This window comes from Pseudoalteromonas sp. SWXJZ10B (assembly GCF_015864475.1).
In the GTDB taxonomy this organism is placed as follows: domain Bacteria; phylum Pseudomonadota; class Gammaproteobacteria; order Enterobacterales; family Alteromonadaceae; genus Pseudoalteromonas; species Pseudoalteromonas arctica.
On record NZ_JADYXD010000007.1, the window covers coordinates 115,344 to 173,014 of the forward strand.

At 39.0% G+C, this 57,671-nt stretch carries 50 protein-coding genes and 1 tRNA gene (1 of these 51 only partly in view); 20 read left to right on the top strand and 31 right to left on the bottom strand.

Going from position 1 to position 57,671, the window contains the following annotated elements:
* From I6F54_RS08890 to queA, 6 genes are all read right to left on the bottom strand, one after another.
* Positions 1 to 254, bottom strand: the 5' portion of a protein-coding gene (locus tag I6F54_RS08890) for a substrate-binding periplasmic protein (RefSeq protein ID WP_166376400.1). 556 nt of this gene lie to the left of the window's left edge; the window shows 254 of its 810 coding nt (coding positions 1–254); the start codon lies at positions 252 to 254; its stop codon lies beyond the left edge, outside the window.
* A 322-nt stretch (positions 255 to 576) separates the two neighbouring features.
* A complete protein-coding gene (gene secF, locus I6F54_RS08895; RefSeq protein ID WP_007586474.1) occupies positions 577 to 1,524 on the bottom strand; it encodes a protein translocase subunit SecF in 948 nt (315 codons plus the stop codon).
* A 9-nt stretch (positions 1,525 to 1,533) separates the two neighbouring features.
* Positions 1,534 to 3,393 carry a protein translocase subunit SecD gene (gene secD / locus I6F54_RS08900; protein ID WP_165739576.1) on the bottom strand — a complete coding sequence of 620 codons (1,860 nt, stop codon included), beginning with the start codon at positions 3,391 to 3,393 and terminating at the stop codon, positions 1,534 to 1,536.
* Between the two features lie 19 nt (positions 3,394 to 3,412).
* On the bottom strand, positions 3,413 to 3,748 hold the full coding sequence (gene yajC, locus I6F54_RS08905; protein ID WP_007586472.1) for a preprotein translocase subunit YajC: 336 nt from the start codon (positions 3,746 to 3,748) through the stop codon (positions 3,413 to 3,415).
* A gap of 25 nt (positions 3,749 to 3,773) precedes the next feature.
* On the bottom strand, positions 3,774 to 4,901 hold the full coding sequence (gene tgt / locus I6F54_RS08910; RefSeq protein ID WP_007586471.1) for a tRNA guanosine(34) transglycosylase Tgt: 1,128 nt from the start codon (positions 4,899 to 4,901) through the stop codon (positions 3,774 to 3,776).
* 183 nt (positions 4,902 to 5,084) lie between these two features.
* On the bottom strand, positions 5,085 to 6,116 hold the full coding sequence (gene queA / locus I6F54_RS08915; protein WP_197119703.1) for a tRNA preQ1(34) S-adenosylmethionine ribosyltransferase-isomerase QueA: 1,032 nt from the start codon (positions 6,114 to 6,116) through the stop codon (positions 5,085 to 5,087).
* A 187-nt stretch (positions 6,117 to 6,303) separates the two neighbouring features.
* Between queA and I6F54_RS08920 the strand changes: the two genes are divergently transcribed.
* A complete protein-coding gene (locus I6F54_RS08920; RefSeq protein WP_197140928.1) occupies positions 6,304 to 8,835 on the top strand; it encodes a two-component system response regulator in 2,532 nt (843 codons plus the stop codon).
* A 181-nt stretch (positions 8,836 to 9,016) separates the two neighbouring features.
* A complete protein-coding gene (locus tag I6F54_RS08925) occupies positions 9,017 to 9,229 on the top strand; it encodes a hypothetical protein (RefSeq protein ID WP_024592496.1) in 213 nt (70 codons plus the stop codon).
* 24 nt (positions 9,230 to 9,253) lie between these two features.
* On the opposite strand, the gene I6F54_RS08930 is transcribed toward I6F54_RS08925, so the two are convergent.
* The 7 genes from I6F54_RS08930 to I6F54_RS08960 all read right to left on the bottom strand — a co-directional run bounded on the left by I6F54_RS08930 (position 9,254) and on the right by I6F54_RS08960 (position 17,895).
* Positions 9,254 to 10,174, bottom strand: coding sequence for a hydrogen peroxide-inducible genes activator (locus I6F54_RS08930; protein WP_165727119.1), 921 nt, complete (start codon positions 10,172 to 10,174; stop codon positions 9,254 to 9,256).
* Between the two features lie 82 nt (positions 10,175 to 10,256).
* Positions 10,257 to 11,525 carry an inorganic phosphate transporter gene (locus I6F54_RS08935; RefSeq protein ID WP_007586466.1) on the bottom strand — a complete coding sequence of 423 codons (1,269 nt, stop codon included), beginning with the start codon at positions 11,523 to 11,525 and terminating at the stop codon, positions 10,257 to 10,259.
* 39 nt (positions 11,526 to 11,564) lie between these two features.
* Positions 11,565 to 12,242 (bottom strand): TIGR00153 family protein, encoded by a 678-nt coding sequence (locus tag I6F54_RS08940; RefSeq protein ID WP_002957838.1) that lies wholly within the window; start codon positions 12,240 to 12,242, stop codon positions 11,565 to 11,567.
* A 150-nt stretch (positions 12,243 to 12,392) separates the two neighbouring features.
* Entirely contained in the window at positions 12,393 to 13,094 is a 702-nt protein-coding gene (gene phoU, locus I6F54_RS08945) for a phosphate signaling complex protein PhoU (protein WP_007586465.1), read from the bottom strand.
* Between the two features lie 46 nt (positions 13,095 to 13,140).
* A complete protein-coding gene (gene pstB / locus I6F54_RS08950) occupies positions 13,141 to 13,968 on the bottom strand; it encodes a phosphate ABC transporter ATP-binding protein PstB (RefSeq protein WP_007586464.1) in 828 nt (275 codons plus the stop codon).
* 27 nt (positions 13,969 to 13,995) lie between these two features.
* Positions 13,996 to 15,645 carry a phosphate ABC transporter permease PstA gene (gene pstA, locus I6F54_RS08955; RefSeq protein ID WP_007586463.1) on the bottom strand — a complete coding sequence of 550 codons (1,650 nt, stop codon included), beginning with the start codon at positions 15,643 to 15,645 and terminating at the stop codon, positions 13,996 to 13,998.
* 15 nt (positions 15,646 to 15,660) lie between these two features.
* Entirely contained in the window at positions 15,661 to 17,895 is a 2,235-nt protein-coding gene (locus I6F54_RS08960) for an ABC transporter permease subunit (protein WP_165727118.1), read from the bottom strand.
* Positions 17,896 to 18,275: 380 nt separating this feature from the next.
* Between I6F54_RS08960 and I6F54_RS08965 the strand changes: the two genes are divergently transcribed.
* The gene (locus I6F54_RS08965; protein ID WP_007586460.1) at positions 18,276 to 18,782 is read left to right on the top strand and encodes a glycine cleavage system protein R; all 507 of its coding nucleotides are present in this window, start codon (positions 18,276 to 18,278) and stop codon (positions 18,780 to 18,782) included.
* 176 nt (positions 18,783 to 18,958) lie between these two features.
* Here the strand turns inward: I6F54_RS08965 and I6F54_RS08970 are convergent, their stop codons facing one another.
* From I6F54_RS08970 to I6F54_RS09000, 7 genes are all read right to left on the bottom strand, one after another.
* Entirely contained in the window at positions 18,959 to 19,414 is a 456-nt protein-coding gene (locus tag I6F54_RS08970) for a hypothetical protein (RefSeq protein ID WP_007586459.1), read from the bottom strand.
* Positions 19,415 to 19,614: 200 nt separating this feature from the next.
* Positions 19,615 to 22,734 carry an efflux RND transporter permease subunit gene (locus tag I6F54_RS08975; protein ID WP_197140932.1) on the bottom strand — a complete coding sequence of 1,040 codons (3,120 nt, stop codon included), beginning with the start codon at positions 22,732 to 22,734 and terminating at the stop codon, positions 19,615 to 19,617.
* A gap of 8 nt (positions 22,735 to 22,742) precedes the next feature.
* A complete protein-coding gene (locus I6F54_RS08980; RefSeq protein ID WP_197140936.1) occupies positions 22,743 to 24,290 on the bottom strand; it encodes an efflux RND transporter periplasmic adaptor subunit in 1,548 nt (515 codons plus the stop codon).
* Positions 24,280 to 25,647, bottom strand: coding sequence for a TolC family protein (locus I6F54_RS08985; protein ID WP_197140940.1), 1,368 nt, complete (start codon positions 25,645 to 25,647; stop codon positions 24,280 to 24,282). The genes I6F54_RS08980 and I6F54_RS08985 overlap by 11 nt, the downstream gene beginning before the upstream one ends.
* 258 nt (positions 25,648 to 25,905) lie before the next feature.
* Positions 25,906 to 26,268, bottom strand: a complete 363-nt coding sequence (locus tag I6F54_RS08990; protein WP_231617012.1) for a hypothetical protein — start codon at positions 26,266 to 26,268, stop codon at positions 25,906 to 25,908.
* A 94-nt stretch (positions 26,269 to 26,362) separates the two neighbouring features.
* Positions 26,363 to 26,977 (bottom strand): paraquat-inducible protein A, encoded by a 615-nt coding sequence (locus tag I6F54_RS08995; protein WP_010554372.1) that lies wholly within the window; start codon positions 26,975 to 26,977, stop codon positions 26,363 to 26,365.
* A gap of 2 nt (positions 26,978 to 26,979) precedes the next feature.
* Complete coding sequence (locus I6F54_RS09000) at positions 26,980 to 28,245, bottom strand: EAL and HDOD domain-containing protein (RefSeq protein WP_197140944.1); 1,266 nt, start codon at positions 28,243 to 28,245, stop codon at positions 26,980 to 26,982.
* Between the two features lie 150 nt (positions 28,246 to 28,395).
* Here I6F54_RS09000 and I6F54_RS09005 point away from each other — a divergent pair, with 150 nt between their 5' ends.
* The 3 genes from I6F54_RS09005 to I6F54_RS09015 all read left to right on the top strand — a co-directional run bounded on the left by I6F54_RS09005 (position 28,396) and on the right by I6F54_RS09015 (position 30,730).
* On the top strand, positions 28,396 to 29,145 hold the full coding sequence (locus I6F54_RS09005; RefSeq protein WP_197140948.1) for a substrate-binding periplasmic protein: 750 nt from the start codon (positions 28,396 to 28,398) through the stop codon (positions 29,143 to 29,145).
* 78 nt (positions 29,146 to 29,223) lie between these two features.
* The gene (locus tag I6F54_RS09010) at positions 29,224 to 29,790 is read left to right on the top strand and encodes a PhnA domain-containing protein (protein WP_197140951.1); all 567 of its coding nucleotides are present in this window, start codon (positions 29,224 to 29,226) and stop codon (positions 29,788 to 29,790) included.
* 121 nt (positions 29,791 to 29,911) lie between these two features.
* Complete coding sequence (locus I6F54_RS09015; protein WP_101164326.1) at positions 29,912 to 30,730, top strand: META domain-containing protein; 819 nt, start codon at positions 29,912 to 29,914, stop codon at positions 30,728 to 30,730.
* A 107-nt stretch (positions 30,731 to 30,837) separates the two neighbouring features.
* Here I6F54_RS09015 and I6F54_RS09020 read toward each other — a convergent pair whose 3' ends face one another.
* Complete coding sequence (locus tag I6F54_RS09020) at positions 30,838 to 31,677, bottom strand: 23S rRNA (adenine(2030)-N(6))-methyltransferase RlmJ (RefSeq protein ID WP_121953748.1); 840 nt, start codon at positions 31,675 to 31,677, stop codon at positions 30,838 to 30,840.
* Between the two features lie 238 nt (positions 31,678 to 31,915).
* On the opposite strand from I6F54_RS09020, the gene I6F54_RS09025 reads away from it, so the two are divergent.
* The 8 genes from I6F54_RS09025 (at position 31,916) to I6F54_RS09060 (ending at position 37,638) form a co-directional block, all read left to right on the top strand.
* Entirely contained in the window at positions 31,916 to 32,146 is a 231-nt protein-coding gene (locus I6F54_RS09025) for a hypothetical protein (RefSeq protein ID WP_007586448.1), read from the top strand.
* Entirely contained in the window at positions 32,146 to 32,451 is a 306-nt protein-coding gene (locus I6F54_RS09030) for a cell division protein ZapA (protein ID WP_197140956.1), read from the top strand. The genes I6F54_RS09025 and I6F54_RS09030 overlap by 1 nt, the downstream gene beginning before the upstream one ends.
* Before the next feature lie 63 nt (positions 32,452 to 32,514).
* A complete protein-coding gene (locus I6F54_RS09035; protein ID WP_197140958.1) occupies positions 32,515 to 33,537 on the top strand; it encodes an MBL fold metallo-hydrolase in 1,023 nt (340 codons plus the stop codon).
* A gap of 55 nt (positions 33,538 to 33,592) precedes the next feature.
* Positions 33,593 to 35,062: a LysM peptidoglycan-binding domain-containing protein gene (locus I6F54_RS09040; protein ID WP_197140962.1), complete on the top strand. Its 1,470-nt coding sequence runs from the start codon at positions 33,593 to 33,595 to the stop codon at positions 35,060 to 35,062.
* A 66-nt stretch (positions 35,063 to 35,128) separates the two neighbouring features.
* A complete protein-coding gene (locus tag I6F54_RS09045; protein ID WP_007586440.1) occupies positions 35,129 to 35,617 on the top strand; it encodes an FKBP-type peptidyl-prolyl cis-trans isomerase in 489 nt (162 codons plus the stop codon).
* Positions 35,618 to 35,638: 21 nt separating this feature from the next.
* A complete protein-coding gene (locus I6F54_RS09050) occupies positions 35,639 to 36,367 on the top strand; it encodes an SDR family NAD(P)-dependent oxidoreductase (RefSeq protein WP_197140966.1) in 729 nt (242 codons plus the stop codon).
* Positions 36,368 to 36,377: 10 nt separating this feature from the next.
* Positions 36,378 to 37,217 (top strand): amidohydrolase family protein, encoded by an 840-nt coding sequence (locus tag I6F54_RS09055; RefSeq protein WP_197140968.1) that lies wholly within the window; start codon positions 36,378 to 36,380, stop codon positions 37,215 to 37,217.
* Positions 37,218 to 37,266: 49 nt separating this feature from the next.
* Positions 37,267 to 37,638, top strand: a complete 372-nt coding sequence (locus tag I6F54_RS09060) for a hypothetical protein (protein WP_197140970.1) — start codon at positions 37,267 to 37,269, stop codon at positions 37,636 to 37,638.
* Positions 37,639 to 37,733: 95 nt separating this feature from the next.
* Here the strand turns inward: I6F54_RS09060 and I6F54_RS09065 are convergent, their stop codons facing one another.
* The 4 genes from I6F54_RS09065 to I6F54_RS09080 form a co-directional block, all read right to left on the bottom strand.
* Positions 37,734 to 38,909 carry a mandelate racemase/muconate lactonizing enzyme family protein gene (locus I6F54_RS09065; RefSeq protein WP_007375956.1) on the bottom strand — a complete coding sequence of 392 codons (1,176 nt, stop codon included), beginning with the start codon at positions 38,907 to 38,909 and terminating at the stop codon, positions 37,734 to 37,736.
* A 26-nt stretch (positions 38,910 to 38,935) separates the two neighbouring features.
* Positions 38,936 to 39,703, bottom strand: a complete 768-nt coding sequence (locus I6F54_RS09070; RefSeq protein ID WP_197140972.1) for a class II aldolase/adducin family protein — start codon at positions 39,701 to 39,703, stop codon at positions 38,936 to 38,938.
* A gap of 165 nt (positions 39,704 to 39,868) precedes the next feature.
* Positions 39,869 to 40,192, bottom strand: a complete 324-nt coding sequence (locus I6F54_RS09075) for a c-type cytochrome (RefSeq protein WP_002957866.1) — start codon at positions 40,190 to 40,192, stop codon at positions 39,869 to 39,871.
* A gap of 183 nt (positions 40,193 to 40,375) precedes the next feature.
* Positions 40,376 to 40,915, bottom strand: a complete 540-nt coding sequence (locus I6F54_RS09080) for a DUF2058 domain-containing protein (RefSeq protein ID WP_002957867.1) — start codon at positions 40,913 to 40,915, stop codon at positions 40,376 to 40,378.
* Positions 40,916 to 41,113: 198 nt separating this feature from the next.
* On the opposite strand from I6F54_RS09080, the gene I6F54_RS09085 reads away from it, so the two are divergent.
* Positions 41,114 to 42,262 carry an MFS transporter gene (locus I6F54_RS09085; RefSeq protein ID WP_165727106.1) on the top strand — a complete coding sequence of 383 codons (1,149 nt, stop codon included), beginning with the start codon at positions 41,114 to 41,116 and terminating at the stop codon, positions 42,260 to 42,262.
* On the opposite strand, the gene I6F54_RS09090 is transcribed toward I6F54_RS09085, so the two are convergent.
* Together I6F54_RS09090 and I6F54_RS09095 are read right to left on the bottom strand one after the other, a co-directional pair.
* The gene (locus tag I6F54_RS09090) at positions 42,229 to 42,729 is read right to left on the bottom strand and encodes a prolyl-tRNA synthetase associated domain-containing protein (RefSeq protein ID WP_197140976.1); all 501 of its coding nucleotides are present in this window, start codon (positions 42,727 to 42,729) and stop codon (positions 42,229 to 42,231) included. The genes I6F54_RS09085 and I6F54_RS09090 overlap by 34 nt on opposite strands.
* A gap of 1 nt (position 42,730) precedes the next feature.
* A complete protein-coding gene (locus tag I6F54_RS09095; RefSeq protein WP_010554359.1) occupies positions 42,731 to 43,126 on the bottom strand; it encodes a hypothetical protein in 396 nt (131 codons plus the stop codon).
* Positions 43,127 to 43,292: 166 nt separating this feature from the next.
* Here I6F54_RS09095 and I6F54_RS09100 point away from each other — a divergent pair.
* From I6F54_RS09100 to I6F54_RS09115, 4 genes are all read left to right on the top strand, one after another.
* Positions 43,293 to 43,368 (top strand) — tRNA-Ala (locus I6F54_RS09100).
* A gap of 179 nt (positions 43,369 to 43,547) precedes the next feature.
* Complete coding sequence (locus I6F54_RS09105) at positions 43,548 to 44,810, top strand: ABC transporter substrate-binding protein (RefSeq protein ID WP_197140980.1); 1,263 nt, start codon at positions 43,548 to 43,550, stop codon at positions 44,808 to 44,810.
* Positions 44,810 to 48,028, top strand: coding sequence for an ATP-binding protein (locus tag I6F54_RS09110; protein ID WP_197140984.1), 3,219 nt, complete (start codon positions 44,810 to 44,812; stop codon positions 48,026 to 48,028). Before I6F54_RS09105 ends, I6F54_RS09110 begins: the two co-directional genes overlap by 1 nt.
* 59 nt (positions 48,029 to 48,087) lie before the next feature.
* The gene (locus I6F54_RS09115) at positions 48,088 to 50,295 is read left to right on the top strand and encodes a two-component system response regulator (RefSeq protein WP_197140995.1); all 2,208 of its coding nucleotides are present in this window, start codon (positions 48,088 to 48,090) and stop codon (positions 50,293 to 50,295) included.
* Positions 50,296 to 50,371: 76 nt separating this feature from the next.
* On the opposite strand, the gene I6F54_RS09120 is transcribed toward I6F54_RS09115, so the two are convergent.
* Together I6F54_RS09120 and proB are read right to left on the bottom strand one after the other, a co-directional pair.
* Positions 50,372 to 51,619, bottom strand: coding sequence for a glutamate-5-semialdehyde dehydrogenase (locus I6F54_RS09120; protein WP_007586417.1), 1,248 nt, complete (start codon positions 51,617 to 51,619; stop codon positions 50,372 to 50,374).
* A complete protein-coding gene (gene proB / locus I6F54_RS09125; protein WP_010554355.1) occupies positions 51,616 to 52,722 on the bottom strand; it encodes a glutamate 5-kinase in 1,107 nt (368 codons plus the stop codon). The genes I6F54_RS09120 and proB overlap by 4 nt, the downstream gene beginning before the upstream one ends.
* An 870-nt stretch (positions 52,723 to 53,592) precedes the next feature.
* Here proB and I6F54_RS09130 point away from each other — a divergent pair.
* The gene (locus I6F54_RS09130) at positions 53,593 to 55,440 is read left to right on the top strand and encodes a cation:proton antiporter (RefSeq protein WP_007586413.1); all 1,848 of its coding nucleotides are present in this window, start codon (positions 53,593 to 53,595) and stop codon (positions 55,438 to 55,440) included.
* 70 nt (positions 55,441 to 55,510) lie between these two features.
* On the opposite strand, the gene I6F54_RS09135 is transcribed toward I6F54_RS09130, so the two are convergent.
* Together I6F54_RS09135 and I6F54_RS09140 are read right to left on the bottom strand one after the other, a co-directional pair.
* Positions 55,511 to 56,149 carry a tetratricopeptide repeat protein gene (locus tag I6F54_RS09135; RefSeq protein WP_007586412.1) on the bottom strand — a complete coding sequence of 213 codons (639 nt, stop codon included), beginning with the start codon at positions 56,147 to 56,149 and terminating at the stop codon, positions 55,511 to 55,513.
* A gap of 111 nt (positions 56,150 to 56,260) precedes the next feature.
* Positions 56,261 to 57,574: an adenylosuccinate synthase gene (locus I6F54_RS09140; RefSeq protein ID WP_010554354.1), complete on the bottom strand. Its 1,314-nt coding sequence runs from the start codon at positions 57,572 to 57,574 to the stop codon at positions 56,261 to 56,263.
* Positions 57,575 to 57,671 lie beyond the last annotated feature (97 nt).

Consider the following 57,671-nt stretch of genomic DNA (forward strand, 5'->3'; position numbering starts at 1 on the left):
CTCCAATACATATCTAATTCGTTATCATCTAGGTTTATTAACTTACGCTTTTGCAGTTCTGATATGGGGGTCATTCGGATAACACCGGAGTAGTTAACACTTTCAAGTGCACGTACTAATAACTCATTGAGGTATTCTTCTCGTGCGTTTTGGGTATCTTGCTTTTGAGCAACATTAATTATTTGCTCTTGCGCCATAAGTGAAAAACTTACAAACAAACTAAATACACTGATAGAAACTTTTATTGGTAACATAATAATTACCTGCTTTGTTTAAATTACCTATTATTGGCTGAAAGGCTAAACACTTCTAAAGCATCCCTTGAGCACATAAATAAATAGATAACTAGAGCGATAACACTTGGCTTATTTTAGCCTCAGTGGCCGGTGACTTAACCTATGGCGATTTATATATTATTGCAAAAAGGTCCTACCGATTCACACTACAAAGTTAGCACTGTTTTCGTAAGCTTGCACTGTTACATCCGCTAATGAAAACTTAGACGCCTGAACAATTAATAAATTGCAGGTATAAAAAAACCGCTCATAGGAGCGGTTTTTATTTAATGAGACTCTACTACGGCATTGCGTCTAGGTCTGCACCTTCTTTTTCAATTACTTCTGGTATTAAGTCTTCTTTGCTTACGCCCATTGCTATAGCAACAGAACTCGCAACATAAATCGAAGAATAAGTACCAATAAACACACCAAACAGCAATGCAGTTGCAAAGCCATGAATGGTTTGTCCGCCCCATGCAAACAAAGCAATCAATACTAAAATAGTCGTGATTGAGGTTACAAGTGTACGGTTAAGTGTTTGCGTAAGTGAAATATCAATAATTTCTACAGTATCGTCAATGCGCACTTTACGGAAGTTTTCACGAATACGGTCAGATACAACAATCGTATCGTTAAGTGAATAACCTATTACCGCAAGAATTGCCGCTAATATAGTTAAATCAAACTCTAAACCTAATATCGAAAATAAACCCACAGTAATAATAACATCGTGTAGTAGTGCACCTACTGCACCCACAGCAAAGCGCCATTCAAAACGAAATGCAACGTAGATTAAGATACAAATAAGTGCAGTTAACATGGCAAGGCCACCCTGCTCTTTTAAGTCTTCACCTACACTTGGGCCCACAAACTCAATACGGCGCATTACTACGCTGTCATCAGCTTTTTTAAGCGCATCGATTACTTGGTTACCAATTACTTCGGCTTTTACATCACTACCGCGCGGTGCTAAACGAACTAAAATCTCTTGGCTTGAACCAAATAGTTGTACTGATGCATCAGCAAAACCATTATCAGCTAGCGCAGCACGTACTTTTTTAAGGTCTGCTGGCTGTGAAAAACCAACTTCTACCGCAGTACCGCCGGTAAAATCTAAACCAAAATTTAGACCTTTAACAAAAACTGATGCAAACGACGCTAAAATTAATAACGTCGAAAAACCCATAGCCACTTTACGAAGAGACATGAAACGAAGGGTTCTACTACCCAAACTTAAAATTTGCATGTCAGCTCCTTAAATCGAAAGTTTATCAATACGTTTACCACCAACAAATAAGTTGATTACCGCACGGGTACCAACAATGGCTGTAAACATTGAAGTTAAAATACCAATCGCAAGTGTCACTGCAAAGCCCGCAATCGGACCTGTGCCTACTGCAAACAGTATAATGGCAGCGATTAACGTGGTGATGTTAGCATCAAATATAGTGCTAAATGCGCTATCGTAACCGAAATGAATCGCTTGTTGAGGGCTGCGGCCATCGGCCAGCTCTTCACGAATACGTTCAAAAATAAGTACGTTAGCATCAACTGCCATACCTACGGTTAATACAATACCTGCAATACCAGGTAGCGTAAGTGTCGCGCCTGGAATTAAAGACATAACACCAACAATCAGTACTAAGTTAGCCGCAAGCGCAAGGTTTGCAACCATACCAAAGCCTTTGTAGTACACAAGCATAAACACAAGTACAAACGCAAAACCAAGTGCAACCGCAGTCATACCCGCTTCAATATTTTCTTGACCTAAACTTGGACCAACAGTGCGCTCTTCAACAATTTGAATTGGTGCTACAAGCGCACCTGCACGAAGTAGCAAACTTAAGTTATGTGCTTCAGCTGGGTTATCGATGCCGGTAATACGGAACGAGCGATCAAGACGTGCTTGAATTGTTGCTACGTTAATAACTTCTTCAACCTTAATAGGCGGAAGCGCTTTACCGTCTGCATCTTTTTTACCTGATGGCTTGTACTCAATAAATACCGTTGCCATACGCTTACCAATAGCACGTTTGGTAAAGGCATTCATTTTTGCCCCACCTTTGCTATCTAGCGTAATACTCACTTGCGGGCGTTGGTATTCATCAGCGCCAGATTGCGCGCCAGTTATATGGCTGCCTTCTAGAATAATACGCTTTTTAAGTACAACAGGGTAACCGTCGCGGCTCATGATCATTTCAGTACCCGCAGGGATACGACCTTGAGCAGCAGCGCTAATATCAGCGTTTTCGTCTACTTCACGAAATTCAAGTGTTGCTGTTGCGCCTAAAATTTCTTTAGCGCGTGCTGTGTCTTGAATACCAGGTAGTTGAACAATAATACGCTCAGCGCCTTGGCGTTGTACGTTAGGTTCTGCAACACCAATTTGGTTGATACGGTTACGAATAATCGTTTCATTTTGCTTGATAGCGTAGTCACGAATTTCTTTGAGTTTTTGCTCACTCATTGTCGCAAAAAATGCTTTATCGTTACTGCTGTCATCAATGTAGACATTTAGCGGGTAGCGAGTTTCTAAGAAACTCTCTGCTGCATTTTTGTCTTCTTCAGTACGCATTTCTACACGCATACGATCGGAGCCTGCTACGCGGCGAACACTACGGTAACGTAGTTTTTCTTCGCGCAGGTCGCTACGAAAATCTTGTTCCATTTGCTCAAGCTGGTTATCAACCGCTGTTGCCATGTCGATTTCCATGGTGAAATGTACGCCACCACTTAAATCAAGACCTAGCTTCATAGGGTTACCACCAACCGCTTTTAACCAAGCTGGTTGAGCTGGTGCCATATTAATGGCAGAAATATAATCGTCGTTAAGCGAATCACGCAGTAAGTCATGCGCTTTAAGCTGTTCTTCAACATTTTTTAAACGAACTAAAATTTGTCCATCTTCAAGTATTGTCGATTTAGCGGTTACATTATTTTTTTCAAGGATTGCGTTTACTTTGTCTACAACACTGAGATCGACATCAGCGCCTTTAGCACCTGAAACTTGTATAGCCGGATCGCGACCATACAAGTTTGGAGAGGCATATAAAAGGCCAATGGCTACCACAGCTAAAACAAGTAAATACTTCCAAACTGGAAACTTGTTTAACACGGGGTCGTCCTTATTATTTTTATAGCGACTTCATTGTGCCTTTTGGCAATACTGCAGATACTGCAGATTTTTGTACTGTTACTTCTGCTTGCTCGTTTAAAGAGATAACGATGAAATCTTTCTCTTCAGAAATCTTCACAATTTTACCCACTAAACCGCCTTGGGTAAGTACTTCATCGCCTTTAGCCATCATACTCATTAAGCTTTTGTGCTCTTTAACGCGCTTAGCTTGCGGGCGGTAGATTAAAAAGTAAAAAACCAAACCGAAAATAGCTAACATTATTAGCATTTCCCAACCACCGCTTGCTGCAGGTTGACCAGCTGCTGCGTGTGCATTTGAAATAAATAAACTCATGATACTTCCTCTTTAATTTTAAAGTTTAATTTTTTATATCTACTAGCTCTGGCACGTCTTGGCCTCGGCGAGCATAAAAATCTTGTACAAATTCTTCTAATTTACCTTCGCTAATTGCATTACGTAAACCTTCCATAACACGTTGATAGTAACGTAAGTTATGAATTGTGTTTAGTCGCGCACCTAAAATTTCGTTACATTTATCAAGGTGATGCAAATAAGCTCGTGAATAGTTTCCACACGTATGGCAATCACACTCAGGGTCAAGTGGCCCTGTGTCTGTTTTATGTACTGCGTTACGTATTTTAACTACACCCGTGGTAATGAATAAATGGCCGTTACGCGCATTACGTGTTGGCATAACACAGTCAAACATATCAATACCACGGCGAACAGACTCAACTAAATCCTCTGGCTTGCCTACACCCATAAGGTAGCGTGGTTTGTCTTCTGGCATTTTAAACGCACAATGATCAAGAATATTCATCATTTCGTTTTTAGGCTCGCCTACTGATAGACCACCTAATGCATAGCCATCAAAGCCAATTTCTTCTAAGCCTGCTTGCGATTGTGCACGTAATTCTGGGTACATACCACCTTGAATAATACCAAACAAAGCAGATGGATTGTCGCCATGCCCTTCTTTTGAGCGCTTAGCCCAACGAAGAGATAACTCCATAGAATCTTTAGCTTCTTTTTCAGTTGCTGGATATGGCGTACACTCGTCAAAAATCATAACGATGTCTGAGCCTAAGTCGCGCTGTACTTCCATCGACTTTTCAGGCGACATCATAATTTCATCACCATTTACTGGAGATTGAAATAACACGCCTTCTTCAGTGATTTTACGCATTGCGCCTAAGCTAAATACTTGAAAACCGCCTGAGTCAGTTAAAATTGGGAAATCCCAATTCATAAAGTCGTGTAAATCACCATGTTGCTTAATGATTTCAGTACCTGGACGAAGCATTAAATGAAAGGTATTACCTAAACATATTTGCGCACCAGTGGCTTTTACTTCATCTGGCGTCATACCTTTTACAGTACCGTAAGTACCAACAGGCATAAATGCAGGTGTTTCTATTACACCACGGTCAAAAATTAAGCGGCCGCGGCGCGCTTTTCCGTCAGTACAATCTAATTCAAATTTCATATCATCCTCAATGTCAGAAAAACAGTCCAACAAGCTATAATTTAACCGCTCGATTCTACCCTTTTTACCTCATTAATACTATTAGCTGCGATAAATTCAGGTTTGCTTATTATGCTAAACAAAAACCCCAGCTTCGTTGCTGGGGTTTTTAGTGTTTTTTACTGAGTATTAAATAATAAACGGTTACTTGCGTGTTAAAAACATCGCATCACCGTAACTAAAAAATCGGTATTTTTGTTCAATTGCCGTATTGTATGCACCCATAATATTGTCTTGTCCGCTAAAAGCACTGACTAGCATTATAAGCGTTGATTCTGGTAAGTGAAAATTTGTGACCATGGCATCAACAACATTAAATTGGTAACCCGGAAAAATAAATATATCGGTATCACCAAAATACGTATCTAACTTGCCGCCGTGAACTTTAGCTGCCGACTCTAATGAGCGTACTGAAGTTGTGCCTACAGCAATTACGCGCCCGCCACTTGCTTTGGTTTGTGCAACGGCAGCAACTACATCATCGGGTACTTCAATGTACTCGGAGTGCATTATATGCTCATCAACACTATCTACTCGTACTGGCTGAAAAGTACCGGCGCCAACGTGTAAAGTAACAAAGGCCATGTTTACACCTTTATCTTTTAGTGCCGTCATTAACTTATCGTCAAAATGTAAGCCCGCTGTTGGCGCAGCAACTGCACCTGGCTTTTCTCCATAAACAGTTTGGTAACGCTCGCGATCAGCTTCGGTATCAGGTCGGTCAATATAAGGAGGCAGTGGCATATGACCAATATCATTAAGTATATCTAGCACGTTTTGGCTATGATCAAACTCAAGCTCAAATAATGTATCGTGGCGTGCAACCATTATTGCCTTGGCTTTGCCCTCTAAAATAACTTCGTTACCAACCTTAAGCGACTTGCTCGCGCGTACGTGCGCAAGTACGCGATGTTCACCTAGCACTCGCTCTACAAGCACTTCAACTTTGCCGCCAGAGGCTTTTTGACCAAACATACGTGCTGGAATTACGCGTGTATTGTTAAAGACTAACAAATCGCCTTCGTTTACTAAATCAAGTATGTCGCTAAACACTTTATGTTCTAGAGTTCCGCTTGGGCCATCTAAAGTAAGTAAACGGCTGCTAGTTCTGTCCGCTTTAGGAAAACGAGCTATTAATTCATCAGGTAAGTCAAAGCTAAAGTCAGCCACGCGCATAATTAGTAATCCACATCATTTAAAATCGCGCCAAGTGTATATGTATCGGATATTAAGCTCAAGAAATCAGCCAAACTTATAATGTCTTGTTTGCGTGTTTGTCATTTAATTTTCTTGTTCTTATGGTTAAATGTCACTATTCTTGTTCGGCTGAATTATTATAAGTTACATTAGGGGTGTTCAACACGTGCCAAACCAGCTTAAATTGCTAATATTAAACGCAAGTAGTGCTGAACGTCGCGCGATTAAAGGCACTTTAGATAGCTTAAATGTATTTACCTTTATTGATGCGCAAGATAGCCAACAAGCTTTAAAGCTTTTAAAACAACACCCTGTTGATATTATAATAACGGGCATTAATGTTGGAAAAATTGACGGCTGGCGCTTTTCGAGGATGATCCGCTCAGGATTATTAAAAACACCAAAAAACACCCCAATTTTACTTATTCCGCCAATTTACTGTGAGCGTATTGCCGAAACAACAGCCAGAAGCTACGGAATAGATGCTGTACTGCCGTTTGAACATAAAGACATGCTTCCTCAAGTGCTTGCGAATGTTTTATCTACGCACTTAGAAAAAAGTAGCCGACTAAATTTATTGCTATTAGAGCCGCTTCAAAATACGGCCGACAAAATTAGTGAACAGTTAAAGTTAAACTTTGCTATTACTCACGTTACCTCAGCCAAAGCAGCACTAAACGCTTACAACCAACAGCAGTTTTCAATTGTGCTACTCGATGCCACTACATCAAGTGCAGAGAGCTCGAGTGTACTCGTTGAAGAAATCCTACAGCACAATTCTAAACAAGCTATTGTTACGATTATAGAAAGTGATGATGCTGATTACGCTGAGCAGCTTTTGCTGTCTGGTGTTACCGATTTTATTAGAGCCCCATACGACCCTTCATTTTTAAATAAAGTGTGTGACCACGCTGCACGACGTGAAGATTTTATGGTGAGTTACGCTGAATTTGCTTATAAAGTAGAGCAGCTAAGCGTCAGTGAAGTTCGTTATAAAGAGCTATTTTCGGCTCATCAACGCATTTTATTACATCTAAATACAGTTGTTTTAGAGCTTGATCAACAAGGTAATATTCGTTTTATTAACCCAGCATGGGAAACTTTAAGTGGCTTTGGTGTTAAATCGTCGCTACAAACCCCATTAAGTACTTATTGTAATAATGAAGATAAGGGAAGACTAAACTATACTATTAACGACATTTTACATGGTGGCGAGCAGCAACAACAAATAGAAGTAAAACTCACCCATAAAAATGGCAACTTAATTTGGGTCGAATGCAGGTTACAGCTAATAAAAAACAGTCGTAATAACGCAACTATCACCGCAACCATCGATAACATACACGAACGAAAGCAAGCAGAACTTCAACTACGTCATTTAGCACACCATGACCCACTAACTGGTTTACATAACCGTTATTACTTTGATCAACAGCTTAATAAAATATGCCAAGATAAATACACGTATGATGGCATAGAGCATGCTGTTATTTATATTGACCTCGATCACTTTAAAATAATAAACGACAGCAAAGGTCACCACCAAGGTGACATAGTATTAAAAGAAGTGGCGCAATTATTTAAAGCAAATATTGGCGAAGACCATTTGGTGTGCCGAATAGGCGGCGATGAGTTTGCAGTCATACTTACCGATATGAATTTACTGGATGCACACCTTATTGCTGAAGGTGTGTGCAGCGCAATAGAAAAACATGCTTTTAAATCAGAAGATCAGATATACACAATTAGCTGCTCTATCGGTTTAACTCAAATTACGACACAAAACAATGATCCTAATGAATGTTTAAAACAAGCCGATATTGCTTTGTATATTGCCAAAAATTTAGGGCGTAACTTAGTACATTGCTACTCAAAAGAGGACGCTCAAAACAATACGCTTCAAACTGGGCTTGAATGGGGTCACGAAATTCGACAAGCACTGCAGCAAGATAATATTGAACTGCATTACCAACCTATTTGGGATTTTAAAGAGTGTAAAGTTGCTTATTTTGAAGCGCTCTTACGCTTAAAACTCAAAGGTGAACTTGTGTACCCAAATCAATTCATTCCCTCTTTAGAGATGCTTAACGACACATTTTTGATGGATCAATGCGTTATACGTAATGCCGTTGCTTGTGTGTCTAAGCACACAGAGTTAAACCAAGTTGCTATTAATTTGTCAGCACAATCATTCTTAGATGAACGCTTATTGCCATTAATTGAATCAAACCTTGAAAAGTATAACGTGCCCCCTTCGCGGATAATTTTTGAAATAACTGAATCAGCAAGTATTAACAACTTAAAAGCGACTCGTAAAATGATTGAGAAGCTTAATAGCTTAGGCTGTCATTTTTCTATTGATGATTTTGGAACTGGCTTTAGTACATTTAACTATTTAAAGCAGCTTCCAGCACAGCATGTAAAAATTGATGGCTCATTTGTAAGCGACATGCTTAATGACCCTATAGACTTAGCGTTAGTAAAAGCAATAAATGATATTAGTCGGTCTCTCGATAAGCGCTCTGTAGCTGAGTACGTTGAAAACGAAGAGATATTTTTTGCACTAAAAGAGATAGGTGTTGACTATGGACAAGGCTACTTTATTGCACGCCCAATACCTGTTGAAAAAGTAAAAGATGAACTTGAAAAAATTTCAAAAAATAAAACGTTTTACCAACAACAAGCTAGCCCAAAATAAACAAAATTAAACAATTTGTTACTACCAATATTACCTTTCTTGCCTATACTTTCAGTACCAAATAAAAAATGTCGTGCCTTTTAATGCATTTCACTTTAAAAACATGACATTACCTTTTGGCGGCATAGTACTGATATTTATAGTGGGTTTCAAAGCTATTTAAGCTTTTAAGGAGAAAGGTATGACACAGCTAGTTATGTTATTACTGATTATACATTTTGCAATCGCGTATCAGTGTTATCGTTACGCAAATATTAAAGGCTACCCAGTTAAGGTTTTTACTGTATTAGGCTGCGTGCCTTACTTTAACTTAGTGGTATGGATTTATTTACTATTTTTACCCGAACTTGAGCCTTTTGAAAGCCATCTTAAAAATCAAAAGCAGCCTTTATAAGCTGCTTTCATTCATTTCCTATTCTTATTTAGAAAAATCTAAACTACATTGGCGCTTTAAAAATATCTCAAGCTGTTGACTAAATAACTTAAAGTCGCGGATCCGCCCCGTAGTTTTCCGCCACAATATGCCAATATCTCTATATGCATCGCTTTGTGATGGTGTTGCCACCATATTTTTATTATCTAAAATTCCGGCGTTAATCGCCATTTGTGGTAAAAAAGTCACCCCGAGCTGATGCTCAACCATACTCAATAATGTATGCAAGCTTGCTGCTTCAAATGGGTTAATACAACTAGCACGGTTTAAATGACATGCACTGAGCGCATGGCCTGTCATACAGTGCTCACGCTCGAGTAAGAATACGCTAGCCTCTGGTAATAGATTAAAGTCGACTATGCCCTTTGCAGCGCTGTAGTCCTTATGGTGCACTAAACTAAACTGATCTTTTGCCAATACTTGTGTATGAAATTTATCGGTTTCGTATGGCAGTGCAAGTAGCGCTAAATCAATATGCCCATGCTCAAGTTTATCCAGTAGCTTATCACTCGTATCTTCTATTAATACCAACTCTAAATCACAAAAGGTTTCTTTACAAAAGTGATACAGAGGAGCCGCTATAAAGCTAGCAATTGTAGGTATAACACCCACTGTTAATTTACCACTCAGTGGTGTTAAAAAGCTTTTAGTGAGTTCTTTTAAACTAATTGTATCGTTAATTATTTTACGAGAGCGCTCAACAACTTCTTCACCAATACTGGTAAACATAAGGCTGCGATTTTCGCGTTCAATAAGCTGGCAACCCAACGTTTCTTCAAGATTTTGAATAGCACTGCTTAAAGTAGATTGCCCTATAAAACAGGCACTGGCAGCTCTGCCAAAGTGCTGATGTTGATGAACAGCTAATAAATACTGTAGCTGTTTGATACTTGGAAGATTGGTCATTTTTTCTTTCCACAAATAAAAAGACCCCAACACCTAGGGCATTGAGATCTTTTCAAGCTAAAAGTCTTTGAGTACTTTTTTGTTAAACCCCAAATGCGGTTCTTAGTACGTAGAAAATAACAATAGCAAGGGCAGCGCCAACTGGCAATGTAATTACCCAAGAAACTACAATGTTTCTGATAACACCCATGTTAAGTGCACCAATTCCACGTGCCATACCTACACCTAATACCGCACCCACTAAGGTTTGAGTAGTAGAGATTGGCATACCAGTACCTGATGCAATAACAACGGTAGAAGCAGCGGCTAGTTCAGCAGCAAAACCACGGCTAGGCGTTAAATGTGTAATGCCTTCACCAATCGTTTTAATTACTTTTTTGCCCAAAATAGCAAGACCCGCAACAATACCAAAACCACCTAGAGGTAGAATCCACCAAGCAATAGCCGCTTTTTTAGCAATTTCACCATTGTTTTCAACAATGTTTACAACAGCAGCTAGTGGACCGATTGCATTAGCAACATCGTTAGAACCATGTGCAAAGGCCATACAACATGCTGTTAATACCATAAGAACAGCAAACACTTTTTCAACATTGTTGAATTGCATTTGTTTATCTGCTTTTGGATCGATATTTAAACGAGAAATAGCAATTTTACCAATTATAGCAACGACAACTGCTACAGCTATTGCTAAGGCGTACCCTTCGGCTGCACCTAAATCAACACCAACATGCTTTAAGCCTTTTTTAATTGTAACCAAGGCCATTATAAAACCTGCTAAACCCATATAAAGTGGTACATAGCGTTTAGCATTTTTTAGTGGTGCATCTGTATTAAAAATAAGTTTTTGTGCACTCATAAATATTAAGTATGCAATAAAGCCTGATATGGCGGGCGTTATAATCCAACTACCAACAATACCACCTACTTTATCCCATTGAATCGCCTCAGTACCAACAGCAACTAACGCAAAACCAATGATTGCACCAATGATTGAGTGAGTCGTTGATACTGGCCAACCCAAGAACGAGGCCATTAATAACCAAGCACCCGCTGCAAATAAAGACGAAATCATACCCAGAACCATAAGTTCAGGAATGTCTGCAAATGGTGCGGCATCGATAATTCCTTTACGAATTGTTGATGTAACCTCACCACCTGCTAAGTAAGCGCCTGCAAATTCAAAAATCATCGCTATAAAAATAGCTTGTTTGATTGTTAGCGCTTTTGAACCTACAGATGTGCCCATGGCGTTCGCTACGTCGTTCGCGCCAATACCATAAGCCATAAAAAAGCCGACTGCTGCGGCAATTAAAATTAATACCGTGCCGTAAGATGCAATGATATCCATTGTAAAACCTTAATCTTTCGTGTTTGAACTGATTTTAAATTAACGAGCTAACATCAGCTCAAGACGTGATCCTACGCGCTCTGCAATATCTGCAAGCTCGCCAACCCATTCAATGATTTTGTACAAAAACATAACATCAATTGGATTTAACTCACCCTCTACATCACGTAGCTGGCGGCGTACTTTTATCTGCATTTCGTCCGTGTCTTGTTCTATGGCATCCAATTCAACTAACATTTTTTCTACTAAGGTGACTTCTCGACCTTTAAAACCCGTTTCTAGCAATTCTTCTAATTCATTAATTGCTTTAGATGCTTGTTTAGTCGCATCTACACAACGGGTTAAGTAAGCTAAGAAATCAGCTTGCATAACTTTTGGAATGGTCATTTCACGACCAATCACTCGCCCTGCAATATCTTTTGCTTTATTGGCAATTTTATCTTGTTGAGTTACTAGTTCGAGAAGATCTGTACGCTCTACCGGCATGAATAAACCACGCGGTAATTGTAAACGTATATCTCTTTTCATATCATCAGCTTCACGTTCTAAATTGCGAATAGTGATGCGAAGCTCTTCTGCTTGTACCCACTCTTCTTTAAATACGTGATTAAAAAAAGGTATCAAAGCTTTACTTGCTTGATGAACCTTCTTGATGTGTTCTTCCATTGGTTTGATAGGAGATTTTGCAAATACTCCTAAAAACGCGTTTGTAGGCATAACTGACCCTTTAATCAAATTGATATGCTTTGCAGCATGAATTTTACAGTATTAACCAAGATTGTGAACGCTTTTTATTACTTCACTAAAGCTTGCAATACACAAAGCGACACTAAGCCGCTTTAATAGAAAAGCATGATGGGTAAAAAATCATAGTGATTTTTCTATATCTTCTTGAGATGTATGGCGAATATCTTTGCCATTAACAAAATAAATAATGTATTCAGCAATGTTCTGACAGCGATCACCAATACGCTCTAATGAGCGAACAGACCAGACTAAGTCCATGATTTTAGGTATTGAGCGTGGATCTTCCATCATGTAAGTCATTATTTGACGTGTGATGGCTTCATATTCGCGGTCAACTTTTGCATCTTCTTTATGTACTTGAAATGCACGTTGCACATCCATACGCGCAAATGCATCTAGTACGTCGTGTAGCATTTTTAAAACCTGGCGGCCCATATTTTCAATATTTACTAATAAATCTTGCTGATCTTTGGTAAATGAGTCTAGTGCAACTTTAGCAATTCGCTCAGCTTCATCGCCAATACGCTCTAAATCAGCGATTGTTTTAGCAATTGCAATCACTAAACGCAGGTCACTTGCTGCAGGCTGACGACGAGCAATAATACGCGTACACTCTTCATCAATGCTTACTTCCATTGCATTCACTTTATAATCGTTCTGACGTACCTTTTGAGCAAGCTCTGCATCGTTACGACTCACCGCATCAAGCGCACTATTTAACTGCTGCTCAACTAAGCCACCCATACTTAATACATGATTACGTACATTTTCTAGTTCTTGGTTAAAACGCCCAGAAATATGTTTATTAATATTATGTTCCATAGTTACCTTCTCTCTTAATCTTGCACAACACGCTACAACGGGCTAATTAACCGTAACGACCGGTAATATAATCTTCGGTCTTTTTCTTCGTTGGTGTAGTAAATAAGGTATTTGTGTCTGAGTACTCAATCAATTCGCCCATATACATAAAGGCTGTTTGATCAGATACACGTGCTGCTTGTTGCATGTTATGTGTAACAATAACAACGGTAAATTGGTTTTTTAAATCGTTTATTAGCTCTTCGATTACCAAAGTAGAAATAGGGTCAAGTGCTGATGTAGGTTCATCTAATAAAAGAACTTCTGGCTCAATTGCAATTGAGCGAGCAATAACTAAACGCTGTTGCTGACCACCCGATAAGCCAAACGCGCTATCGTGTAATCTATCTTTTACTTCATCCCATAAAGCAGCACCACGAAGTGATTGCTCTACCACTTCGTCTAACTTACGCTTCTCTTTAATGCCTTGTAAGCGTAGGCCATAAACCACATTTTCATAAATTGATTTAGGAAATGGGTTAGGACGCTGAAACACCATACCTACATTACGACGAAGTGCTGCTACATCTACGCTCTTATCGTAAATATTTTGACCGTGAAGTAATATTTCACCTTCAATACGACAAATATCTACCAAATCGTTCATGCGGTTAATACAACGTAATAGAGTTGATTTACCACAGCCCGATGGTCCAATAAACGCAGTTACTTGGCCTTTAGGAATGTTCATATTTACTTTATTAAGCGCTTGCTTATCACCGTAGTAAAGATCGAGATCTTTAATCTCTAGCGCTTTTTGGTCATCCGTTAAATTTTCTAGGTCTAACTTCTGGCCTATATTAGCTTGGTTTACTTTTGGAGCGACTGTAATCATTTTTGTTACCTATAAAATCTTTACTAATTAGTGTTCAAGCGATCTGTACTTTTCACGTAAATGGTTACGTATACCAATGGCCGTTATGTTTAGGGTAATAATCACCGACACCAATAAAAAGGCCGTTGCGTATACCAGCGGGCGTGCCGCTTCAACATTAGGGCTTTGGAAGCCAACATCGTATATATGAAAGCCTAAGTGCATGAACTTTCTATCTAAGTGAAAATACGGGAAGTTGCCATCAAGTGGTAATGTAGGAGCCATTTTTACAACGCCTACTAGCATTAACGGTGCAACTTCACCTGCAGCACGCGCAACTGCCAGTATTAAACCTGTCATAATTGCAGGGCTTGCCATTGGAATAATTATGCGCCATAACGTTTCAACTTTTGTTGCGCCAAGCGCTAGTGAACCATCACGTACGGTACTTGGAATACGAGATAAACCTTCTTCAGTCGATACAATAACAACTGGCAGCGTTAGTATAGCGAGCGTTAATGCCGACCACATTACACCTGGCGTACCAAATACTGGCGTTGGCGACGATTCTGGATAAAATAATTGGTCTAAGCTACCACCTAACATGTATACAAAAAAGCCGAGGCCAAATACACCGTATACAATTGAAGGAACACCGGCCAAGTTAATCACTGCGATACGAATCATTTTAGTGATTGCATTTTTTGCGGCGTACTCGTGTAAGTAAATTGCAGCTACAACGCCAAACGGCGTCACAATTACAGCCATCAGCATAACCATAAATACAGTACCAAATATAGCAGGGAAAACACCGCCTTCTGTATTTGCTTCACGTGGATCATCGGATACAAACTTACCTAGTTGCACAAAGTAGTGGCCTAGCTTTGCAAAAAAGCCCATATCGTTTGGAAACCAAACATCAAGTACTTGATACATAGGAATTGTAACAACTTCACCGCGCATATCTTTTACAGTTACGTGGTCACGTTTAGCTTGTTTGCGTAGTGCAAATAAATCTTTTTCAAGTACACCATACTCTGCACGTAATTCAGCACGTGCTTGAGCAAGCTCAGCAACACGCTCATCAGTGAGAGCGTTATCAAGTAAGTAGCCTTTTTCTTTTAAACGTAAGCGTTCAAGTGCGTAGTTAATATGCCCAATGTCACCATTTTGCAAATCAAGTGCTTCGTCATTTAAATCAACCGCACGCTCTACAAGCTCATGTAGCGCTTCTATTTTATCGCCATTAACCGGTTGACCGTCTTTAATAACGTTTTGCACATAACCATAAAAGTTACCGTTTTTACTACGCTCAAATACTGCAAGCGCCGCTGGTGCTGTTTTATTTGTTATGTCGGTTTCTAATATCCAACGAAAATCTAAATCTACATATTCGCGGTTACCTGTTTTAATAAGTAAGCGCTCTATTTCTTCTTTTTCAAACCCGCTAACATCAATACCTGTCGCGGCTAAACGCGTTTTTGGTACTAATTCACGATCGTAAACTTCGCCAATAACGGTTTGCTTTGCAATCGACCCTTCAAGTTCAAACTGTACAACTTCTGAAGGCCAGAAAAAGCTTAACCCTTTCCAGGCTATCATTGCCAATAAGCCTAAAACTGAAATCAAACTGATGCTCACTGCACCACCGGTCATCCAAATCCAAGGAGAACCAGACTTAAACCACTGCTTTACCATGTCATGTCTCTCCGCTTACATTGAGCTGTATTTTTCACGCAGTTGCTGGCGAACAAACTCAGCGACTGTGTTAAAAATGAATGTGAATATGAATAATACAAAGGCTGCTAAGAATAATATTCTATAGTGCGAACTACCTACTTCTGACTCTGGCATTTCAACTGCAATATTTGCTGCAAGCGTACGCATACCTTGGAAAATGCTCCAATCCATAATCGGTGTATTACCGGTTGCCATAAGTACAATCATGGTTTCACCAACTGCTCGGCCAAGTCCCATCATTACCGCAGAGAAAATACCTGGACTTGCTGTTAGTAATACAACACGTATTAGTGTTTGCCACTGCGTTGCACCTAATGCTAATGAGCCATTTGATAAATGCTTTGGAACACTAAATACCGCGTCTTCTGCAATTGAGAATATAGTAGGAATAACCGCAAAACCCATCGCAATACCTACAACAAGCGAGTTACGTTGATCGAATGTCATACCTAGCTCATTTGTTAAGTACTGACGTACATTGCCGTCAAACATCCAAAGTTCAACAAATTCGCTCATAGCAAACGAAAACCAACCAATAAGTAAAACGACCGGAATAAGGATGATTGAATGCGAACCATCAGGAATTCTATGGCGTATTTTTGTTGGTAATTTAGTCCAGGCTAAACCTGTCGCTAACATACCTAAAGGTAATAATATGAGTAACCCAACAATGGCAGGTAAGTGCTCTTCTATTAATGGGGCTAACCAAAGACCCGCTAAAAAACCTAAAATAACGGTTGGTAATGCTTCCATTATTTCAACGGTAGGCTTAACCACTTTACGTAATTTGCTCGACATAAAGTATGCCGTGTAAATAGCCGCCGAAAGCGCGATTGGTACAGCAAACAACATCGCATAAAGTGCTGCTTTTAATGTACCGAACGAAATTGGCACAAGTGAAAACTTAGATTCAAAGTCGTCACTGGCTGATGTTGACTGCCAAATATAACCTGGCTCTGGGTAACCTTCGTACCACACTTCTTGCCAAAGTGCTGACCACGTAACTTCTGGGTGCTCGTTATGAATGTCTAATACTGTTAGCTTATTATCCGCTAAAATTAACGCAGCATTTGAACGTGGTGCAATTGCAAAGTTTTCTATTGCGCCTTCACTTACTTTCCCCTGCCAAAGTTTTGCTTCGCTGGTTGTGTAGTACACGCCTAGCTCACCATTATTGCCAGTAGTAAAAAAAGTACGACGGTAAAACTCAGTAAATACATTTAATTTACTTTGCTTAGTTGTTTCAAATGAGCGAATTTTTTGATATTCACGGCCTGTGTCAGTGTTTACTTCAAACCACTGCGAAACCTCACCGTTATCATTAGCAAGCATGAGTGAGTTTGCGCCCGCTAGCAGTTGTGCAGATACAATATTTGCATTTTCTTCGTTAGCCGAAAGCAACTGAATTTGCTCTACATCACTTGGGTCACGCGTATCGTATACATACACTTGATTAGCAGAACGTACAAAAGTACGTGTTGTATCTGGCGACATTAATAATTCGTCTACACGTCCATTAACATCAAGTTCTGTACGCTCAACAACCCACTCTACTTCACCGGTAAACATATTCTCTTCAGCAATAAAGCTGCTAAATAATACACGCTTATCTTCTGTAAGAGCTACAACCGCTGTTTTGTCTTCATAGTGACTAAATGCAAAGCGTTTAATAGCTGCACCTTGTTCATCTACTTCTAAAGCCATTTCCCCTAGAGGAAAACCTAAGCGAGGTGTTAATTTACGCTCGTTATTTGGAAAGGTAACTAAAAATTTAGGTGCAACAACCATTACGGTGCCATCTTCTAAACCAAACGCATAATGCCCTTGAAAAGGCGCGCTTGTTGCAAAGCTTGTTGCATCACTTGGTAGCTCGGCGTTTAATGTTTTAAGCTTTTTACCAAAGCTGCCATCTTGCACACTGTAAAAATCAACCTGACCTTGCTGACTGAGTAAATAAGCAACTTCAGTTTGCTCTTCTACACCTAAGCCTGCTATTTGCTGTGAATTAGCAACATGAAAGCTATCGCGTTTTTCTACTTTTGCTGATTCAAAAATTGGCTGTACTACATAAAGAAGGTAAAAGAATATTAATAGCAGTGCTACCAATACCATTATCCCACCTGCGGTTATGCCAAACTTGGCAAACCGATCTTTAAATAGACGGCTTCGATCCGTATTAAAAGTCGGCTTATTCGGATTTGAAGTCATCAAAACACCCTTAAATCTTAACGTTGCATAAATTATATTTCATCAAGATGACAGTAATGTTACAGCAGTAATAATAAGCACTCTAAAACAGCTTTAAATAAAACTAACGAGGGAAAAGTCTAAATTAGCTTCAAATAGGTGATTTATAAGTGAACTAAATTATAAAATAATTGGACAAAGTATTTATCGAGGTCAATACTAAAAGAGTACTTAGTAAATAATAATGACTATTAATACTGCGTATAGTCAACACAACTATATTCATTTTTTTAATTTATAATCAAAGATTTATAAAAAGTGCAACAACACACAATTTAAATTAGACAACATACTTAATGCCTATGCATTTACTTTCTTTGGGCTTAAAAAGAGAATTATTTATGAAGCAGTTGGTTATAACTATTTTAGGGAAAGATCGCCCTGGTTTAGTAGAGAGCATCTCATCAGTCGTATTACAAAATCATGGCAACTGGCTTAGTAGTAACTTAAGCCATTTATTAGGTCATTTTGCAGGTATTATTCAACTTGAAGTTGCTGAGGAGCATTTTCAATCATTACAAAGTGCTTTAAATAAGTTACCTAAATTAGACGTTCGTATTGAAACCGGAAACACAGAGATTGAACCATCAACACTAGAGCAAATTAATCTAGTTATAACAGGTAACGACCGTCCTGGTATTGTTCAAGAACTGGCAAGTGTAATACGTCATAAAGGCGCTAATATTACTCACTTAAATTCAAGACAACAAAGCGCACCTAATTGGGGAGTGCCTATTTTTAGCGCTGTTGCTACCGTTACTCTGCCAAATGGTATGGATAAAGACGAAGTTATTGAAGCATTGGAATCAATTACAAGTGATTTGATTGTAGATACGGAAGAAGTTTAACCTCCATTTATGCGTGCCATACAACTGACACGCATACCATTTTAGTCCATCAAAATGCTCTGCAGATTATTTAACGCAGACATAAAATAAGCCGATGCAAGCATCAGCTATTTTAAATAATCACCTTAAAGCTAATAAGAGCGAGATAAACTCAGTAATCCCGCTCTTTTATAAAGCTACATATCCATATGACGATTAGTACTTTGCATCATTTGCTTTATACCTTGCTTTTCAAGCTCTAGTATTTGTTGAAGCTTTTCTTGCCCACTTTCGGTTTCGGCGCGTTCAAGTAAGTATTCATATAACTCAATCACTTTTTGATGTTGCTGTGCTAAATACCCTTGAATGACTTCTTCATCGAATTGCTGATCTTTACTAATGTCTTCAAAAGTAATTAGCTCAGGATTTTTAGCAAAGTATTCATAACTGTACGTATCGAGCGTATTTATTTCGGTTATCGCTTTAAACCCGACTAAATCTTCGGCGAGTTTTTTTTCGTAATTTAGGTAGTAGTCCACCAGCATTGCATTATGTTCATCGAGTAAATCCTTTACGCTATAAAAATTAGCCGCCATTTGCGTATGAAACAAAACGGTCCAATCGTATACCTCTTTAATTGTTTTAACTTGCATGTGCATTCCTTACTTAGTTGACTGTATAGGTAATACACTGCGTAAAGCGTGCCAATTAAAAAGCTATTTAAAAACAGTTAGTTAATTTAAATATTAGTAATAACTAGCTATCTAATAGAACAACTTACAAATTATAGGTAATTTTTATAGAGCAATGCATGGGTAGTAACAGCATTGCTCTATAGTCTTGTTGTTTTATATTATTTAAGTCCTTGTTTGCGCCATAGTAGGTAAACCGCAGGAATAACAAGTAAGGTGAGTACAATTGCACTGCCCATACCGCCAACCATAGGCGCTGCTATTCGACTCATTACTTCGCTTCCGGTGCCCGTGCCATAAAGTACAGGTAATAAACCGATAATAATTGTCGCGACAGTCATCATAACCGGGCGTACTCGAAGCCCTGCTCCTTCAATGATAGCTTGCTGTAATTGCACTAAGCTAAGCGGTTTTCCGGCTTGCTCTGCTTCGAGGCACTTTTCTTGATAGGCTTGGTTTAAATACACCAACATAATGACCCCTATTTCTACCGCAACACCGGCTAAGGCAATAAAGCCTACACCTACTGCAACTGAAAAGTTAAAGCCCTCTAAATACATTAGCCATACGCCACCAATCATTGCCAGTGGCAACGTAGCCATAATAATAGTGACCTCAGCAAAGCTTCTAAAATTAAGGTAAAGCAATACAATAATAATCGCTAATGTAAGTGGTAATACATAAGTCAGTTTTTCTTTAGCGCGCTGCATGTATTCATACTGCCCAGCCCACGTAATTGAGTAGCCAGCAGGTAGTATTAGGTCTTTATCGAGCACTTGCTGAGCGTGCTCAACGTAAGTACCAATATCAACGCCATCTATATCAATAAAACTCCAACCGTTTAAACGTGCATTTTCGCTTTTTATACCAGGCGGTCCATCTTCAATAAATACATCGGCTACATCACCAAGTGCTATACGCTGCCCTGTAGGAGTTACAATAGGTAACAGCATTAACTCTTCTGGCGAGTCTCTGTATGCTTGCGGATAACGTAAATTAACAGGATAACGCTCTTGCCCTTCTACCGTTTGTGTTACGTTTGTACCACCTATTGCAGTAGATACAACTTGCTGTACGTCGCTAATGTTTAAGCTATAACGCGCGGCTTTTTCACGATTTATATCTACTTTTATATAACGTCCACCGGCTACTCGCTCTGAGTAAACCGATGCGGTGCCTTGCACATCTTTTAATAGCACTTCTATTTGCTGACCAATTTTTTGAATTTCACTCAACTTTGGTCCCGCAACTTTAATGCCCACGGGAGTTTTAATACCGGTTGCGAGCATATCAATGCGTGTTTTAATTGGCATTACCCACGCATTAGTTAGCCCTGGAAACTTAACCAAACCGTCGAGTTCTTTTTTAAGTTTTTCAAGAGTCATACCCTCGCGCCATTCGTCTTTTGGTTTTAACTGAATAAACGTCTCTATCATTGTAAGCGGCGCAGGATCTGTTGCAGTTTCTGCTCGCCCAACTTTACCAAATACTGTTTTAACCTCGGGTACTGTGGCAATTAACTTGTCGGTTTGCTGTAGTATTTCGCGCGCTTTACCTACCGATAAACCAGGATACGTTGTGGGCATATACATTAAATCGCCCTCATCGAGTGGCGGAATAAATTCACTGCCTATTTTATTTACCGGGTAAAAGCCAATAACAGAAACAACCACCGCGAGTACCAATGTCATTTTTGGAAATTTAAGCACCCAGTTAAGTAGTGGACGATACGCTGCGACGAGTAATCGGTTAACTGGATTTTTTTGCTCCGAAATGACCTTACCTCTAATAAAGTAACCCATTAATACCGGCACTAAGGTAATCGCAAGCCCAGCAGACGCTGCCATAGCATAGGTTTTAGTGTAAGCGAGTGGCGCAAACATACGTCCTTCTTGCGCTTCTAAAATAAATACCGGCATAAAGCTGACGGTAATAATTAATAAACTAAAAAATAATGCAGGACCCACTTCACTCGCCGATTTAGCCACAACTTCCCAGCGGTTTTCGTTGGTAAGGGGCGTTTTTTCCATATGTTTATGCATATTTTCAATCATGACGATAGCACCGTCAGTCATTGCCCCTATGGCTATTGCAATTCCTCCTAAAGACATAATATTGGCGTTAATCCCCTGCCAATACATAATTATAAATGCCGTTAAAATCCCAAGCGGTAACGTAATAATCGCCACCAGCGATGAGCGCACATGAAACAAAAACACCACACACACTAAGGCAACTACAATAAGCTCTTCAATTAGCTTACTTGTTAAATTATCTACCGCGTTATTTATTAAGTTGGAGCGATCGTACACAGGGACTATTTCAACACCCTCTGGCAATCCCTTTTTAAGCGATTCTAATTTTGCTTTTACGAGCTCAATGGTTTTTTGTGCATTTTCGCCATAGCGCATAATAACAATGCCGCCGGTTACCTCACCTTCGCCATTTAGCTCTGCTACACCACGGCGCATTTGCGGTCCGACTCGAATATCAGCTACATCACGCAATTGCAGCGCAGTACCATTAGCGTTTACACCAAGCGGAATGGCTTCCAAGTCGGTAACACTCTTAATGTAGCCGGTGCTTGTTACCATGTATTCTGCTTCAGCCATTTCAACTACTGAGGCGCCCATCTCTTGGTTGCCTTGTTGAATAGCCGTTTGAATGAGACTAAGCGGAATACCATATGCGCGTAATTTATCAGGCTCTACATTGACTTGATATTGCTTAACCATGCCACCAACAGCAGCCACTTCAGAGACTCCAGGCACAGTTTGTAGCTCAAACTTTAAAAACCAATCTTGTAAGCTTCGTAGCTGACTAATATCGTGTTTATTTGTTTTATCAATTAGTGCGTATAAGTAAATCCAACCTACGCCTGTTGCATCAGGGCCAAGCTCTGGCGTAGCGCTATCGGGTAATCTACTCGCTACTTGGCTTAGGTATTCTTGTACTCGGCTACGCGCCCAATACAAATCGGTTTTTTCGTCAAAAATAACGTAAACGTACGAGTCTCCAAAAAACGAAAAACCCCTTACAGTTTGCGCACCCGGCACAGAAAGCATTGCTGTGGTGAGCGGAAATGTAACTTGGTCTTGCACTACTTGCGGCGCTTGCCCCGGATAAGTGGTTTTTATAATGACCTGAACATCAGATAAGTCAGGCAAGGCATCCACGGGAGTATTTTTTACCGCAAACAATCCTCCACCCAGTAAAATTAATGTAAGCAACAACACAAAAAAGCGATTGCTAACAGACCAGCGAATAATGGCAGTTATCATAATGGCTCCTAGTGAGAACTATGTTGCATAGTAGAATGATCAATCGGCTCTGCGTTTTGCGCTTTAGTAATTACAAATTCATCGTTAATAATGCTAAAAGTAAAATTAATATACTGGGCATTTTCAAACTGACTAATATCAATATCTGGCGCTAATACAAAGTCCATTGTGGCGGGTTCTCGATTCCATTTTTCAATGGCTTCTCGGCTAATATTAATAATGCGATTTTGTGTATCTATGGCATTAATAGTGCCGTTAATCGTGGCGTTTTGTGGCTGCATATCCATGTTCATATTCGAGCCTGAAACAGAACTCATACCTGAGCTAATACTAGAACTAGGCATTTCCATTCGTTTAAAGTCGGAGCTTTTACTCGATTCAGAGTCTATTAAAAATTGCGCTGAAGTAACTACCGTGTCACCTGTCATTACACCTGACAAAATGACCGCTTCATTACTATTAATTTGCCCAACTTCAACTTCTACCGATTTAAAACGCCCCTCACCTAATGCAATAACCACACGGTTTTGATGCTGCGTGCGGATTACCGCTTCTTTAGGGACTGTAAATTGCGCCTTACTCGCTTTAGCGTGAATGCTCACTTGTGCAAACATATTTGGTTTTAACCGATGATCTACATTTTCAAACCTAAGCCTTACACGCAGAGTCCGGTTTTTAGCATCAAGCGCGGGGTAAATATAATCAACCTTACCTTCCCACTTTTGACCTTTTAAGTAATCAAGCGTCATTGTAACGGGCAAACCAACGCTCACTTGTTCTGATTGGCGCTCGAACACTTCTGCCTCTACCCAAATTTCATCAAGCTGGGCAATACTCATCATTGATGTGCCTGGTTTAACGTAAAAGCCTTCTCGTACTGTTAGCTCATCTACCACACCACTTTGCTTTGCGTAAAAAGTAATATTTTGCATTATCTTTTTATTTTTTTGTAAGCGCTCGATAAATCCATCAGACACATTTAACGACTCTAAACGCGCCTTTGCAGCGCGAATTAACACGGTATTATTACGATTAACTGCCAGTAAAAGCTCTTCCTGTGCGTTCACCAATTGTGGTGAATACAAAGTATATAAAGGCTCACCAGCTTTAACTTCTGCGCCTTGTGCTTTAACATATAAACTTTCAATCCAGCCTTCTACACGCGGATGAATGTGAATAAGTTGGTCTTGGTTATATTGCACATAACCCACAGTATTTATATCGCTGTGAAGTGTTTTAAGCTGCACTTTGGCAGTCCTTACACCAAAGTTATTAACTACTGCAGGCGAAATAGTTACAGCACCTGGTCCATCCTGAGCGTTGCTAGCGTTTTCATACACAGGTACTAAATCCATTCCCATTGGAGAAAGCCCTGGCGTGTCACGCCTGTAATTACTATCCATAGGAGCTACCCAATATAAGGGCTGTTTGTCAGCGCTTTGTTGTTCATTCATTGCCGAGTTGCTAGGTAAAAACTGCGTTACTAAGCCGCCTATTAACCCAAAGGCGCCTGCACCAACTAAGGCCGCAACAAGTAACTTTAAATTAGTATTCATTGTGTAATTCTCCAGTTTGCTCGCTCATTACTTGGGGGTCTAAGCTACTTGCATAATAATTAAGGCGGGCAGTAATAATATGTTGATCTACTTGAATATTAAGCGCGTCTATTTTGGCGTTAAGTTCACTAATGCGCGCGCGCATCACGTCAGAAAAATCTCCGTCGTCGCGTGTATAAGCATTTAGTGTTGCCTGAGATTGCTCTGACATTTGCGGTAATAACGTATTTTGATAAAGCGCATCGCGTTTTTGCAAACGAGCGAGTTGGCTAAACTCCTTAAAGTACATGCCTTTGAGTTTTTGAAGCGCCACCAGCTTTTGTGTTTTAATAGCTTCTGCACTCGCAATAGCCGATTTAACTTGTTGATCTTGTCTGTTATCAGTAAACAATGGCAAATCAATGCTAAATCCTACCGAGAGTAAATCAGCTCGCGACTCACCCATCGGGGTATCATCTCGGTAACCATAACCCACATTAACGCCCATTTGAGGTTTGTAGCTTTGCTTAGCGAGTGCAACTTCGGTTTGCTTTGCCGTTACGGTTTTATCTATCGCAATAATTGCGGGATGCGCCATAAGCAACTGTATTAGTTTATCAAATTCAAGGCTCGCAAAATCAACCAGCCCTGCGGTTTTAGTAAACTCAGTATTTAAAGGCTGCATAAGCATATCCATAGGTAACCACTGTGCTAAGCGGTTTTTAGCACTTTCAAATTGCTGCTCAAGCATAACCAGCTTATCTTCAAGACGGGTGAGTTCTAATTGCGCACGAATAATATCTTGCTGACGTGTTTTACCTAAGGTGCTTGCGTAGCTTGCTTCGGTAATGTCAATAAGTTGAGTAAATAGCCCTTTATCTTGCTCAATTAAAGCAATACTTCGCTGAGCACGATACGCGTTTAACCACGACTCAATCACAATTGCTTTTACTTGTGCTAAGCGATCGGCGCGCTGCCAAGGGTATTGTTGAGCAGACTGTGCTAATGCTTTTTGTTTAAGCGCTAAACTATTCCCTCGGCTAAACTTTTGGCTCAAATCAACTTTAAGCTGCGTCATCCCTTCTTGGTCAAACGCATAACCGTTAGTAGGTAAGTTGAGTAAGCCAACCGTTAAAACAGGATCGGGTAAGGTGCCTGCGGCAATGCTTTGCGCTATTGCTGCATCTTCTTGGTAGCCACTCGCTTTTAGCCATGGCTCATGCGTTAGCGCATAATTAAGCGCTTGCGTTAAGCTAAGCGTTTGCTCATTACTAGTTTGCTTTAGTATTTCGGTATTTAGGTTATTTTGCGCATTAACAGCTATGCTAAATAACACAACACTACATAATACGACTTTAATACTTACAGCGTGGTTCATCACCTGCTCCATCTAAAAATAAAAGAAAATCTTAAATTAGGAAGCAAAAAAGGTGTTTAGGAGTTTTACAAAAACCTTTTATATCAATTGCATTGAATTAATGATCTATTATTGCGGTAGGGAAATAGCTCTATAACAAGGAAAAAATTACGCAGTATAGTTGCTTTATATAAGTAATTTTTAACGCAGTTAGAGAGTTATTTAACTCGCTAGAATGAGCATGTTTTCAATAAAATTGATATTACACCTATCCTGCTATTAAGCAGACATAGGAGGGCGATAGAGTGAACGAGGTATATTAATTTGTGTAGTAAATACACGTACATTTACTTTTTCAGATTCAAGTAAAGTAACGCTAAATAAAGTATCAACATTAAGCATTGAGTTAGCAGCGCAGCCACTCATAGGGCATTTACAGTCATTTTGTGGCGTACTTTCGTCGTCGCAACAATCCATCTGCATCATATTTTCAGACATGCTATCGACAGCTGTTGCATCACTACTTTGTGTCATTGGCATTTGGGCATGCATTGCTGTTTTAGTTGGCATATGTGGCATTTCGCATACCATAGCTACAGACGCAACTGCCTGACCCACAAAAGAGAGCAGTAAAGTTATCATGAGTAAACTAGAGTAAAAACGTTGCAACATTATGCCTTTTAATAAACTTTAAAATGATTGTAAGGCAACCTAACGGCAACCACAAATACTTTAATTATGTAGACTGCGGTTTATCAGGTGTTTTAATTAAGTTACTCGCGATAATTGCAAATATACAATATGCGCTAAAATACCAAAACCCTTCACCAAATTGTGCATTCATAACAAGTAGCTCACCACTTTTACCATGGGCGTTACCTGCTAAGTAAGTCACTATTAATGCAATAACAAATACATCAACCATGCTCCACTTACTTAATGCACAAATAACCAGACCGAGCTTTTGCTTAAACCCATTCAAAGGTAGGCAACAATAAAGCAATTGTAATAGCAGCTTCAAGCTTGGAATAACAATAGAAAACAACCCCACTAAAGCGGCTACAAATAAATTATTATTGCTAGCAAGCTCTTTAACTGTGCCTAAAATACTTTGTGTTTTGTTATAGGCGCTAATCTCACCTTCTAACTTATCAAGCCCTAGCATGTTCGAGAACATCATTAGCATACTGCGAGTTCGACCATCGCCCTCTTCAGCCAGCATTTCAATACCCGCTTGCGCTAGTTTTGATTTATCTATGTTGCCCTCTATTGTTAATACTGGTTTTGTAATACCAGGAAACAATAAACAAAGAGCAACCACTACACTTATAACCGACAACCAATTACGCATATTTATTCTGCTATTGCCTCAATAATGTCGTCACTGTATAAAACAGCATCCAGTAAAAAATTAAATATATGCCCAACATGTTGTTCGGGATTTATTTTAGCTAGTTGAACCATCGCCTTATCAATATTATCTACTTCAAACTCTTTTATTAGCGATAAACACTCACCTAAAGTGCCTTTTTCAAGTAGTAACGCATCAGATATTGCAGCATCTAAAGTAAACTCTTTAACTATGTCTTTTAAATCGCCATCTAAAATGGCATCAAGCACAGAAAACAAACCCACTAGATAGCCTTGCTCAGTCAGTTCTCTATTATTTTGCTCTAAAATAAGCGACATAAATTGTGCCCGCGTTAAAGCAAGCTTAGTTAATTCGGTTGGTTTTTCGACCCCCAACTCACTAATTGCTAATACACGAACAAATTGTCTTATTGTGTCCTCGCCTAAATAAATAACCGCTTGTGAAATAGACGTAATGACTAAATTTGCTTTGCCTGAACGCGCGTTAGCCAGCTTTAAAACCCTCGCTGTTATGGCGACATCTCTGGCTACACGTTGGTGAACTTCTTTAAAGCAAAGTGTTTCTTTTGCTGTAAAACGCAATAGATCAAAAACGGTTAGCTTTGAAGGCTCTACACCTTTATACGTAATCATTTCTGGGCGAGAAAAAAAGAACCCCTGAAATAAATCACAGCCTGCCAATTTTAATATATTAAATTGTTCATGCGTCTCTATTCGTTCAACAATTATTTTTGCATGTGGATTTGCGCGTTTTATTTTTTTAATGCGCATATTGGTTTTAATAACCGGATCATCTATCTCAATTTTTATGTAATCAACATGTGCTAATAGTGGCTCCCATTTTGGATCGCCATCGTAATCATCAAGTGCAAAAACATACCCTTCTTTTTTAAGTTCTTGCACACGCTCAGCAACCGCAGGAATATTACCCGTGCGCTCTACTATTTCAATAACACTATTTTCTGGCAATAAAAGTTTGGGAAAGTTATCGAGAATAGTTTCTGATGACAAGTTTATAAAAGCTAAATGATGCGCGGTAAGTCTATCTAAACCTACCAACATTAATGCATTAAAAAACAGGCGGCTTGTCGCATGCACATCAGAAGTGCCCACAGGAAACGCATTGTTGGCTGAGTCTCGATAAAGCAGTTCGTACGAGAAAACATTCTGGTCTATATCAAAAATAGGTTGCCGCGCGACAAACTGAGTTATTTTTTGTACCTCTTCAGGTATGTTATTTAATTTCACTTGGCTCTAAACCTATAAATAAGAGATGGCAAAACAGCCAATAATATGTGTACTTTAATGCAACTCGCATAAGATAAACATAGTCGTCATTGCAAAAATGTTAAAATTACACAACACTAATATAAAAATATTAATATAAAAGGTGGAGATTTGGCTAACTTTATTCGGTTATTAGTACTGAGCCCTCTACTATTTGTATCTTTTAGCTATGCCAGCATTAACCCTACTCCCCTCAAATACAATGTTAGCGCGTCAGGTAGTCATTATCCATATTATACAAATGATCCAGAAAAGCCTGGTGTATTACCCGAAATTATTGAAAAAGCACTCGATGATGCAAATATTGCAGCTTCTCATATCGACCTACCCACAAAGCGTATTACCAAATATTTACAAGATGAAATAATCGATTTTGATGTTATTTCATTAGAATGGCTCCCAAAGGATGAGAGAAATGACTCTCGCTATGTTTTTTCAGAGCCCCTTATTTATGCCACAGAAATGATTGTTACCTTGCCTCAAAATGCCCAGAACTGGCAAAGCGCCGATAGCTTAAAGGGCAAATATATAGGAACAGTACTAGGTTACTATTACTTTAATGACAACACCTTTGAGCGCGTTGACTTTCCATCCGAGAAAGAACTTATGACCGCTCTCTCAAGAAACCGTGTAGAAGCTGCACTAGTAGGTAAGTTAACTGCGCTCTATTGGGCAAAGCAATTAGAGATAAACATTGCCTTTGGCGCACAGCATTCCCATGGTTTTTTAAGAATTCGTTTATTAAGCAAACATAAAGAATTATTGCCCCAAATAAACCTAGCAATTAAAAACCTTCATGCTCAAGGATATATAAAAAGTATTGAAGATAAGTATATGAGTAATATACCCACACAAAATTAAGGGACTAATGGCACAGAGCTCGTGTTTTGGAGTATAATAGCAGCAAATGTTAACTCGACCAGAATCAGAAAGAGCCCCATGAGTATTGAAAAAGCCTTAATCGAACGTAGTTATAATCAATGTGAATTGTGTGCAGCCACCGAGAACTTATCTGTTTATGAAGTACCACCGGTAACTGAAACCCACTCAGATAAATGTATTTACACGTGTCAAACATGTAAAGATCAAATCGAGAATAACAGCGAAATAACGCCTACACATTGGCACTGTTTAAACGATAGCATGTGGAGCCAAACTCCTGCAGTACAAGTTGTAGCTTACAGAATGCTTTCGCGTTTAGCGCCTGATAATAGCTGGGCACAAGATGCGCTAGACATGATTTACCTTGAAGAAGACACGCTAACCTGGGCTAAAAAAGCACTTGCCGAAGATGACGATTTAAAGCATGTAGATAGCAACGGTGTAGTTCTTCAAGCAGGCGATACTGTTACCCTAATTAAAGACTTAGACGTTAAAGGCAGTAGCCTTACCGCTAAACGTGGAACAGCTGTTCGTAATATTGGCCTAACCAGCAACCCTGAACATATTGAAGGGCGAGTTGACGGCCAGCGCATTGTTATTTTAACTAAGTTTGTTAAAAAATAATCGTTTGTTTTTAATTATTAAAGGCGCTAATGCGCCTTTTTTTATGTTTAAAATAAGTTAAGGAATGATTAAGTAACTAGGTAATACACTAAGGACATAATATTGAGTAAGGATAACCAACATGGAAAAGCATCAAGCAGTATCTTCGCGTAAAAAAGCAGTTGCAGGGATTGGCTTATTGGCGCTTAGCGCTTTTGCAGTAACTGGCTGCGGTGAGCAAACTAAATCGACTGAAAACACAGAAATTGCAGAAGCAATAACCAGCCTTACTATCCAAGCTAGCTACAAAGATCGCAGTATGCTTCGCCCTGGCTCGCAATTAATAGTTACGCTTTCCAATGTATCTAAAATGGATGTAAAAGCCGATATAATCACACAAGAAGTGATTGATGTAACCCAAGCCCCGCCATTTACCGTTGAGCTAATTTATGATGCCAGCAAAATTAGCGATAAACATCGCTATAGCCTAAGCGCCAGAATTATAAATAAAGACAAAGTGCTTTACACAAGTACAACAAATCATGACCCGTTTGCAGAATCACAGTTAACTACCCCCTATAAAATTGAGCTTTCAAAAGTGTCGACTCAAAAACCCGATGTAACACTCACAAATACTTACTGGAAAGCAATAACAATAAATGCTCAAACTGTGAATGTTACAACTAAAGAACCATTCATTCAGTTCAATAAAGACCACCGCGTTAATGGCTTTTTAGGCTGTAATAATTTTAGCGGAAGCTATAGCACCGAGCAGCAAACAATTACACTTAGTCAGCTAGCAAGTACAAAAAAGATGTGCTCGGATAATATGAGCCAAGAAGCAGCTATGTCTGACGTACTTAGCAAAACTTCAAAGTGGGAAATAACAGGTGAATCACTAAAACTTAAAAACAGTCGCGGTAATACACTTGCTACTTTTAGTGCGGTTTATTTTAATTAATATTTAGCTCCCTTATATAAATATTACCTAACACATTCGTATTGATTTTAAATAAAATGCCCAGCAAAGCTGGGCATTTTATTATTCGTTATAAGCGCTATTTAAAGTTACTCATCAACGAGTTGTTCACTTCGGTAAAAACCACTTGGCTCACTTAACAAACCAACAAGCTCAGGCATTATTGCATCCATTGTTTGCTTTAGCTTCCATGGAGGATTAATTACAATCATGCCCGATGCTGTCATACCGTGTACATCAGTATCGGCTTCAGTGCCTAATTCAAATAACTGAATGTTGCGCATTCCTGAATCAATTAAGCCCTGCTCCATATTATCAATACGCTCTCTGTCTACTACCGGATACCAAATCATGTAAGTACCTGTAGCAAAACGCTGATGAGCTTTAACTAAGGTTTTTACAACCGTTTCGTAGTCATCTTTAATTTCGTATGGAGGATCAATTAATACACACGCTCTGCGAGATGCTGGTGGTAACAAACCAACTAAACCTGCAAAACCATCCTCTCCACGTACACGAATAGATCGCTTACCTTGCATGTTTTCTTCAAGTAATAATAAATCGCGCGGGTGCAGTTCAAAAAACCAACCCTTATCTTGGCGGCGTAAGTAGTGCTCTGCAATTTTTGGTGAACCTGGATAAAACGCAAGTTCGTCAGTGTCGTTAAATGACTTAATTAATTCAATGTATTCATTAAGCTCAGCATGCTCACTTTTATGATGCCAAAGTTTTTCAATACCATCTTGATACTCTTGCGTTTTTTGCGCATCGGCAGCTGCAAGTTCAAAAAAGCCAGCACCTGAATGTGTGTCTATATAATCAAGCGGTTTATCTTTAATTGTTTGATAATTTAGCACTTGTGCCAGTACTAAGTGTTTAAGTACATCGGCAGGATTACCCGCATGAAATGAGTGTCTGTAACTAAGCATTATTTATTTTCGCCATACGCAATTTAATGTCGTAAGTGAACCATAAGCACTAGGCTTTGGCAACTTACACCAAGATAAGAGAGTGTTTAAGTGAACCATTTCTGAATGAAAAAGCCCATATGCTGAATTATCCCTTAACGCAAAAGAAAAATCAGCTAAAACCACCGTAAATGCTGGCAAATCAACACACTTTGCTTTACATTTGCATGACATTAATTACAGTTATATGAGCGCCTTTATGAATAACACTACTCTTCAACAACTCGAACAACTGATCGATTCTTTAATCGAACGTAATAACCAATTACAAACAGATGTTGTTACTTTAAAAGAACAGAACACTAAACTAAGCGATGACAACGAATTGCTACAACTTGAAGCTTTAGAAAATGAAGAAAAGCAAAAAGATGCCAGCACTACTTTATCTGGTCTTCTTGATAAGTTACAAAGCGCACAACAGGCTAGCTAATGTCTGAGCTGCAAAACCAGCGGGTCACTGTTGAGTTGCTAGGTAAAGAGCAGCAATTTGCTTGCCCTGAAGGGCAGGAAGATGCATTAATAGCAGCAGCTAAAAATCTAAATGACTTAGTTGAGCAAATGAAGCAACGCTCAACCGTTAGGACCGATCAAAAAGCCCTACTAATGGCAGCATTAAACTTAAGCCACGAATTGCTAGAAGCAAAAACACAGGCTACAGTTGAGCAACAGCATCAAGACCAAATGATTGATAAACTCAGTCAGCATTTGGCAAATGACCCTAAACACCAAAAATAAAAAGCGCATACTGCGCTTTTTGTTTATTATTAAAGTAATTAAGCATCAGCGTAGAGATAATAAATGAAGTTAAAACTTTCAAACATAGCCTCTTCATGTAAGCACTTACTATTAGCATGCACTTTATTATCAATAGTACCTAGCACCTATGCTGCCGTCACTTGGAATACAATAAACCCTCATATTCAGTTTTTAAAGCAACAAGACAAGCTTCGCTTTTACGACTCTAACCAAGTATTAATTGAAGGCGAAAAATGTGCCCTACTTGTTGATACGAGCGCCAATTTTGCCGCAGTTGAACAACTTGCTGAAGATTTAAAGAAACGCCTTAAAACACCTTTATGCTATTTAGTGGCTACCCACTACCATGACGATCACTTGCTAGGTATGGCGGTTATGCAAAATTTTTATCCTGATGCTAAGCTCATTGTTCATCAGCAGGTAAATAAAAATTTTAACCTTTATCAAACAGCATATACCGACAAGCTAGACACGTATGAAAAGAGCATTGAGCTGAGCTACCAACGATTAGCGAATGTGCCCAAAGAAGAGCAAGCTAAATGGCGAAATAAGTTAGAGCTTGCAAAAAAACGACTTTTTCGCTGGCAAGAATATCAACTTGGCGAACCAAAAATAATAATCGATAATCATAAAACTATCGACCTTGGTGGTTTTGAGATAACCATTGAGCCGCAGCAAGCCCATACTAACGGTGATTTAACTATTACTACTAATAATGGCAGTGTGCTGATTGGTGGCGATATCGTTGACTGGCTTCCTTACCCTGGACACGGTGAACTTAAAAGTTGGCAAACGTTGCTTAAGCAATATATTAACGACGAAAAGCTCACTATTATTTTACCTGGGCACGGCGGCACATTAACAAAAGAGCAGCTAAAACAGCCTCTATCGTTTTTAACAGCTATAACAGAACACGTTAAAAACAATAAAGATCAAAGTATTGAACAGTTAATGTTGTCGTTTCCTGAATCAGTCATTGAGCCTTACAAGCAAGAAGCGCTTAATATAAAGTCGAGCAACTTTTTTTTACAAGCAGGCCTAAATCGCGCAAAAAGCGCAGAATAACTCAACACAACGGATTGTGTTAAAATAATAAAAGGAATTTACAAAAGTGATCACTATGCGCAGTTTGGTTTTATATTGTTTGGGTATTTTGTTATTTGGTTGTCAATCAACGGAGCAAGAGCCACAAGAAGCTCCACAAATATTTACTCATTTTGAGCCTGACTATACTTATAATATTGATGAGGAAGTAGCTCAAACGCCCCAAGTTAGTGAGCACGTTACGCCACTTCAATTCAAAAAAACAATCGTAAAAAAGCGCCCACCAAAAACCACCGATCTGTGGGTGCATATAGCCAACAATCTACACTTTACGGTTTATCAAAATCGCGCGTTAAAAAAGCGTATCAGCTGGTACGCAAAGCAACCTAACTACTTACAAACTGTGAGTAAACGCGCAGCGCCTTACCTGTATCATATCGTAAAAAAAATTGAGCAAAAGCAACTACCTATGGAGCTCGCTTTACTACCATTTGTAGAAAGCGATTTTAGACCAACGATAGCCTCATCACAGCAAGCTGTTGGTGTTTGGCAGTTAGTTGGCGCAACAGCGCATCACTTTGGAGTTAAGTCAGACCAATGGTATGACGGCCGTCAAGACGTACTTGCTTCAACCGATGCCGCACTTGATTACTTAAGCTACTTACATAAACGCTTTGATGGTAATTGGCTACATGCTTTGGCTGCTTATAACAGCGGTGAGGGCCGCGTTAAACGCGCAATCGAAAAAAACAAAAAACGCGGTAAAAGCACCGATTACTGGTCACTCAGTCTGCCAAAAGAAACCGCCGACTACGTACCCAAGTTACTCGCTTTAAGCTATTTAGTTAAGCATCCACAAAAGGACATTAAACGCCCAAAGCTTGCATATAAGCCATTTACAACACAGATGAATATAGGCCAGCAGTTCGACTTTTCAGTCATAGCTAAGCTCTCTGGTATAGGTTCAAAGCAGTTACACGCGATTAATCAGGGATATTTAAAAAATCAAAGCTCACCTAACGGGCCGCATACTTTACTGCTTCCTATAGGACAGGAGGCTTTATTAAAAAGTCAGTTTTTTAAATCAAACTTTGCTGGAGAGTACATCGTTAAACAAAACGACACGCTTTACGGTATTGCTGGACGTTTTAGTATGTCGGTAAAAGCTTTAAAACAACTTAATAACAAAAATAATAATTTAATAGGCGTTGGAGAAAAGTTATTAGTTGGACAACCTAAAACCCTGCCAAGCACATTAACTGTTGATTACAAAATCAGCCCTTATTTAGAACACCAAGAGATTGCGATTCCCACCATTGAAATAGATTACGAAGTTAAGTCGGGCGATAGCCTTTGGAGTATAAGTCAGCTTTACGATGTACCTCATAGCGACTTGGCAAAATGGAACAAACTCTCTGCATCAAGTATTTTAAAGCCTGGCACTCAATTAGTACTGTTTATACCACAAGCTGAAAAGCAAAAAGCAGCCCCAACAAAAAAAGATTTTCTGCTAAATTTACAAAAAACACTAAATCAGCCACGTTAAGTTTATAAACAAGTATATTTCGCGTAAAATTGCGCCCTAACATAGTTATTATTTGAAGAGACAAGCATGCAAATTAGCAAAAATTCAGCAGTTGAATTTCATTACACCCTTAGCGAAGCGGGCGAGCAAATTGAAAGTAGCACAAACGAAGCGCCACTTACTTACATTCATGGCAGCGAAGGCATGCTTCCTGGTTTAGAAAAAGCACTTGAAGGCAAAGAAGCTGGCGAAAAATTTAGTGTAACTCTAGAGCCAAGTGAATCATACGGCGAGCGTGTTGATGACTTAATTCAGCGTATCCCGCTTAAGCATCTACAAGGTGATGTTAAAGTATGGAAACCTGGTATGACAGCAATGGTTAGCTCTAACCAAGGTCGTCATCAGGTTACTATTGTTAAGGTTGGTCGTTTTAACGCTGATTGTGATTTAAACCACCCATTTGCTGGTAAAACGCTAACGTTTGACGTTGAAGTTATATCAGTACGCGAAGCGACAAGTGAAGAAGTTTCTCACGGACACGTGCACGCTGAAGGCGGCTGTGGTCACTCTCACTAGTTAGCAATAAAGGAAGTAAGTATGTCTAAAGTTGCCGTAGTTACAGGTGGTACAAAAGGTATTGGCTTAGCCGTAGTAAAGCGTTTGCTAAATAATGGCTATGAAGTACATAACCTTGATATAGAGCTGAGCGAAATCGGTATATTTCATCAGTGTGATGTAAGTGATGTATCGGCGGTAAAAAGCTGTATCAACGCTATCTGTGAACAAAGCAAACGTATTGATGTACTTGTTTCTAATGCTGGAAAACACTTAAGCGCAAATATAGAAAGCACCGACGAGCAAACTCTCGATGCACTTTTTGCGCTTAATGTTAAAGGCGCTTATGCCGCAATACAAAGCGTATTGCCAAGCATGAAAGCGCAAAATGGCGGTGCTATTATATTAGTCGCTTCCGATCAGGCAATTATAGGTAAGCAAAACTCTTTTGCGTATAACCTAACAAAACATGCCCTTGCCTCAATGGCTAAAACAACAGCGCTTGATTACGCGGGTTTTAATATTAGAGCAAATGCGGTATGCCCTGGCACAATAGAAACCCCGCTATTTCATAACGCGATAGATGCGTATTGCGCAAAAAGTGGCGCAAACAAAGCTGAAATAGTTGTCGAGGAAGCAAGTCTGCAACCGCTTAACCGATTAGGTCAAGCCGATGAGGTTGCTGCCCTTGTAAGCTTTTTAGCAAGTGATGATGCCAGCTTTATTACTGGCAGCCTACAAAGTATTGATGGTGGCTACACTGCCCAATGAGTAATGTGCAATGAGCCTAAAAATTATTGACCCACACGTACACTTTTTTAATTTAGTAGAAGGTCAATACTCATGGCTACAAGGTGCTAACCCACCAGCGTGGCCTAACCTAGAAAAAATTAAACAACCAGTAAGTGCACAGCAACTTGTTAAAAGTACTGACTTTGAGCTAGTAGGGCTTGTTCATATAGAAGCCGGATTCGATAACACCTCCCCTATTAACGAGCTAAACTGGCTAGACTCGCATTTAAAAGGTATTCCATTTAAAGCCATTAGCTACAACCAAATTGACTCATCGGCTGATGAGTTTATAAACTCGTTAGAAGCTTTAGCCCATCTGAGTTTGTGTGGCATTAGAGATATAACCGAAGGTACTGACGCAAAGCGTTTATTAGATGCTAATAGCTTTAAAAACCTAACAACGTTATCAGATACCCGACTGCATTTTGAAGCTCAGTTTGATATTGAAAATAGCGAAATAACCAAACAAATAGCTTACTACGCTAAGCAGCTACCGCAACTTCAAATTATAATTAATCATGCAGGGTTGCCGAGTAATTTAAATGATTGGCGACAAGGTGTTGAGTTACTTGCTCAGCATGACAACATAGCAATTAAATTTTCTGGTTTTGAATTACTACAGCTCACCAGCGAGCAACAAGCAGCGTGTTTTAATTTTCTTTTTAATCACTTTGGACAGCAGCGCATTATGTTTGCTAGTAACTTCCCTGTGTGCCAAATAAATACAAGCTATAACACTCTATGGCACTGCCATAAGGCGTTATGCTCAAACGATAAGACATGGCATGACCTTAGCTATACAAACGCTAAGCACTACTACCAAGTGTAAGTAAAACTAGTTATATTAAACTCTCTTTTTATGATAATACGGCCAATTTATGAAAATGTACTTTTTACTAATCGTTGTATTTTCAGCGCTTCTTCTCAATGGCTGCATATCTCAAAATCCAGACCCGACACCTAAGCTGCAACATGCTCTACTGGCAAAGCCAAATAAAACAACGGTTAGCAAAGCAATTAAAACACTTGTACATATGCAAGAGACTCAATTAGCTGATGATGTATTTACTACCAGCAGCACAGTAACCCTTAGCAATGTAGATGGTAATAATATTATCGACACGCAAAGTCGCAATACACCCGATCAGTTTGAATTGATGATTAAAGGCAAGCAATGCTATATACGCCATCTCGATAGCAAAGCAACTATTGAACTTAAAGACGTGGAATGTAAAATCAACGAGTTATAACAAGCTTTACCTCCCGCCGAAAAAGTAAAAGCCGGTAAGTGACTATTCACTTACCGGCTTTTTAATGCATAACCTAAAGTTAGGTTAAAAGGCTATTATTTTATTTCTACGCGTTGAGAACGCATAACAATCTCATCGTTTAATTCAATACCTAACCCAGGCTCTTCTGACACTTCAAAGAAACCATTTTTAGGTTGTGGGTCTTGTAAACATAACTCGCGGTTCCACTTTTTAATCGCATAAGTGTGGTGCTCATGAATCAAAAAGTTAGGGATAGCCGTTTCTAAGTGCAGTGATGCTGCCGTTGCAACAGGCCCGCCACATACGTGAGCTTGAATACGCACATCAAAAATATCAGCGTAATCACACACTTTTTTGGTTTCGGTAAAACCACCACATAAACCAATATCAGGTTGTAGAACATCAATACTTTGATCTTCTAAGTACGGGCGCACACCCCAGCGATTATACAAACGTTCACCACCAGCAATTGGCACATTAACTTTATCTGCTACTTTTGCATGTAATGAATGGTTTAAATAGTTAACTGGCTCTTCAAAGTACATACAGTCAAATTCTTCTGCAATTTCACCCAACTGAATGGCGGTTGTAACACCCGGTAAACTGTGGCATTCGAAAATAATGTCTACTTCGTCGCCTACTGCTTCGCGAATAGCTTGCATACGCGCACGGTATAGCTTCATTTCAGTACGTGAGATTATTTTTGTACGGTCGTAATAAGTATTGCCGTCTTTATCGTACTGAATTGGATCTACTTTTACTGCATCGTAACCTTCGGCCATCGCCTTTAAAGCCGCTTCTGCATATTCTTGCGGCTGTACGAGCGCTTTAAATTCGCTATCCCAGTCGAACTGTAATTGCGAAGCGTAAGTGCGTAGTTTGTCGTTAACTTTACCGCCTAACAATTGATATACAGGTAAACCAAGCGCTTTACCTTTAATATCCCAAAGCGCGGTATCTATAGCACTCATGGCTGCGTATACAACAGGTCCGCCGCCTAAGCCCCAAAAGCTCTCACGTAGCATACGTGACCATAATTTTTCTGTTTGAAATGGGTCGTGACCAATTAAAAAGGCATCGGCCATTTCTTTAATCATTGCAGCAGCAGCACTATGGCCTAAATCGTAAGCAAGGCCTGCTTCGCCAACACCACTAATGCCTTCATCAGTATGAATACGTACAAACACAGGCGTCCAAGAAGGTCTATCAGGACAGTGAATATCAAATACTTCAACGCGATTTACTTTCATTAAAATTCCTTATTAACCGCTATGGGTTATTTTGCAAAACTAGGGTCAAGTCGATACGCTTTACGTAACATCGCAGGCCACGCAAGTTGCCCGCCAGTGCTGCCGCTGTGTACTACGTTTGCTTGATTATAAATATTGTCGATTATAGGTTGCGGTACTTCAATCACCTCTTGCAAGCTTGATTGTAGCGCTAATTGAATTTCACACGCTCGCTGTAAATCATAAAAGCGCATAAACGCATCGCCTACCGTTGGGCCTACCGTTAAGCCACCGTGGTTTACCAATAACATATGGTTAGTACTGCCCAAATCATCTTGCAGCACTTTTCGCTCGTCGTCGTTTACTGCAAGCCCTTCGTAGCCATGATAAGAAAGTGATGGCAGTGAAAACATTGAATATTGGCTAAGCGGTAATAAACCATTTTTTTGTGTAGCGACTGCGATTGTTTCTTTGGTATGAAGGTGAATAACACAATGAGCGTCTTCGCGTACCTCATGAATCGCACTGTGAATAGTAAAACCAGCAGGATTAATACTAAATGGCGTATCGTCAATAATGTTACCGTCTAAGTCGACCTTTACTAAATTAGACGCAGTTACTTCATCAAAGGTTAAACCAAAGGCATTCACTAAGTAATGATCGGTGCCAGGCAAACGTGCTGATAAATGCGTATAGATCAAATCCCCCCAACGGAAGTGCTCTACCAGTCTGTAACACGCAGCTAAATCAATACGCAGTTGCCACTCTTGTGCCGATACTTTATTTTTTAAATCGAGTTGGGGTAAATCAAACATAATAAGCCTTTTAAAAACGTACATTATTAACCTGTACGAACAGATGTTTAGAAGTCTAAAGCAGTCTCTATTTTATAGCAAACACCAAACAAAACAGCCACACTATTGTGTGGCTGTTTGTAAAACTAAAATACCAATTGTATTAAAATGGTATAACTGCGTAAATTATTTTACGTTAGCTAGGTAATCTGCAATTGCTTCAAACTCTTCATCAGTTACCGTTGCAACCATTGCTTTCATAGCCATGGTCATACCGTTATTACGTGCACCTGACTTAATATCTTTCATTTGCGCTACTAAATAATCTTTGTTTTGACCGTTTAGTTTAGGGTACATACCCATAATTGGTGCTTTACCTTCAGCGCCATGACAAGTTTGACAATTTTTAGCGGTATAGAGTGCAGCGCCATCGGCAGCAGCTGCATTAAACGAGAAGCTTGCGGCTAAAGTAATGCCCGCGCCTAATAGTAGTGTTTTCATCTTGCTCATTGTATTTACTCTTCTTTTTTGACGGTTAGAAAAACTGTTCTATTGATTGTAGTAAACAATCAAATAAAAAGCATACGTACGAAACGACGCTAGACGATCAACTTAACCAAAAACCGCTAACTCGTTTCTGTCTCACTTTTATATACTTTAGCAAATAAAAATGAGCTTACCCTTAATGGACTATTACCACACTATATCATCTGGTACTTCAAAGTCTGCGTACGGGTCATCTTCATCTTTTGGTTTGTTTTCTGGCTCTACATGAAAAACAATATACTTTTCGTCAACTTCAGCCACTTTGCGTGCTGGTTCGTCGTCTAATACGTAAAATTGCCCTTCTAGTACACAAATAGCTAAACGACCGCCCGATAACGCTTTTTGCGTTTTCTCGTTTACGTCGATATTTTTTACTTTATTTTGATAAGTAAAATTAAATGTGCGCTCACCACGAATAGCGTCTTGGTTGTGGTGCTCTAAAATTTGTTTAACACGCGCTTCTTGCTCGCGCTGCTTTAAGCTTACTTGGCGTGTTTGGTTAAGCTCTTCAGCTTTTTTTTGCTGCTCTAGCTTGGTTTGTTGAATATGCTTTTGCAGATCACTTGGGTTGCTAGTAGCCCCTTTCTTTTGCTTTTTTTGTTGCTTACGCTTTTCTGATTTAGCAACTTTAGCATTATGCGATGTTGTTAATCCTGCTTGAAGCAATTGGTCTTGTAATGAACCCATGGCTTTGTTCCACTAAAAACTAATATTATCGCTATTTTAATCACCAACGAGTTCAAATAACAGCGCTATCGACATTAATCTAGCAAACTAGTTAAAACAAACCATGATATAGCGCAATGACTATGGTTTTAATTATGAATTAAAAACAATTTTTAATACAATGCCACGCAACCAATCAGCAAATGCACAAGCCATATAATGCGTTTACCTCATCTACTCGTTTGCTCGGTATTTATATTTTTTGTGCTTTATGCACCGCAACCCCTACTTAGCCTTTTTGCGAGCGAATTTAATGTAGCACCTGCGGTAGCTGGCAGCTTAATGACTGCAACTATGCTGCCCTTAGCCATTGCCCCGCTCGTTTATGGTTTATTTTTAGCAAAAATAAATCCATTACTTATATTACGTATTGCAATGGTGCTTTTAGGCCTTAGCTGCTTACTTTTTATTTATGTACCTAGCTTTGAGCTTTTATTATTAGTCAGATTTTTACAAGGTCTAACGCTCCCCGCAGCTTTAACAGCAATGACTAGCTATATAGGTATGAGTTATAGCGCTGATACACTTCAAAAAAACATGACCCTATATATTGGTAGCAGTATAGTTGGTGGTTACTTTGGTCGTGTGCTCGCAGCTTTGTTTAGCGACTTATGGAATTGGCAAAGCTTTTATTACGTAATTGCTTTTATGCTTATTTTTTTAGCTTTAACAATCAAACATTCTCAATTTTCGAACCCAGCAACAAAGTCTCAGCTTTCACCACTGGACTACATTAAACAGCTTAAAGAAGGGGCTATCCTTAAAGTGTACGGTGCCGTTTTTTGTATGTTTTTTTGCTTTGCTGCACTACTTAATTACTTACCGTTTATATTACAAAACACGTTTTTAATTACCAATACTCGTGACATAGGTTTAGTTTACAGTGGTTATTTAGTTGGTGCCCTCGCCTCGATTGCTGCACCTTGGTTACTTAAAAAAGTCCCTTCGCCTTGGCATTTATTAACTGCGGTATTTAGTTTTTATAGTGTGAGTATTATTTTATTAATGAGCCACCAGCTTAGCTTATTTTTAATCGCATTTACTTTGTTTTGTGGCGCTATGTTTGTGATTCACTCAACTGCCGCACCGCTCGTTAATAAAATAAGTAAAGCCCCGCCAAGCGTAACCAATGGCGGATATGTATCGTTTTATTACAGTGGTGGGGCATTGGGGTCGTTATTACCCGGTGTGGTATACCAACATCATGGGCAAACAGCGTTTATGTTTACGCTGCTCGCGGTTTGCTTATGCGGTTTATCGTTAATTATGTGGGCTTATTTTGAGGGTAAAAATACAACGCGCGGTTGATGCTTTGTGTGATTAAAAAATGTTTCTAAATCAGCTTTACTAAGCAACCATGTTTGGGTGTTTTCAAACGGATGACAATGAAACAAATTACCACCCCAAATATCTTGATCGACCCATAAGCTCACTTCGTTTTGCTTATCATTTAAAAGAGCCAACATAGATACACACCCATGAGCCACTTTTAAATACGTTGCTAAGCGTTCACTCGATGCAAACCCTAAACGCGAAAGCCCTTGTTGCTTTGATAGTGCCTTTAAATCGAGTTGCTTATTGTGCGCTGTAATAACTAAAAAGTGTCGCTTGCCTTCGTTATCGCGTAAAAATAGGTTTTTAAGACGAGTACCTGGGCGCTCAATCATAAACTCATCAGCCGCTAAGCTAGTATGTAGTGGCGGATGTTCTATTGCATCGTAAGTAATATTTAGGTCCACTAAAAGCTCTGCTAACTTAGTTTTATCAGCCAACATATTACAAGCAACGTCCTCTTAGCTGTACGCTCAAATCTCGCCATAAAACATCATTAACTTCATGTTTGTTATCGCAATACTCACGCTCTTTTAGCTCTTGGTTCAATAATTCAACTGCTTGATCTTCTAGCTGCAACTTCAGAATGCTCGACTCTTCAAAATGCTCTTTCTCTATATACTGCTTAACCTCACCACGGCTTGGTCTATTGTTAGGACCACGGTCTAGGTTAAAGTTTTCACGATGCTTAGCTTTTACCGAAACAACATAAGCAAAAAGCTTATTGCCTTGCTCATCTTGCTTTTCGTGAAACTGTTTATTATTTATTTCAAAAGGCGGCTCATCATTTGAGGCACAGCCAGCGAGTAAAACCATAAGCGCTAGAACACATTTTTTCATTGTTTTTTATCGTTTTAGTTTTGAATTAAGCCGAGTCTAACAAAAATTGACGTAAACAGTGAAAATTTACGAAAAAATACTTGACCAAATTTATAAAAAAACTTAAAGTTCGTCCCGCTTGGAACTCAGCAGTCAAGCAGTTACATTATATGTAATTTAGGAATGTGGGGCTATAGCTCAGCTGGGAGAGCGCCTGCCTTGCACGCAGGAGGTCAGCAGTTCGATCCTGCTTAGCTCCACCACTTTCCTACTCCTTTTCAAATTCGCTCTACTCTTCTATTTTTCCATTGTTTTTATTATTTTTTGACACCCTACTATTCTAGTTTTTCATTTTATATAATTTTAAATTTATCCATTCAACTTGTGTCTTTACAAGTTCTTAGCTATACATAATGTCACACATTAGTACTTTAGGCTTAACATGGACATACCTAAGCGTTCAACGCTAAAAAAGCTAGCTGCAATAGGTTTAACAGCTGGTGCAATAACACATGCGCCTTATGTTTTTGCCCGAAAAAAAGTCACATTAAGAGTACTTGGTACGCATGTAACACTCCAAGAGGCTATCCGCAAACAAGCGATGAGTGACTTGGGTATTAATATAGAATTTACTCCCGCAGGCAGCGCTGCTGTTTTGCAAAAGGCATCAATGGACCCTAGCTCCTTTGATTTATACGAACAATGGTCAAACAGCATTAATGTGCTTTGGGATGCAGGTTCTATACAGCCAATAGAAAAAAAACGACTCACCTACTTTAACGAGATAAATCCACTTACTAAAACGGGAAAACTAACCGAAACTGCAAGTATTGGTGCAGGTGATGCTCCCTATAAATTATTAAATGTTCAACCCGATGGCACATTAAGCTCACAAGAAAGCGATCATATTAGCTTTTTACCTTATGTGCATAATGTTGACTCTTTTGGTTACAACACCGATTTTATTAAGCCCGGTATAGCATACGAAACCGAAAGCTGGAGTTGGCTGCTTGATGACGAGAACAGAGGTAAAGTAGCTATCGTAAATGCGCCTACCATTGGACTATTTGACCTAGCCCTAGCAGCGCAAAGTAAAGGGCTTATAAAATTTAAAAATATAGGTGCGATGACTCGCCCAGAACTTGATAGATTGTTTAGTATATTACTCGACTTTAAACGCCAAGGTCACTTTAGTGGCTATTGGAACTCGGTTCCTGAGTCGATTGAATTTATGAAAAGTAAGCGAGCCCATATAGAAAGTATGTTTTCGCCTGCCGTCTCTGCGTTAAACAGCCAAAATATTAATATTCGTTTTGCCGCGCCAAAAGAAGGCTACCGAGGCTGGCATGGTGTTATGTGTTTATCGTCACAAACACAAAGTAGCGTAAAAGATGCAGCTTACGATTATATGAATTGGTGGCTTTCAGGCTGGCCTGGTGCATTTATTGCTCGCCAAGGTTATTACATTAGTAACCCACAACGCTCTAAACTACTCTTATCGCCGGCCGAATGGGATTACTGGTACGGTGGAAAAGCAACAAACATAGACTTATTAAATACAAATGGCGACGTAGCTATTAAAGCTGGTGCGCAACGTAATGGTGGTAGTTACTATAAACGCTTTAGAAATGTAGCAGTATGGAATACTGTTATGCCAACCTATGACTACAGTCTACAAAAATGGTATGAGTTGATTAGCCGATAATGATAATAAATTCAATTAAATCAAAAATAATATTAGCTTTGTGTTCGCTGATTGGATTACTTCTTTTACAAAGCTATTTGTTTAACTATTCGCAAACGTCCTTACTTAACTTGCAAAAGTCGCAGCATAACGCGCTTATTCAAAGTGAAGCTGTGAATCACTTAGAAAACGATATTATTTCCCTGCAAGGGCATGCAGTTTCATTTATTGACAATGCAAATGAAAATACGATTACCAAATTTAATTTTTATTTAAATAAGGCAAATCTAAATCTCGAGCAGCTAAAAACAAACATTCAAAACCAGACCCCTGAGTATCAAAACTCACTAATACGCCTTGGCGAGTATCTAAATAATTACCAAGATACATTTGGCCAAGTTGTCGTAAACAGACAAAAACGCGAACACCTTTACACTACTCAGTTCAAACAGCCTATTGATGACCTACAGGTAACAATTAGTGATTTAGAAGGGTCTTCAAACAATGATAATAAAGTTATTTTTAACGATGTTTTACTCACAATAAGTAATTTAAAACACGCAATTATAAGCTATCTCTATAAACCTAATTTTGATGAAGCACAAAATGTAAAACAAAACTTAAATCACTTACATAAAAAACTAACGAGCACCTCTGTAATAAATGAATCCCTCTCCAATAAAACAACAAGCTTAAAACAAGCTTATAACCAACTTGTATTACTCACCCGTAGCTACACTTTTTCTGTAAATGTAGTGCTTACAGGCATAGAAAACGAATTGCTGTATTTAACTAATGAAATTAAAAACATAGAAAAAAATAAACTAATCAAAACAGAAGAGCTACTAAGTAGCCACTTAACAAAAAATACGGAACAGGCAAATATATTTGCCGTTTTAATTATGTTAATCATTTTATTTTTAAGCTATTTTATTTTTAGATCGGTTATAAAACCAATTACTCAGCTCACTTTATTACTTAAAGATATGAATAGCGAAAAGCCAGTAACTATTTCAAATAACAGCCAAAATCAAACTGAAATAGCGTCGGTAATAAAAGCAGCTAATGCTTTATATTTAAAAAATAAGCAAACCAAAGAGCTACTCAACGAAACCCGCGTATTAAATTCCCAAATGGAAGCAATGAATGCCGACCTGACGAGTGCTATGGAGCAAACTGATAAAGCCAATAAAACAAAAATAGATTTTGTAGCCAATATGAGTCATGAACTTCGCACCCCAATGAATGGCATATTAGGTATGTTGCAACTCTTACAAAGCAGTGAGCTTCCCTCAAGGCAAAAACACTACGCAGATAAAGCTTTTTCAAGTGCTCAAAATTTATTGCAGATTTTAAATAATATTCTGGATTTTTCTAAACTAGAATCGGAAAAAGTTCAGTTAGAGCAAATCCCTTTTACCTTACATACTATAGTTTCTAACGTTCAAAATTTATTCTCAACAAATGCTAAGCAAAAAGGCTTGTTATTAAACTTTACTTTACACGTTGATGCAGGGCTTGAACTTATTGGCGACCCAATGCACTTAAGTCAAATAATAAATAACTGTGTAGGTAACGCAATTAAGTTTACTGAGCATGGTGAAATATCATTAATTATAGAAGCGACATCTCAACATGAAAAAACAATAAACCTTCGCTTTAGTATAAAAGACACGGGTATTGGGATGACTGAAGAGCAATCAAAAATTATATTCCAGTCTTTCTCGCAAGGTGATTCAAGCACAACAAGAAAGTATGGTGGGACTGGTTTAGGACTCACTATAAGCAAACAATTAACTAAATTGCTAGGCGGAGATATACAAGTAAGGAGCACTATTAATCAAGGTAGCGAGTTTTTCTTTACTCTACCCTTTATTTTATCTGAACAACAAAAGCTTAAAAAACACGCCTTATTAATTAGCCCTGATAATGACCAAATTAAAAAATTAATGGACTTACTAAGTGATATAAATATAACGACAGAAACAACACAAGAACCATTAAGGGCCATTGCAAAAATGTCTCAGCCTAGTAGCCCATTTAGTATTGTAATAATGTCGATAGAAAAAAAAGAGCTCAACGATAACTTTATTTTACAACAACTGTACGCTCAAAATAAAAACGTTAATGAAAAATTGACACTGATTTTATTAATTACCGATGAAGAGTCTCCTGAGCCAATTGCAAAAAATGAAAATATAGACATTATAATTATTGGTAATAAAAATAGTGAAGTTGAAATTTTAAGAAAGCTTTCACCAAATAATTTTAAAGAAAAGCAATTAAAGCCTCGCCCTAAATTCTCGGGTTTTAATGCATTAGTTGTTGATGATAATAGAATTAACCAAGAAATAGCCTCCGCCCTTTTAGCAAGATTAGATATGACCGTGATCATTGCTGATAATGGACATGATGCATTAGATAAAGTAGAGATAAATGACATCGATATTATTTTTATGGATGTTCAAATGCCAGTTATGGATGGGCTTGAAGCAACAAGCATATTAAGAGAGCGAGGCTACAAAACCCCCATAATTGCCATTACGGCAGCCGCAGATCCTAATGATAAAAAAGCAGCGTTTAGAGCGGGTATGGATGACTTTTTAGTAAAACCGATTATTTTTGATGCGCTTTACGAAAGTATAGAAAAGCATCTGCAAAGTAGCGAATCTCTGAGCACTATAAACCTGCCTTTAGCAAAAGAAAACCTAGAAAACAATGACGAATTGTTAGCTAAATTATTTACTCAGTTTGTCAACGATTACAATGACTTTTCGATTAAAGCTGATATATTAATCAAAAATGGAGAGTTAGAAAGCTTAATTCGACTAGTACATACACTCAAAGGCTTGGCCGGCACATTAGGCTTTGAGCTACTGCAACAAAGTGCGCAAAGTGTTGAGAAAAGCTTAATAGATAAGAAAAGTATTAATTTATCTCATTTTAATGAGCAATTAATACTTACACTTTTTGCTGTAAAACAATTTTTGATAGCTTACAGCTTTAAAAAAGAACATATACAGCAACATGAACTAGAAAACGAAGACTCGGTTATTGATAATATATACTCATTAGCATTAACGGCTCGCCCCGTACCTAGCAGTTTGATTAGACAGCTAGAAATGAATCAATATGAGAGAGGCCACTCTCTATTTAAGCTCAAAGAAGCAATTGATCATTTTAACTACGCGTTAGTAATTGAGCTTATTGATAAGTATAGAAACGATAATAAAAATTAGGCATAACCACTAACCTGAACTAGATTTAATATTGTAAAGAACGCAGAGAAGGACAGATAGTGCATTCAAATTACCTCGCAAACAGTAATGGATTAACCACAGAACAAAAGCATAAACCTTTAATTCTTATTGTTGATGACGAACCTAGTAATTTACACGTATTAGTAGAAGGACTTTTAACTGACTACGATGTACGTATTTCTACTAGTGGTGAGCAGGCTTTGATCTTTATTGAGTCAACTAGGCCTGACTTGATTTTATTAGACATAATGATGCCCGGCATGGACGGCTACGAAGTATGTAATATACTCAAAGCGAAACAAAATACCAAAGGCATCCCCGTCATATTTGTAACTGCGCTTACCGAGGAAGAGTCTGAAGAAAAAGGCTTTGCTATGGGCGCAATTGACTACATACACAAACCTTACAAGCTAGCGCTCGTTAGAGCACGCATTCGCACTCATATTACCGCTCAAGGCATGCTAGATAGGCTTATAGAAAAAAACTTTGACCTGCACGACAAACTACTTGAAATAGAATCACTAATACAAGAGCTAAGCCAGCGAGAAGAAGAATTAAAAGAACTCTCCTCAAAACAAAAGTTATTTTATCAAGCCCTAACGGGAACTGCCGATGGTGTTGTTATTACCGATAGTAACGGAAAAATCATTGCCGTAAATCCTTCATTTTGCCGGATTACAGGTTACTCTGAATCTGACTCACTACAAATGCAGTTGCACGATATTAAACAAAATAACCACCCTAGTATTAGCTTTGATCAAGTATGGCATCATGCAAACCAAGCAGGATATTGGAGTGGAGAGCTAGTAACCAGACGAAAAAATGGCGAGCTTTATCCTGAGTTATTAACTCTTAGTATGGTAAGAGGCGAGCAAGATACCAACGTGCACTATATTGGTGTATTTAGTGATATTTCTAGCGTTAAGATAACGCAAGAAAGAATTCACTACCTCACATGGCATGATGAACTTACAGGTTTGCCCAACCGAAATGGTTTTTTAAAGCAGTTAGAGCAGCAACTTCAGGTTTGTAGTACCGAAAATAGTTATGCCTATATTTATATTATTGACATAGACAGCTTCCACTCAATAAATGATGGATTAGGCCTACTCGCTGGCGATAACATTTTAAAAGAATTAACTAAACGAATTCATTCTAAGGTGAATAAAAAAGATGTTATTGCTCGCTTAGGCAGTGATGAATTTGCAGTACTGTGTACAGTTGAAAAAGGCGTTGGCAGGATCAGAGCCCAAGCTATGGCTGAAAATAAAGCCCAAGAACTGATCATAAGTGTAAACCACCCCTTTGTCGTTGATGAACAAGACGTTAGCTTAACAGTAAGTATTGGCACGTATATTTTTCCTCGAGAAGATCAGTGGGAAAGCGCTATAGAAACAATCCGTAACTGTGAGGCAGCTTGTTACAAAGCAAAAGAAAAAGGCGGCAATAGAGTTACCTTTTTTGATACTTCGTTTGGCGAGCAAGCAAAACGCCGTTTTGAAATAGAGCAAGATTTACGTAAAGCAATCTCAAATAATGAGTTATCCCTATATTTACAATCCCAATTTGACCGAAGCCAAACCCTTAAAGGGGCTGAGGTTTTATTAAGATGGGAGCATCCTCAAAAAGGCTTCATTAGCCCTGGTGAGTTTATATCTATAGCCGAAGAGTCAGATATAATTTATGACTTAGATTGCTGGGTAACTTCAAATGCACTTGAAATATTAACGCAACTTAGTAAAACTCACCCTGAGTTAAACCTATCAATTAATGTAAGTGGCAGGCACTTTCATGAAGCGCGCTTTTTAAGCTTTATTAGCCAACAAATAAAGCAACATAGCATTAATCCTCAGCAACTCACTATTGAGATAATTGAAGGTACATTGCTTAATCACATGGAAGCGGCTATTGAGGCTGTTCACTTTCTCAAGAAGCTAGGTATTAGGGTATCAATTGATGACTTTGGTACTGGATATTCGAGTTTAACTTATCTTAAACAATTACCCATACAAGAACTAAAAATTGACCGTTCTTTTGTATTGGAAGCACCGACTGATAATAACGATAAGCTAATTATTGATATGATTGTAAGCTTAGGCCGTTTATTTGAACTCGAGATAGTTGCTGAAGGTGTAGAGAACCAGTCCCACTTTGATTTATTGCAAGAATATCCAGAAGTTATTCTTCAAGGCTATTATTTACACAGGCCTGAACCTGCAAGCGACTGGCTTGAAAAACTAAATTAATTACAGAGTAGTCTGAAAAAACAAAAAAGCCGAGTATTTCCATACTCGGCTTTTTAATGAAATTAAGCTTTAGCGGTTACTCGCGAACTTGGCCTTCACCATTCACTAAGTACTTCTCAGTAGTCAGTGACTCAAGTCCCATAGGGCCGTATGCATGAAGCTTAGAAGTTGCTATACCAATCTCTGCGCCTAGACCCAGCTGTGAGCCATCAGAAAAGCGAGATGATGTATTAACCATAACTACAGAAGCATCAACACTACGCTGGAATAGCTCTGCAGCGGCTGCGTTTTTAGTACAAATTACTTCAGTGTGGTTTGAACCAAACTGTGCAATGTGTTCAACCGCTGCCGTAAAGTTTGGTACAACGCGAATAGCGATTTCTAGGTCTAGATATTCTTCACCAAATTCGTTATCGGCTAACACAGTTGCATTATCAAAGTATTTAGCTGCAAAGCTGTCAGCATTTATTTTTACACCTTCTTGGCGTAATACAACTGCGCACAGATTTAAAAACTCATCTGCAACATCTTGATGAACTACTAAGCCCTCAAGTGCATTACAAACACCGGTACGCTGCGTTTTACCGTTAAGTAGTAAGTTAAGCGCAATTTCTAGGTCTGCATCTTTATCTACATATAGATGACAAACGCCTTTGTAATGCTGAATTACTGGGATCGTACTGTTTTCAGTAACAAAGTTAATTAAGCCTTCACCGCCACGTGGAATTATTAAGTCAATGCTTTCACGTTGCTGCATTAATTCCATTAATAGTGCACGATCTGGATCTGGAATCACTGAAATAAGTGATACTGGTAAGTTATGCTTTTCAAGTACGCTGTGCATTACACTTGCGATAGCTTGCGAACTTTTAAGTGCTTCTTTACCGCCACGTAAAATTACGCCATTACCTGATTTAAAACATAATGCGCCAGCGTCTGCTGTTACATTTGGGCGTGCTTCGTAAATCATACATACAACGCCAAGAGGTACGCGCATTTTACGAATTTTAATGCCATTTGGACGCTCTGTAATATCACGTAGCTGACCAACAGGATCGTCCAGGCTTACGATTACTTCAATACCTTCTGCCATTGCTTCAATACGCTCATCGTTTAGCGTTAAGCGGTCGATCATTGAGGCTGCTAAGTTATTGTCGCGTGCTGCGCTTAGGTCACTTTCGTTTTCTTTGATTATAAATGCTTTTTGCTCTCTTAATGCCGCTGCCATTTCAACTAGTACTTGATTTTTAGTCTCGGTATCGAGTAAAGCAAGTGTATGGGCAGCTTTAGCTGTCTGGCGTGAAATGTCCGTAATTAAACTCATGACTTCTCCAATAATGCGATATGTTTTTCAGATATAACTGGTCCAATTGAATCCTGCATTTTTTCGCTGAATTCACTCTGTTCGTTGTCTGCAATAAAGTTTAACAAACAGCTACTATAATTTGCGGTCGCTTTAGCTAAACGCGTACCGTCTTCACTACGTACTAAAATGGTATCACCAACAGCAAATTCACCATGGACTTCCATGATTTCATCACCGCGAATACATCCACTTTCACCTTCAAGGGATTCATCAAATGATCCATCAACAACAACTTCACCTTGCTCATTTGCTGTATGTGTCATCCAATGTACAGAATCTTGCATCGGCTTTTCGTACGGTAAAAATACGCTACCAGGATTTTCCCCAGCTAGCAGTTTCGTAAATGTTTCTTCTTTAAAGCCGTTTATAATATAAGTCGCGATACCATGTGACGTTGCTTTTTCTGCCGCTTCTATTTTGGTTTTCATGCCACCAGTACCAACAGCACTTGTAGCACATCCTGCCATAGCATAAATAGATTCATCAATTGATTTTATTTCAGGCAGTAACACCGCATCATCATGTAAGTTAGGGTTTTTATCATATAACCCATCAACGTCTGAGAATATTAATAAAGCATCGGCATCGGCTGCTGCTGCGACCATTGCTGATAAGTTGTCGTTATCACCCACTCTTAAGTCGTCGGTAGTTACAGCATCATTTTCATTAATGATAGGAAAAACACCATGCTCAAGCAAAGTAAACACTGTTTCGCGAATACTTTGGTAACGCTCGCGGTCACGTAAATCGCCGTGCGTTAATAATAGTTGCGCAGATGGAAAGTCAAAAAAGCGGTCCCACATGGCGATCATTTCTGTTTGGCCTGCTGCTGCCATTGCTTTTTTCATCACCACAGAGCGAGGTTTGTCTGATGGGAATAAATGCGCTCCAGCCGCTACAGAACCCGATGATACTAAAATCACCTCGATTCCACGGGCACGACAACGAACAATGAACTGTGCGATGGTTAATATGTAACGCGAACGGCAGCCATCTTGATCTGGTGCAATTAATGCACTACCTACTTTAAGTACGATACGTCGCCAATTTAACTTTTGCATAAATGCTCAACTTTCCATTTTATCTGCGCTCATCTTAATTAGACGAGCTAAAACTAAGTAGCTAGGTTTAAAACATAGCTTCGAATTTTTCTTTTCATTTAGGCAACACTTTTTTACACACACGCAAAAACCATATCTAAAACAAGAAGCTTAGATTTGAGGTTAAGTAAAAGTAGCAACAACCCAATAATATTGAGCAGCACTAATCAAAAAATTTAAAAGTGTTGTTTATGCATCGCTGTAAAAAGCTGTGTGTGGCTTTTTTATTAACAACATACATAGAGCCTCTAAAGTCTGATACACCAACAGATAGGGTGAAGACCAAAGGACCGAGATTTAACCGCCACGATGGGGGGCTAAATATTGAAAGTAATAGTTCAACTCAAACCTTTATTTACTTAAATAATTAAATAAACTTGTTTGGCAAAACCATACCAAGAATTCGGCAAATGATATTTTGTAATGCTCTAATACTAGAAACATCACTAACACATGATTATAAAGATTAAAAATGACGTTAGGATTAACAAGCCTGTTTTATCTTCAATAAACTTCGTTAGATGACTAATTATTAGAACACGAAGTATAATACACCAAATACCCCTTTAAAATCAAGGTTAAAATTCGAACTAAGTTAATACGAAACACTCATACCCTTTATATTGTTATTAAAATTCAATAAATTAAACAATTAATACACTTTAAAATAAGGTGGCTAAGTTCTCGCTAAATAATTTAAGCCTACTAATCTTTTATAAGCAGCTAAAATTGATTAGTAATATTTCAGTTTCCGGTGTATACCCCTGTATTAATAATTAACAAAAGTTATACTTTCTAAACATATCGTCATAAATAAGGAATTCTTAATCTATGTCAGCAATTTACATAGCCGGTATCGCACTTTGCTCTGTGCTTGCCCAATGGGTCGCGTGGGCTTTTAGAGTACCCGCTATTCTTTTTTTATTGCTTACTGGTCTTTTACTTGGACCATTTAGTGGTGTTTTAGACCCTGATGCACTTTTAGGTGATTTACTGTTTCCAGTAGTATCACTAAGCGTTGCCATCATTTTATTTGAAGGTTCCTTAACTCTGCATTTCAGAGAATTAAAAGGGATAGGAAAAGTTGTAAGGAATCTCTGCTCAATCGGTATGCTTACTACCTGCATTATTATTAGCTTAAGCGCCTACTGGTTGCTTGAGCTCAATTGGCGTGTTGCTGCGGTACTAGGCGCAGTACTCGTTGTTACTGGCCCTACCGTTATAGCACCGCTATTAAACTCAATGCGTCCAACACAAGACATAGACCGCATACTTCGCTGGGAAGGTATTGTAATAGACCCAATTGGCGCATTATTTGCTGTATTGGTATTTGAAGCTGTAATGCTTGTAGGCCAAGGCGAAGTATTTAGTCATACTATTATTGCTTTAGTTAAAACCCTGGGTGTTGGTTTAAGTATTGGTGTTGCTGCAGGTTGGCTAACAACCCTATTAATGCGTCGCGAGTGGCTGCCATTTGAATTACATAAGTTTGGAATTTTAGCACTAGTCCTTATTAGTTTTTCTGTATCAAACTATTTAAGCCATGAATCAGGCTTATTAGCAGTAACTGTATTTGGTATTTGGCTTGCGAACCAAGACGATTTAGAAATAGATTCTGTACTTGAGTTTAAAGAAGACTTGTCGATGATATTAATATCAACGCTGTTTATTTTACTTGCAGCACGTTTACAGCTTTCTGATTTGATGATGCTCGACAGCGATGTATTTATATTTTTAGCTATTGTGCTTTTTGTTGCACGCCCACTGTGTATTGCTATTTCGACCTTTGGTACTGACTTACCAATGAAGTCTCGCTTGGTACTTGCCTGGATTGCTCCACGCGGTATAGTTGCCGCAGCCGTTGGGTCGGTATTTGCACTAAGTATGATGGAAGCTGGCGTTGCTGATGCTGAAAAGATGGTGCCACTTATATTTACGGTGATCATCATTACGGTTGTGCTGCAAAGCTTAACAGCCATCCCTGTTGCCAAGCTATTAGGTGTACGCCAACCATCGCCAAACACAATATTAATTATTGGTGCAAACCATGTATCGCGTGCAATTGGACGTGGCTTACAAGAGCAGAATATTCCGGTTCACCTTTCAGATCCTGCATGGGAAAACTGCAGAATGGCACGTATGGATGGCTTAGCTTGTTATTATGGTAACCCGCAATCAGAGCATGCTGAACGCTACTTACCTCTAACAACTATTCGCAGTGTCTTAGCGCTATCGCCAAACCGTCATCATAATGCGCTAGGCGTTCAATACTTTTCGCATTTACTTAATGAAAAAAATGTATTTTCGCTTCGCTCATCAACGTCGCATGCTAAAGCAAATAAAGACAGTGCAACGTTTTTATCTAGACAAATATTGTTTGGCGACGAAGGCTCATACGCACGTTTGAGCAGTATCATAGCTAAAGGCGGTAAGGTTAGTTCAACACGTATCTCGGATGAGTTTAGCTGGGAGCAATACCTAGAAATGAACCCTGAGGCTATCCCTTTGTTTATTCTTAAAGGTGATAAAGACAGCGACGACGATACGCCAATTAAGCTAAGACCGTTTACAATCAACATGGAAAAACCGCCGCAAGAAGGCGAGCGTGTTGTTGCATTACAGCCGCCTAAAATGTCGGTCTTAAAAGACCCGCAAACAAAGGCTAAAGAAGAAAGTTAAACACTTTTATTACCTGTAAAAACTGAAAAACCCTAACTTAAAAAGTTAGGGTTTTGTTTTTTAAGAGCCATTAAATAGGAAGGCGAGCTCGCGCAACCACACTATCTGGCATTTTTTGCGCTAACTTAGTCAGCGCTCGCTCAATTTTTTTATGAGTCGCTTTATCTGCGACCATAGAATTAAATAGCCAACGGTATGCATCTTCAAAATCACGCGGGCTGCCATAGCCATCATTAAATAATTTAACCAAACGTAGTTGTGCTTTTAAATTGCCTTGCGACGACGCTTCACGCAAATACGTAATTGCCATTGCTTTATCTTGCTGAACTAAACGCCCGGTGTCGTAGTAACGCCCTAACTGCTCTAGCGCTGCCGCTAAGCCTTGTTCAGCCGCTTTTCGCATGTAATACACACCTAACTCTACATTACGATCCACGCACACGTTATAAGCCAGCATATCGCCGTATAAAAATTGATAAGACGGCAATGCCATTTTATTGGCTCGTGCTTCTATATCTTGCACTAACTGGCAATCATCTGCCTTCACCCGCGCTAAATGCGTATTTTTATTTATTAACGCAATTAGCTCAGATTCTGTATACAGCGGTACAGCAGCAGGGCTTTCTGTAGCTAAGCTGTTGGTTGCTATAAATAAAGACAGCGGAATTAATGAAAGCCTTAATACGCAATTACGGTAAAATAAACGCATGCTCACCACTTATAAAAATAAACTTATTAAAATATATACAAAGATCGTTCCAAGGTGAATTTTAGATACAAAAAAAGCTGCACTAGGCAGCTTTTTTTAATCTAATGGTAATTACGCAAACGGGTTGCGAAGTACCATAGTTTCTACGCGGTCTGGACCTGTAGAAATAATATCAATTGGAACACCCGTAATTTCTTCAATACGCTTGATGTAGTCAATCGCAGCTTTTGGTAAACCGTCAAGACTCGTTACACCAACAGTGTTTTCTGACCAACCTGGCATTTCTTCGTATACTGGCGTTACTTTATCGTAACCTTCAGCTGCTAATGGTGTTACGTTAGTAACTGTGCCATCTTCAAGCTTGTAACCAATACAGATTTTAAGCGTTTCTAAGCCGTCTAAAACATCAAGCTTAGTTAAACAAAAACCTGAAATACTGTTGATTTGAACCGCACGGCGCATAGCCACTGCATCTAACCAACCAGTACGACGAAGTCGACCTGTTGTAGCGCCAAACTCATGGCCTTTATCACCTAAGTGCTTACCAACTGGATCTTGTTTCTCAAGACCGTCGTAAAGCTCTGTAGGGAAAGGACCTGAACCAACACGTGTAGTGTACGCTTTAATAATACCTAAAACGTAATCAAGGTTTAATGGACCAAAACCTGCACCAGTAGCAACGCCACCAGCTGTAGTATTTGAAGATGTTACATAAGGGTAAGTACCGTGATCGATATCAAGTAACGTACCTTGTGCACCTTCAAATAAAATGTTTTCGCCTGCTAAACGCGTTTGATCTAAAAGCTCAGTTACATCTACAACCATTGCTTTTAAGATATCAGCAACAGCCATTGCATCATCAAACGTTTTTTGGAAATCTACAGCGTCTACTTTGTAGTAGTTAACTAAAGTGAAGTTATGGTATTCAAGAACTTCTTTTAATTTAGCTGCAAATAATTCAGGATTAAATAAATCGCCTACGCGTAAACCACGGCGAGCCACTTTATCTTCGTACGCAGGACCGATACCACGGCCAGTTGTACCAATTGGCTTATCGCCACGAGCAGTTTCGCGGGCTACATCTAATGCAACATGGAAAGGCAAGATTAGCGGACATGCTTCACTTATTAAAAGACGCTCACGTACTGGTACGCCGCGTTCTTCAAGCATGCCAATTTCTCTCATTAGCGCTTCTGGTGATAAAACTACACCATTACCAATCACACATTTAACATTGTCACGTAATACACCCGATGGAATAAGGTGTAGAACCGTCTTTTCACCTTCGATAACTAAAGTATGACCCGCATTGTGGCCACCTTGATAACGAACTACTAAAGATGCTTTGTCTGTAAGGAGATCAACTACCTTACCCTTTCCTTCGTCACCCCATTGGGTGCCTAATACAACAACGTTTTTACCCATCGTAAATTCACTTAGAGAAAATTAGGACGAGATTTTACCAGAAAACTAAAGTAAAGATCACCCCTGTTCAGCTTATTTTTTCTGCGCGCATTTGTTA

Coding starts and splice junctions, on each gene's coding strand:
- secF (WP_007586474.1), bottom strand. CDS start 1,524: ATGCAAATTTTAAGTTTGGGTAGTAGAACCCTTCGTTTCATGTCTCTT.
- yajC (WP_007586472.1), bottom strand. CDS start 3,748: ATGAGTTTATTTATTTCAAATGCACACGCAGCAGCTGGTCAACCTGCA.
- tgt (WP_007586471.1), bottom strand. CDS start 4,901: ATGAAATTTGAATTAGATTGTACTGACGGAAAAGCGCGCCGCGGCCGC.
- queA (WP_197119703.1), bottom strand. CDS start 6,116: ATGCGCGTGGCTGACTTTAGCTTTGACTTACCTGATGAATTAATAGCT.
- I6F54_RS08925 (WP_024592496.1), top strand. CDS start 9,017: ATGACACAGCTAGTTATGTTATTACTGATTATACATTTTGCAATCGCG.
- I6F54_RS08930 (WP_165727119.1), bottom strand. CDS start 10,174: ATGACCAATCTTCCAAGTATCAAACAGCTACAGTATTTATTAGCTGTT.
- I6F54_RS08935 (WP_007586466.1), bottom strand. CDS start 11,525: ATGGATATCATTGCATCTTACGGCACGGTATTAATTTTAATTGCCGCA.
- I6F54_RS08940 (WP_002957838.1), bottom strand. CDS start 12,242: ATGCCTACAAACGCGTTTTTAGGAGTATTTGCAAAATCTCCTATCAAA.
- phoU (WP_007586465.1), bottom strand. CDS start 13,094: ATGGAACATAATATTAATAAACATATTTCTGGGCGTTTTAACCAAGAA.
- pstB (WP_007586464.1), bottom strand. CDS start 13,968: ATGATTACAGTCGCTCCAAAAGTAAACCAAGCTAATATAGGCCAGAAG.
- pstA (WP_007586463.1), bottom strand. CDS start 15,645: ATGGTAAAGCAGTGGTTTAAGTCTGGTTCTCCTTGGATTTGGATGACC.
- I6F54_RS08960 (WP_165727118.1), bottom strand. CDS start 17,895: ATGACTTCAAATCCGAATAAGCCGACTTTTAATACGGATCGAAGCCGT.
- I6F54_RS08965 (WP_007586460.1), top strand. CDS start 18,276: ATGAAGCAGTTGGTTATAACTATTTTAGGGAAAGATCGCCCTGGTTTA.
- I6F54_RS08970 (WP_007586459.1), bottom strand. CDS start 19,414: ATGCAAGTTAAAACAATTAAAGAGGTATACGATTGGACCGTTTTGTTT.
- I6F54_RS08975 (WP_197140932.1), bottom strand. CDS start 22,734: ATGATAACTGCCATTATTCGCTGGTCTGTTAGCAATCGCTTTTTTGTG.
- I6F54_RS08980 (WP_197140936.1), bottom strand. CDS start 24,290: ATGAATACTAATTTAAAGTTACTTGTTGCGGCCTTAGTTGGTGCAGGC.
- I6F54_RS08985 (WP_197140940.1), bottom strand. CDS start 25,647: ATGAACCACGCTGTAAGTATTAAAGTCGTATTATGTAGTGTTGTGTTA.
- I6F54_RS08990 (WP_231617012.1), bottom strand. CDS start 26,268: ATGATAACTTTACTGCTCTCTTTTGTGGGTCAGGCAGTTGCGTCTGTA.
- I6F54_RS08995 (WP_010554372.1), bottom strand. CDS start 26,977: ATGCGTAATTGGTTGTCGGTTATAAGTGTAGTGGTTGCTCTTTGTTTA.
- I6F54_RS09010 (WP_197140951.1), top strand. CDS start 29,224: ATGAGTATTGAAAAAGCCTTAATCGAACGTAGTTATAATCAATGTGAA.
- I6F54_RS09015 (WP_101164326.1), top strand. CDS start 29,912: ATGGAAAAGCATCAAGCAGTATCTTCGCGTAAAAAAGCAGTTGCAGGG.
- I6F54_RS09020 (WP_121953748.1), bottom strand. CDS start 31,677: ATGCTTAGTTACAGACACTCATTTCATGCGGGTAATCCTGCCGATGTA.
- I6F54_RS09025 (WP_007586448.1), top strand. CDS start 31,916: ATGAATAACACTACTCTTCAACAACTCGAACAACTGATCGATTCTTTA.
- I6F54_RS09030 (WP_197140956.1), top strand. CDS start 32,146: ATGTCTGAGCTGCAAAACCAGCGGGTCACTGTTGAGTTGCTAGGTAAA.
- I6F54_RS09035 (WP_197140958.1), top strand. CDS start 32,515: ATGAAGTTAAAACTTTCAAACATAGCCTCTTCATGTAAGCACTTACTA.
- I6F54_RS09040 (WP_197140962.1), top strand. CDS start 33,593: ATGCGCAGTTTGGTTTTATATTGTTTGGGTATTTTGTTATTTGGTTGT.
- I6F54_RS09045 (WP_007586440.1), top strand. CDS start 35,129: ATGCAAATTAGCAAAAATTCAGCAGTTGAATTTCATTACACCCTTAGC.
- I6F54_RS09050 (WP_197140966.1), top strand. CDS start 35,639: ATGTCTAAAGTTGCCGTAGTTACAGGTGGTACAAAAGGTATTGGCTTA.
- I6F54_RS09055 (WP_197140968.1), top strand. CDS start 36,378: ATGAGCCTAAAAATTATTGACCCACACGTACACTTTTTTAATTTAGTA.
- I6F54_RS09060 (WP_197140970.1), top strand. CDS start 37,267: ATGAAAATGTACTTTTTACTAATCGTTGTATTTTCAGCGCTTCTTCTC.
- I6F54_RS09065 (WP_007375956.1), bottom strand. CDS start 38,909: ATGAAAGTAAATCGCGTTGAAGTATTTGATATTCACTGTCCTGATAGA.
- I6F54_RS09070 (WP_197140972.1), bottom strand. CDS start 39,703: ATGTTTGATTTACCCCAACTCGATTTAAAAAATAAAGTATCGGCACAA.
- I6F54_RS09075 (WP_002957866.1), bottom strand. CDS start 40,192: ATGAGCAAGATGAAAACACTACTATTAGGCGCGGGCATTACTTTAGCC.
- I6F54_RS09080 (WP_002957867.1), bottom strand. CDS start 40,915: ATGGGTTCATTACAAGACCAATTGCTTCAAGCAGGATTAACAACATCG.
- I6F54_RS09085 (WP_165727106.1), top strand. CDS start 41,114: ATGCGTTTACCTCATCTACTCGTTTGCTCGGTATTTATATTTTTTGTG.
- I6F54_RS09090 (WP_197140976.1), bottom strand. CDS start 42,729: ATGTTGGCTGATAAAACTAAGTTAGCAGAGCTTTTAGTGGACCTAAAT.
- I6F54_RS09095 (WP_010554359.1), bottom strand. CDS start 43,126: ATGAAAAAATGTGTTCTAGCGCTTATGGTTTTACTCGCTGGCTGTGCC.
- I6F54_RS09105 (WP_197140980.1), top strand. CDS start 43,548: ATGGACATACCTAAGCGTTCAACGCTAAAAAAGCTAGCTGCAATAGGT.
- I6F54_RS09110 (WP_197140984.1), top strand. CDS start 44,810: ATGATAATAAATTCAATTAAATCAAAAATAATATTAGCTTTGTGTTCG.
- I6F54_RS09120 (WP_007586417.1), bottom strand. CDS start 51,619: ATGAGTTTAATTACGGACATTTCACGCCAGACAGCTAAAGCTGCCCAT.
- proB (WP_010554355.1), bottom strand. CDS start 52,722: ATGCAAAAGTTAAATTGGCGACGTATCGTACTTAAAGTAGGTAGTGCA.
- I6F54_RS09130 (WP_007586413.1), top strand. CDS start 53,593: ATGTCAGCAATTTACATAGCCGGTATCGCACTTTGCTCTGTGCTTGCC.
- I6F54_RS09135 (WP_007586412.1), bottom strand. CDS start 56,149: ATGCGTTTATTTTACCGTAATTGCGTATTAAGGCTTTCATTAATTCCG.
- I6F54_RS09140 (WP_010554354.1), bottom strand. CDS start 57,574: ATGGGTAAAAACGTTGTTGTATTAGGCACCCAATGGGGTGACGAAGGA.